The organism is Clostridium sp. AM28-20LB (genome assembly GCF_003480665.1).
Lineage (GTDB): Bacteria > Bacillota > Clostridia > Lachnospirales > Lachnospiraceae > Otoolea > Otoolea fessa.
This window is the reverse complement of record NZ_QUJN01000008.1, coordinates 1-57,671: the sequence shown is the minus strand read 5'-3', so window position 1 is coordinate 57,671 and position 57,671 is coordinate 1. Positions and strand designations below refer to the sequence as shown.

54 protein-coding genes and 2 pseudogenes (1 of these 56 running past the window's edge) are annotated in these 57,671 nt (G+C 46.9%); 43 read left to right on the top strand and 13 right to left on the bottom strand.

Annotated elements, in window-relative coordinates; translation table 11 throughout:
* The 3 genes from DW739_RS13150 to DW739_RS13135 all read right to left on the bottom strand — a co-directional run.
* Positions 1 to 179 carry the beginning of a TRAP transporter small permease gene (locus DW739_RS13150; protein ID WP_118492817.1) on the bottom strand. The gene continues 442 nt to the left of window position 1, outside the view, so 179 of the gene's 621 nt are visible here — the first part of the coding sequence; the start codon lies at positions 177 to 179; the stop codon falls past the left edge of the window.
* Between the two features lie 335 nt (positions 180 to 514).
* A complete protein-coding gene (gene aroD, locus DW739_RS13140; RefSeq protein ID WP_333489849.1) occupies positions 515 to 1,279 on the bottom strand; it encodes a type I 3-dehydroquinate dehydratase in 765 nt (254 codons plus the stop codon).
* Positions 1,280 to 1,310: 31 nt separating this feature from the next.
* Positions 1,311 to 2,525 carry an MFS transporter gene (locus DW739_RS13135; RefSeq protein WP_107001849.1) on the bottom strand — a complete coding sequence of 405 codons (1,215 nt, stop codon included), beginning with the start codon at positions 2,523 to 2,525 and terminating at the stop codon, positions 1,311 to 1,313.
* Between the two features lie 458 nt (positions 2,526 to 2,983).
* On the opposite strand from DW739_RS13135, the gene DW739_RS13130 reads away from it, so the two are divergent.
* The 5 genes from DW739_RS13130 to aroE all read left to right on the top strand — a co-directional run bounded on the left by DW739_RS13130 (position 2,984) and on the right by aroE (position 8,863).
* The gene (locus tag DW739_RS13130) at positions 2,984 to 3,940 is read left to right on the top strand and encodes a LysR family transcriptional regulator (protein WP_118523634.1); all 957 of its coding nucleotides are present in this window, start codon (positions 2,984 to 2,986) and stop codon (positions 3,938 to 3,940) included.
* A gap of 72 nt (positions 3,941 to 4,012) precedes the next feature.
* Positions 4,013 to 6,034, top strand: coding sequence for an FAD-dependent oxidoreductase (locus DW739_RS13125; protein ID WP_117796712.1), 2,022 nt, complete (start codon positions 4,013 to 4,015; stop codon positions 6,032 to 6,034).
* 98 nt (positions 6,035 to 6,132) lie between these two features.
* On the top strand, positions 6,133 to 7,020 hold the full coding sequence (locus DW739_RS13120; protein WP_022358823.1) for a shikimate dehydrogenase: 888 nt from the start codon (positions 6,133 to 6,135) through the stop codon (positions 7,018 to 7,020).
* A gap of 145 nt (positions 7,021 to 7,165) precedes the next feature.
* A complete protein-coding gene (locus DW739_RS13115) occupies positions 7,166 to 7,945 on the top strand; it encodes a shikimate kinase (RefSeq protein ID WP_118570134.1) in 780 nt (259 codons plus the stop codon).
* 48 nt (positions 7,946 to 7,993) lie between these two features.
* The gene (gene aroE / locus DW739_RS13110) at positions 7,994 to 8,863 is read left to right on the top strand and encodes a shikimate dehydrogenase (protein WP_118743196.1); all 870 of its coding nucleotides are present in this window, start codon (positions 7,994 to 7,996) and stop codon (positions 8,861 to 8,863) included.
* A gap of 69 nt (positions 8,864 to 8,932) precedes the next feature.
* On the opposite strand, the gene DW739_RS13105 is transcribed toward aroE, so the two are convergent.
* Positions 8,933 to 10,852: an ATP-binding protein gene (locus tag DW739_RS13105; protein WP_118743195.1), complete on the bottom strand. Its 1,920-nt coding sequence runs from the start codon at positions 10,850 to 10,852 to the stop codon at positions 8,933 to 8,935.
* 259 nt (positions 10,853 to 11,111) lie between these two features.
* Here DW739_RS13105 and clpB point away from each other — a divergent pair, with 259 nt between their 5' ends.
* From clpB to glyA, 4 genes are all read left to right on the top strand, one after another.
* On the top strand, positions 11,112 to 13,703 hold the full coding sequence (clpB, locus tag DW739_RS13100; RefSeq protein WP_117796707.1) for an ATP-dependent chaperone ClpB: 2,592 nt from the start codon (positions 11,112 to 11,114) through the stop codon (positions 13,701 to 13,703).
* A 210-nt stretch (positions 13,704 to 13,913) separates the two neighbouring features.
* Positions 13,914 to 14,357, top strand: coding sequence for a ribose 5-phosphate isomerase B (rpiB, locus tag DW739_RS13095; RefSeq protein WP_118743194.1), 444 nt, complete (start codon positions 13,914 to 13,916; stop codon positions 14,355 to 14,357).
* A 133-nt stretch (positions 14,358 to 14,490) separates the two neighbouring features.
* Positions 14,491 to 15,639, top strand: coding sequence for an FprA family A-type flavoprotein (locus tag DW739_RS13090; protein WP_118523632.1), 1,149 nt, complete (start codon positions 14,491 to 14,493; stop codon positions 15,637 to 15,639).
* Between the two features lie 150 nt (positions 15,640 to 15,789).
* Complete coding sequence (gene glyA, locus DW739_RS13085) at positions 15,790 to 17,037, top strand: serine hydroxymethyltransferase (protein WP_022358816.1); 1,248 nt, start codon at positions 15,790 to 15,792, stop codon at positions 17,035 to 17,037.
* A gap of 156 nt (positions 17,038 to 17,193) precedes the next feature.
* Here the strand turns inward: glyA and DW739_RS13080 are convergent, their stop codons facing one another.
* Positions 17,194 to 18,180, bottom strand: a complete 987-nt coding sequence (locus DW739_RS13080; protein WP_182427995.1) for an ornithine cyclodeaminase family protein — start codon at positions 18,178 to 18,180, stop codon at positions 17,194 to 17,196.
* Between the two features lie 277 nt (positions 18,181 to 18,457).
* Between DW739_RS13080 and DW739_RS13075 the strand changes: the two genes are divergently transcribed.
* Complete coding sequence (locus DW739_RS13075; RefSeq protein WP_118685013.1) at positions 18,458 to 18,817, top strand: DUF1622 domain-containing protein; 360 nt, start codon at positions 18,458 to 18,460, stop codon at positions 18,815 to 18,817.
* Positions 18,818 to 18,892: 75 nt separating this feature from the next.
* Here the strand turns inward: DW739_RS13075 and DW739_RS13070 are convergent, their stop codons facing one another.
* A complete protein-coding gene (locus tag DW739_RS13070) occupies positions 18,893 to 19,990 on the bottom strand; it encodes a helix-turn-helix transcriptional regulator (RefSeq protein ID WP_118469285.1) in 1,098 nt (365 codons plus the stop codon).
* Between the two features lie 365 nt (positions 19,991 to 20,355).
* Between DW739_RS13070 and DW739_RS13065 the strand changes: the two genes are divergently transcribed.
* The 7 genes from DW739_RS13065 (at position 20,356) to DW739_RS13035 (ending at position 27,664) form a co-directional block, all read left to right on the top strand.
* Entirely contained in the window at positions 20,356 to 21,396 is a 1,041-nt protein-coding gene (locus DW739_RS13065) for a proline racemase family protein (RefSeq protein WP_207665579.1), read from the top strand.
* Positions 21,397 to 21,499: 103 nt separating this feature from the next.
* Positions 21,500 to 22,564, top strand: coding sequence for a TRAP transporter substrate-binding protein (locus DW739_RS13060; RefSeq protein ID WP_022358811.1), 1,065 nt, complete (start codon positions 21,500 to 21,502; stop codon positions 22,562 to 22,564).
* A 75-nt stretch (positions 22,565 to 22,639) separates the two neighbouring features.
* A complete protein-coding gene (locus tag DW739_RS13055) occupies positions 22,640 to 23,158 on the top strand; it encodes a TRAP transporter small permease (protein ID WP_118469284.1) in 519 nt (172 codons plus the stop codon).
* 9 nt (positions 23,159 to 23,167) lie between these two features.
* The gene (locus DW739_RS13050; protein WP_118469282.1) at positions 23,168 to 24,454 is read left to right on the top strand and encodes a TRAP transporter large permease; all 1,287 of its coding nucleotides are present in this window, start codon (positions 23,168 to 23,170) and stop codon (positions 24,452 to 24,454) included.
* A gap of 110 nt (positions 24,455 to 24,564) precedes the next feature.
* Entirely contained in the window at positions 24,565 to 26,148 is a 1,584-nt protein-coding gene (locus DW739_RS13045; protein ID WP_118743192.1) for an L-serine ammonia-lyase, iron-sulfur-dependent, subunit alpha, read from the top strand.
* 225 nt (positions 26,149 to 26,373) lie between these two features.
* Positions 26,374 to 27,051, top strand: coding sequence for a DUF3990 domain-containing protein (locus DW739_RS13040; RefSeq protein ID WP_107001858.1), 678 nt, complete (start codon positions 26,374 to 26,376; stop codon positions 27,049 to 27,051).
* Positions 27,032 to 27,664, top strand: coding sequence for a helix-turn-helix domain-containing protein (locus DW739_RS13035; RefSeq protein WP_022358806.1), 633 nt, complete (start codon positions 27,032 to 27,034; stop codon positions 27,662 to 27,664). The genes DW739_RS13040 and DW739_RS13035 overlap by 20 nt, the downstream gene beginning before the upstream one ends.
* A gap of 29 nt (positions 27,665 to 27,693) precedes the next feature.
* On the opposite strand, the gene DW739_RS13030 is transcribed toward DW739_RS13035, so the two are convergent.
* The 3 genes from DW739_RS13030 to DW739_RS13020 all read right to left on the bottom strand — a co-directional run bounded on the left by DW739_RS13030 (position 27,694) and on the right by DW739_RS13020 (position 32,349).
* A complete protein-coding gene (locus tag DW739_RS13030) occupies positions 27,694 to 29,112 on the bottom strand; it encodes a HAMP domain-containing sensor histidine kinase (protein ID WP_117796703.1) in 1,419 nt (472 codons plus the stop codon).
* A gap of 52 nt (positions 29,113 to 29,164) precedes the next feature.
* On the bottom strand, positions 29,165 to 29,878 hold the full coding sequence (locus DW739_RS13025) for a response regulator transcription factor (RefSeq protein ID WP_107001860.1): 714 nt from the start codon (positions 29,876 to 29,878) through the stop codon (positions 29,165 to 29,167).
* A 65-nt stretch (positions 29,879 to 29,943) separates the two neighbouring features.
* Positions 29,944 to 32,349, bottom strand: coding sequence for an endonuclease MutS2 (locus DW739_RS13020; protein ID WP_118522497.1), 2,406 nt, complete (start codon positions 32,347 to 32,349; stop codon positions 29,944 to 29,946).
* Positions 32,350 to 32,628: 279 nt separating this feature from the next.
* On the opposite strand from DW739_RS13020, the gene DW739_RS13015 reads away from it, so the two are divergent.
* The 11 genes from DW739_RS13015 (at position 32,629) to DW739_RS12965 (ending at position 44,233) form a co-directional block, all read left to right on the top strand.
* The gene (locus DW739_RS13015) at positions 32,629 to 33,903 is read left to right on the top strand and encodes a S1C family serine protease (protein WP_243023781.1); all 1,275 of its coding nucleotides are present in this window, start codon (positions 32,629 to 32,631) and stop codon (positions 33,901 to 33,903) included.
* 23 nt (positions 33,904 to 33,926) lie between these two features.
* On the top strand, positions 33,927 to 34,877 hold the full coding sequence (locus tag DW739_RS13010; protein WP_022358800.1) for an HD domain-containing protein: 951 nt from the start codon (positions 33,927 to 33,929) through the stop codon (positions 34,875 to 34,877).
* Positions 34,878 to 35,269: 392 nt separating this feature from the next.
* On the top strand, positions 35,270 to 36,934 hold the full coding sequence (locus tag DW739_RS13005) for an ABC transporter substrate-binding protein (RefSeq protein WP_118743190.1): 1,665 nt from the start codon (positions 35,270 to 35,272) through the stop codon (positions 36,932 to 36,934).
* Positions 36,927 to 37,913 carry an ABC transporter permease gene (locus tag DW739_RS13000; protein ID WP_333491440.1) on the top strand — a complete coding sequence of 329 codons (987 nt, stop codon included), beginning with the start codon at positions 36,927 to 36,929 and terminating at the stop codon, positions 37,911 to 37,913. The genes DW739_RS13005 and DW739_RS13000 overlap by 8 nt, the downstream gene beginning before the upstream one ends.
* Positions 37,910 to 38,719, top strand: coding sequence for an ABC transporter permease (locus DW739_RS12995; RefSeq protein WP_118743189.1), 810 nt, complete (start codon positions 37,910 to 37,912; stop codon positions 38,717 to 38,719). The genes DW739_RS13000 and DW739_RS12995 overlap by 4 nt, the downstream gene beginning before the upstream one ends.
* 90 nt (positions 38,720 to 38,809) lie before the next feature.
* The gene (locus DW739_RS12990; protein WP_243022825.1) at positions 38,810 to 39,649 is read left to right on the top strand and encodes an ABC transporter ATP-binding protein; all 840 of its coding nucleotides are present in this window, start codon (positions 38,810 to 38,812) and stop codon (positions 39,647 to 39,649) included.
* 1 nt (position 39,650) lies between these two features.
* Positions 39,651 to 40,316, top strand: a complete 666-nt coding sequence (locus DW739_RS12985) for an ATP-binding cassette domain-containing protein (RefSeq protein WP_118743188.1) — start codon at positions 39,651 to 39,653, stop codon at positions 40,314 to 40,316.
* 20 nt (positions 40,317 to 40,336) lie between these two features.
* On the top strand, positions 40,337 to 41,110 hold the full coding sequence (larB, locus tag DW739_RS12980) for a nickel pincer cofactor biosynthesis protein LarB (RefSeq protein ID WP_022358794.1): 774 nt from the start codon (positions 40,337 to 40,339) through the stop codon (positions 41,108 to 41,110).
* A 79-nt stretch (positions 41,111 to 41,189) separates the two neighbouring features.
* On the top strand, positions 41,190 to 42,590 hold the full coding sequence (gene larC / locus DW739_RS12975; RefSeq protein ID WP_243023780.1) for a nickel pincer cofactor biosynthesis protein LarC: 1,401 nt from the start codon (positions 41,190 to 41,192) through the stop codon (positions 42,588 to 42,590).
* Between the two features lie 67 nt (positions 42,591 to 42,657).
* Complete coding sequence (gene larE / locus DW739_RS12970; RefSeq protein ID WP_207664890.1) at positions 42,658 to 43,512, top strand: ATP-dependent sacrificial sulfur transferase LarE; 855 nt, start codon at positions 42,658 to 42,660, stop codon at positions 43,510 to 43,512.
* Between the two features lie 22 nt (positions 43,513 to 43,534).
* A complete protein-coding gene (locus tag DW739_RS12965; RefSeq protein ID WP_118570127.1) occupies positions 43,535 to 44,233 on the top strand; it encodes a DUF5714 domain-containing protein in 699 nt (232 codons plus the stop codon).
* A gap of 310 nt (positions 44,234 to 44,543) precedes the next feature.
* Here the strand turns inward: DW739_RS12965 and DW739_RS12960 are convergent, their stop codons facing one another.
* Entirely contained in the window at positions 44,544 to 45,839 is a 1,296-nt protein-coding gene (locus DW739_RS12960) for a tyrosine-type recombinase/integrase (RefSeq protein WP_118743186.1), read from the bottom strand.
* Between the two features lie 86 nt (positions 45,840 to 45,925).
* On the bottom strand, positions 45,926 to 46,555 hold the full coding sequence (locus DW739_RS12955) for a helix-turn-helix transcriptional regulator (protein WP_024738907.1): 630 nt from the start codon (positions 46,553 to 46,555) through the stop codon (positions 45,926 to 45,928).
* Between the two features lie 175 nt (positions 46,556 to 46,730).
* Here DW739_RS12955 and DW739_RS12950 point away from each other — a divergent pair, with 175 nt between their 5' ends.
* The 7 genes from DW739_RS12950 (at position 46,731) to DW739_RS12920 (ending at position 52,082) form a co-directional block, all read left to right on the top strand.
* The gene (locus DW739_RS12950) at positions 46,731 to 46,961 is read left to right on the top strand and encodes a helix-turn-helix domain-containing protein (protein WP_002578307.1); all 231 of its coding nucleotides are present in this window, start codon (positions 46,731 to 46,733) and stop codon (positions 46,959 to 46,961) included.
* A gap of 145 nt (positions 46,962 to 47,106) precedes the next feature.
* Positions 47,107 to 47,421 carry a DUF3847 domain-containing protein gene (locus DW739_RS12945; protein ID WP_002578306.1) on the top strand — a complete coding sequence of 105 codons (315 nt, stop codon included), beginning with the start codon at positions 47,107 to 47,109 and terminating at the stop codon, positions 47,419 to 47,421.
* Positions 47,421 to 47,774: a hypothetical protein gene (locus DW739_RS15370; RefSeq protein ID WP_118743185.1), complete on the top strand. Its 354-nt coding sequence runs from the start codon at positions 47,421 to 47,423 to the stop codon at positions 47,772 to 47,774. Before DW739_RS12945 ends, DW739_RS15370 begins: the two co-directional genes overlap by 1 nt.
* Positions 47,750 to 49,471, top strand: coding sequence for a MobA/MobL family protein (locus DW739_RS12935; protein WP_118743184.1), 1,722 nt, complete (start codon positions 47,750 to 47,752; stop codon positions 49,469 to 49,471). Before DW739_RS15370 ends, DW739_RS12935 begins: the two co-directional genes overlap by 25 nt.
* A complete protein-coding gene (locus tag DW739_RS12930) occupies positions 49,455 to 50,159 on the top strand; it encodes a DUF6040 family protein (protein ID WP_021369328.1) in 705 nt (234 codons plus the stop codon). Before DW739_RS12935 ends, DW739_RS12930 begins: the two co-directional genes overlap by 17 nt.
* 155 nt (positions 50,160 to 50,314) lie before the next feature.
* Positions 50,315 to 50,773 (top strand): MarR family transcriptional regulator, encoded by a 459-nt coding sequence (locus DW739_RS12925; protein ID WP_108817235.1) that lies wholly within the window; start codon positions 50,315 to 50,317, stop codon positions 50,771 to 50,773.
* Positions 50,763 to 52,082, top strand: coding sequence for an MATE family efflux transporter (locus DW739_RS12920; RefSeq protein ID WP_108817236.1), 1,320 nt, complete (start codon positions 50,763 to 50,765; stop codon positions 52,080 to 52,082). The genes DW739_RS12925 and DW739_RS12920 overlap by 11 nt, the downstream gene beginning before the upstream one ends.
* A 133-nt stretch (positions 52,083 to 52,215) precedes the next feature.
* Here the strand turns inward: DW739_RS12920 and DW739_RS12915 are convergent, their stop codons facing one another.
* Entirely contained in the window at positions 52,216 to 52,452 is a 237-nt protein-coding gene (locus tag DW739_RS12915) for a DUF6061 family protein (RefSeq protein WP_002578301.1), read from the bottom strand.
* Positions 52,453 to 52,762: 310 nt separating this feature from the next.
* On the opposite strand from DW739_RS12915, the gene DW739_RS12910 reads away from it, so the two are divergent.
* From DW739_RS12910 to DW739_RS15185, 3 genes and pseudogenes are all read left to right on the top strand, one after another.
* Positions 52,763 to 53,599, top strand: coding sequence for a sialate O-acetylesterase (locus DW739_RS12910; RefSeq protein WP_118743183.1), 837 nt, complete (start codon positions 52,763 to 52,765; stop codon positions 53,597 to 53,599).
* 166 nt (positions 53,600 to 53,765) lie between these two features.
* Positions 53,766 to 54,209, top strand: coding sequence for a GNAT family N-acetyltransferase (locus tag DW739_RS12905; RefSeq protein ID WP_118469267.1), 444 nt, complete (start codon positions 53,766 to 53,768; stop codon positions 54,207 to 54,209).
* 162 nt (positions 54,210 to 54,371) lie between these two features.
* A pseudogene (locus DW739_RS15185) lies at positions 54,372 to 54,578 on the top strand (VOC family protein); the annotation flags it as partial.
* 112 nt (positions 54,579 to 54,690) lie between these two features.
* Here the strand turns inward: DW739_RS15185 and DW739_RS12895 are convergent.
* Positions 54,691 to 55,044: a cupin domain-containing protein gene (locus DW739_RS12895; RefSeq protein WP_004614173.1), complete on the bottom strand. Its 354-nt coding sequence runs from the start codon at positions 55,042 to 55,044 to the stop codon at positions 54,691 to 54,693.
* A 142-nt stretch (positions 55,045 to 55,186) separates the two neighbouring features.
* Between DW739_RS12895 and DW739_RS12890 the strand changes: the two genes are divergently transcribed.
* The 5 genes and pseudogenes from DW739_RS12890 to DW739_RS12870 form a co-directional block, all read left to right on the top strand.
* A complete protein-coding gene (locus DW739_RS12890) occupies positions 55,187 to 55,519 on the top strand; it encodes a helix-turn-helix domain-containing protein (RefSeq protein WP_008373705.1) in 333 nt (110 codons plus the stop codon).
* A 96-nt stretch (positions 55,520 to 55,615) separates the two neighbouring features.
* Complete coding sequence (locus tag DW739_RS12885; RefSeq protein ID WP_004613237.1) at positions 55,616 to 55,939, top strand: hypothetical protein; 324 nt, start codon at positions 55,616 to 55,618, stop codon at positions 55,937 to 55,939.
* A 142-nt stretch (positions 55,940 to 56,081) separates the two neighbouring features.
* Entirely contained in the window at positions 56,082 to 56,771 is a 690-nt protein-coding gene (locus DW739_RS12880) for a class I SAM-dependent methyltransferase (protein ID WP_117495051.1), read from the top strand.
* A gap of 37 nt (positions 56,772 to 56,808) precedes the next feature.
* Positions 56,809 to 57,303 (top strand): HD domain-containing protein, encoded by a 495-nt coding sequence (locus DW739_RS12875; protein WP_008981870.1) that lies wholly within the window; start codon positions 56,809 to 56,811, stop codon positions 57,301 to 57,303.
* Between the two features lie 62 nt (positions 57,304 to 57,365).
* Positions 57,366 to 57,608, top strand: a pseudogene (locus tag DW739_RS12870) (GNAT family N-acetyltransferase); the annotation flags it as partial.
* Positions 57,609 to 57,671 lie beyond the last annotated feature (63 nt).

The window sequence follows — 57,671 nt, the reverse complement described above, 5'->3', positions numbered from 1 at the left end:
CTTAAAAAACCGCTCCAGATAAAGAGAAAACGGGTAACCTCCTCGGACCAGGACAGAGACTGCCCAAGCGCGTAGCGGGAAAATATCTGGATTCCCATAATGAGTGTCATCGCAGCCAGCATGACAACCAGCAGAAATTCTTCCAGGTTTTCATCCAGCCAGTGAAGTGTTTTTTTCATGAATAATCCCCTTGTAAATACGGATAATAGGTTGCTGTTTATGCAGGCACGTTTGAAAACGGATGTGCCGCTTGATAACAATAATAGACCTGCGATGGAGGTAGCAGGTCTTGAGTGTCTCGCGGAGAATCCCTCCGTACCCGCAGGTACAGGGATTTCCGGGAGTAAAAAAATAGGTGGCTAAAAGTATAATATAGGCACTTTTGGAACCGAAAGTGCCGTAAGATAGCGTAGTGGCAGCTGGAATTTGCCGTATTTAAATGCGAAGCCACGGCAAATTCAGTTACTGGGCACGTTAGCGTGAACAGTAACCGAATAACCGGATAAGCCAGATATTACATCGCACTGTGAAGCAGTCCCAGTACAGTCTCCAGATCCTTTACGCCCATCTGACCCGGTGCGGATGCTTTCTTGGCAGCGCCGAAGGTCATGGAAGAACCAAATACCTCGCCGCAGAGACGGCTGATAACGCCGGTGCCAGCCATCGACATGGTAATGATTGGACGGTCCGCATAGAGGGAAGTCATTTCCTCAGTGGCAGAGAGAAGTGTTAAAACATCTTTCTTGTTCTGCGGCATAACTGCGATCTTCGGGATATCTGCATTCATATCCTGCATCTTACGCAGGCGGTAGATGATGTCGGATTTCTCCGGCGTCTTGTGGAAGTCGTGGTTGGAAGCGATGACTTTCACGCCAGCCGCATGTGCGCCGTCGATGATCTTGGTTACAATCGCGTCGCCGGTAAAGATCTCTACGTCAATGAAATCGACATAGCCGGTCTGAGCTGCCTTGATGTTCAGCTTTGCGTAATCCTCCGGCTCGATGGATTTCTCGCCGCCCTCTTTGGAGGTACGGAAGGTCATCAGAATCGGAGTCTCGCCGAGAACGGCACGCAGTTCCTTTAAGACGTCTTCTACCTTCTCAAAATCAAAGACATCTTCGAACCAGTCTACACGCCATTCTACCACATCAACCGGAATAGAATCAAACGTTTTGGCCTCGTCGATGATTTCCTGTTTGGTAACGCCTACGATCGGAACGATGATCTTCGGTGTGCCGGAGCCGATTTCGATATTTCTAACTTTGATAGTATTCATAATCAGAGAATCCTTTCATTTTATCAATAAATATTTATTCGTCGCTTTCTGCCAGAGACACCATTTTCGCGTAGCGGGCATTGACAAAGAGTCCCAAGAGAACGCCGATGGCAGTCAGTACGATATTCATTATCATAACATGGGATGGTGCCATTTTGGAAGCGGCAGTCAAAATTGTGTAATTACATAAGGAAGAAGCAATCATAACCAGTGCGGTTACGGTTCCCTTGATCTTCGGGAACAGCATGTTGCAGACGGAGGTTACAATCTGTAACAGACCGCCCGCGCCTGCCCAGCCGATGATGAAAGCGCCTGCAATCATAAGGGTCTGGCTGTGACCGATGAGTACGGCAACCAAAGTAACGAGGCAGATAACCGGGTAAACGAGGATGAAACGTACATCCTTGATTTTACGGGTCAGCAGGGAGGTGACAACGAGCGCCATCAGGGTACCTGCGGAATAGTAGGTCTGCATGATGGACGGGTTCGCCCAGCCTGCATTTTCTTTTGCGAAGTTCTGCGCGCAGTTTAACCATAACTGGAAGGTACCGGTGCAGGTGAAACCAATCACGATCATGGCGATGGACTCAAACGAAAAATTTGTGTGTTTTAAGCTGGCGATGAGTCCCTCGGATTTGCCCTCTGCCTTCTGCTCAGAATCTGGCAGCGGGAACAGGAAAATAAGTACAAATAAAACAGCGTAAATAATACCGCATCCGATAAATAACGGATTGTAAGATACCATGCCGGTGGCGGTGGTTGTCACAGCAACACCGAGTACGAACGGCAGAAGCATCTGCGCGATCGCAATGAAAAATTTGATTCCCATGGTAGCGACACCCGGAGCGCTGCTGATAATCTCGGCAACCGCCGGATAGATACCGGTATCAAGGAACGAATTGGAGATACCTCCGATGATTGCACATACATAAGCGATTTGATAGCCGCCGTTTTGTCCGGCGCTGAAAGCGAAAGCAAGTCCAATCAGGTAAACCGCGTAGGAGGCGCTGCCGATCGCGGTTGAGATGCGGCGTCCCAGTTTGTCGGAAAGTGGTCCGGCAAATGGAAGTGCAATCAGACGTCCGAGTCCTAAAGCAGCGGAAATCGCGGTGATCGCCATTGCCTCAACGCCCCAGGCTGCGGCAAGCGCTTCCTTGATGACTGCCTGTCCGAGAATCGAACAGCCGACGCCATGGATAAAGTAGTTTAAGTACATGATAAGTGCACTTGGCAGATATTTCTTGTTCATGATTTTCTCCTTAATTCAAGATCCGCCTGTCGTGCTGCCGTTTCGGAAACCGGGCGGATGATGGCTGATGTTCTGTCACAAACACAAAGGAGATGCCGATATAAAAAGTTCTGTTTTAGTGTTAGAAAAATAACACGTTTGATGCCTTTATTCTAATAATTATTATAGCCGAAGTCTAATACTTTTATAGCAAAAAAACAATGCATTTTAAGCATTAATGTGTTATAAATATGATTATGGGTTACTGTTCACGGGTAGGCACTTTTGGAACCGAAAGTGCCGTAAGAAAACGTGGTGGCAGCAGGAATTTGCCGTATTTAAATGCGAAGCCACGGCAAATTCCGTTACTGGGCACGTATGCGTGAACAGTAACGATTATGGAAGTTTGGTGTGATGCATTTACGGCTGATATTGCGAAGAGTTAATACGAAGATACATAAAGACGGGGGACGTTAGGAATGACATTGAATCAGATTTTATATTTTCAGAAGATAGCGAATCTGGAAAATTATCATCAGGCGGCGGAAGAATTATATATATCACAGCCATCCCTGAGCCGGTCGATGGCGTCACTGGAAAATGAGCTGGGCGTGACGCTCTTTGAAAAAGAAGGACGCGGGGTGACCCTGACGAAGGCGGGGAAGATGTTTTTGGAGTACGCGGACCGGATTCTCACAGACTGCCACATAGCGGTCGGGAAAATGCGGGAAATTTCGATGGATGGGGGAAAGATCGACATCGGTTACGTGTTTCCGCTGGCAGGTCACTATATCCCGCACCGGGTCAAGCTCTTTTTAGAACAGCCGGAAAATCAAAAGGTTGTGTTTAATTTCTGGCAGAATCACACACCGGCGATTGCAAAAAAGGTAAAAACGGGTGAATTAGATGTAGGCTTTGGCGGCTGTCTGGAAAAGGATGACATGGAATTTTTCCCGGTGGCGAACCAGAAGCTTGTCATCATCACGCCGAAGGATCACCCGCTGGCAGAGCGGGAGAGTATTCCATTTGCGGAGCTGAACCGGTATCCGGTAATTGGATACGATAAGGACTCCTGGATGGGGACGCGCACCCGCGCGCTCTATGCGAAATACAACATTCAGCCGGACATCATTGTGGAGTGTCCGGACGAATATTCGATCGTCGCACTGGTGCGGGAGAGTTTTGGCATCGCACTGATGCCGCGCACGGACATTCTGGAGCTTTCTCAGGGAGTCTGCATTCACCCGATTGAAAATCTGGACATTTATCACCAGATTTTTATGTTCTGGATGAAAGAACGCTACCGGCTTCCGGCGGTGGAACGCTTTATTGAATATATGAAACAGCAGGCGCGTCAGGACGGTCTGCAGGCGGAACGGGAAACCGATAGCAAAAACGTATTGAAAATTTACTTGAAAGATATTGTTAATTTTTAAGCAAAACGGTTAAGATAAAAGTGTCACAAACACAGGGATGCCTCTCATGCAATGGAGAAGGAGAATTTCATCATGAAGAGCAAATACCCCAAAATTTTTGAACCGATTACCATTAAGCGCATGACGATCAAAAACCGTGTTGCCATGACGCCGATGGGTACTAACTATGGCGAGACGAGCGGTGAGATGAGCAACCGCCATATGAATTATTATTCCCTGCGTGCCAAGGGAGGAACTGGTCTGATTATTCTGGAGAATGCCAATATCGAATATCCGGTTGGTTCCAATGGCACAAGCCAGATCCGCATCGATCACGACAGCTTTATGCCGCGTTACTATCAGTTAGTCGAGAATCTTCACAAGAATGGCGCGATGGTAGCGATTCAGGTTAACCATGCGGGCGCTTCTGCATCCTCTGCCAGAACAGGTATGGAGACGGTGTCTTCCTCCAATATCCCGACCAAGGCAGGCGGCGAGATTCCGCGTCCGATGACAAGGGAAGAGATCCTGACGACCGTAAAAAAATACGGCGAGGCGGCGAAACGTGTACAGGCGATCGGATTTGATGCGATTGAGATCCACTGTGGTCATTCTTATCTGATGAGTCAGTTTATTTCCCCGTATTACAACAAAAGAACCGATGAATTCGGCGGCTCCGTCGAGAATCGTCTCCGTTTCCCGAAGATGGTTCTGGAAGAGGTGCGGAAAAATGTAGGTCCGTGGTTCCCGATCATCGTCCGTATCTCTGCGGAAGAGCGCGTGCCGGGCGGCAACACGCTGGAAGACACACTGGAATACCTCGAATATCTGGATGAGTACGTAGATATGTACGATGTATCCTGCGGTCTGAACCCGTCCTTACAGTATCAGATTGACTCGAACTTTCTGCCGGATGGCTGGCGTTCCTACATGGCAAGAGCCGTGAAGGATAAATTTGGTAAACCGGTTATCAATGCGGGCAACTACCGCGATCCGGAGGTCGTTGAGAAAGTATTGGAGAGCGGCGATGTCGATATTGTCGGCATGGGACGCGGACTCATTGCAGAGCCGAACTGGGTCAGCAAGGTGCAGAACGGCGAGGAGGAGATTCTCCGTAAATGTATCTCCTGTAACGTCGGCTGTGCGGGAAACCGAATCGGCGTCAACCGTCCGATCCGCTGTACCGTCAACCCGGCTGTTCCGGAGGGCGATATCTACAAGAAGCTGAAAGTCAATAAAAACTGCAACGTAGTTGTAGTCGGCGGCGGTACAGCCGGTCTGGAAGCAGCCTGCACGGCAGCCGAGGTTGGATGCAACGTATTCTTATTAGAAAAGAGTGGTAAATTAGGCGGACTTTCCACCTTCATTTCCGACCTGCCAAGCAAGAACCGTATGAAAGACTTCCCGAAATATCTGGAAGCACGTGCGAAGAGACTGAAAAATCTGTATGTATTTCTGAACTGCGAGGCAACCGTGGACAAGATCAAACAGTTCAAGCCGGATATCATTGTCAACGCAACCGGTTCCGTTCCAGTCGTTCCGCCGATCAAGGGACTCAAGGAAAACATCGCAGCCGGTCATGTCGATACCATTTTCGAGATGATTCAGAAAGTAAAAGCCGGAGAATACCCGGATGATTTCTGCAAGGGCAAAAAAGTGGTTGTAGTCGGCGGCGGCTCCGTTGGCCTGGATGTTGTGGAGTATTTCGCACCGCGCGGCGCGAAGTGTACCATCGTGGATATGCTCCCGCAGATTGGTATGCTGGCAGATCCGATCACAAAATGTTCCATGCGTGAGACACACGACAAATATGGTGTGAAAGAGTATGTGAATACTGCGCTGCAGGAAGTCAAAGAAAACGCATTTACCGTGAAGCTGCCGGATGGCACGATCGAGGATCTGAACTTTGACCTCGGTTTCAACTGTCTGGGAATGCGCGCCAACAATCCGATTCTGGCACAGCTTGAAGAGGCATTTGACAACACAGATACATTCATTTACCCGATCGGAGATTCCGTCCGCGCCCGCCGTATCATGGAGGGAACGATGGAAGGACGTGCGATTCTGAACGTGCTGGAAGCGAGAGGATTTTTAGAGCTGGCACCGTTGGAGTAAGAAATTGAATATTGCATTTGAAAGATTCTGACTGTTCGCTGAACGAATGATATCGTTTTATTTGATTATAAAAATAGAGAAGAAAAGAGGAAATTATCATGCCAAACATTACAGGACATACCGAATTAGTAGGATTAATGGCTTACCCGATCCGTCATACACAGTCTCCGACCACCCACAACCTTGCCTATGACAAGAATGGCGACGATGTTATCCAGCTTGCGTTCGAGGTAGACAACGATACCCTGGAAGCAGCGGTTGAGAGTATCCGTGCGCTGAAGATGCTGGGTTCCAACATCTCCATGCCGAACAAGACCGTCGTTCACAAATATCTGGATGAGGTAGACGAGGCTGCAAAGCTGTGCGGCGCGATCAACACTGTAGTCAACACCCGTGACAAAGACGGCAATGTAACCGGATACCTGAAGGGTTACAACACTGACGGTATGGGTTACTGGCAGGGAATCAAGGAAGAAGGCATTGATTTCAAGGGAATGAAGATGGTTCTCATCGGTACCGGCGGTGCAGCGACCGCTATCGCAGTACGCGGCGCACTGGACGGCATTGCAGAGCTGCATATCTTCAATATTAAAGATAAGTTCTATGCACGCGGAGAGGAGATCGTTGACATCATCAACAAGAACTCTAACTGCAAGGCCGAGATGCATGACCTGGGCGATCTGGCACTCTTAAAAGAGAAAATGCACGAAGCAGACATTTTCTGTGATGCAACCGGCGTTGGTATGCACCCGCTGGAGGATCTGTCCAATATCCCGGATCCGTCCTATTTCCGCAAGGATCTGATCGTAACTGATACGGTATATGCACCGCGTGAGACCGTGATGATGAAGCAGGCCAAAGAAGCTGGCTGCACCCGTGTATACAACGGTATGAGCATGATGCTGTTCCAGGCGCTGATCGCGATTGAACTGTATACAGGAAAATCAACACCGGTGGATTACATGAAGGAGAAGCTGGGAATCTAATTAAACGATAGCCCCTACAGTTATACCTGCTATTCCGCATTAGCACTTGCGTTCATATCCTGATTCGGGTATAATAATAAAACACACTTTCAATGTAAAGTGCAAAAGTGATCTGAATGAATACAAGTGAAGAAGGATGAGACAGATGGATGAATTAAAGAAGCTGCGAAATGATTTGGACATGTGCGACGAGATTCTGATCGATGCCCTGCGGATGCGCTGCCAGATTATCCAGGAGATTACAAATTATAAACAGAAAAACGGACTTCCGATTTATCAGGCAGAGGAGGAAGAGCGCAAGAAGAGCAAGATGCTTGCGAAGCTGGATGATTATGAATACAAAAAGTCAATCATGGCAGTTTACGACAGCGTCCTCTACCGGAGCAAACGGATCCAGTCCCATGAGTTGTTTGGATTCAATATTTTCCTGATCGGATTTATGGGAGTCGGAAAGAGCACCGTTTCGAATGCACTGCAGAATACCTTTGCGATGGATGTGGTGGAAATGGATGAAATGATCGCGAAAAAGAACAACATGAGCATTTCCGAGATCTTCGATCTGCACGGCGAGGCATATTTCCGCAACGAGGAGACAAACCTGCTTAAAGAGGTAGGAAACGAGAAGAACAAGATTGTATCCTGCGGCGGCGGCGTAGCGATGCGCGAGGTCAATGTACAGGAGATGCGAAAGAGCGGCAAGGTTATACTTCTGACCGCGAAGCCGGAGACGATTCTGGAGCGTGTCAAAGAGAACCATGACCGTCCGCTTCTGGAAAATAATAAGACAGTGGAATATGTTTCCGAACTGATGGAGAAGCGCAGACCGGCGTATGAAGCGGCAGCGGATATTGTGATCGCGACCGATGGAAAATCAGCGAATGAGATCTGCGAGGAGATCATTGCACAGGTGAAGAAGTTTAAATAATGTGACTGCTCAGAAAGTTCTGACAGAGAAAACGAAAGGGGAAAAAAGATGTCGAATCATATCACAGGACACACAGGTTTACTTTGTTTACTGGGAAGCCCGGTCGCACACAGTGTTTCGCCGGAGATGCACAACGAGGCGTGCAGCCAGTTGGGTCTGGATTATACATATCTGGCGTTTGATGTGCCGGAAGAGAAGATGCCGCAGGCGGTTGAGGGACTGCGGACGATGGGCGCGCGCGGCTGGAATATCACGATGCCGGGCAAAAATATCATGTGCAAGCTGGCAGACAAGGTTTCACCGGCTTCCGAGATTTCCGGCGCCTGCAATACGATTGTCAACGACGACGGTGTTCTGACTGCTTATACGACCGATGGCATCGGATTTATGCGTGCAGTTGCAGAAAATGGTGTAGACATCATTGGCAAGAAAATGACGCTTTTAGGCGCTGGCGGCGCCGCAACCGCGATTCTTGTACAGGCAGCTTTAGACGGAGTGGCAGAAATTAACGTATTTAACGTTAAGGACGCGTTCTATCCGAGAGCCGAGGAAATCGTAAAGAAACTGAACGTGCGCACAGGGTGCAAGGTAACCCTGCATGATTACTCCGATCCGGAGATCCTGCGCCAGTCCATCGCAGACAGCGCGATTCTGGTAAATGGTACTTCCGTCGGCATGGCTCCGAAGACAGACAACACGATCATTACTGATACAACGATGTTCCACAAAGACCTGTTCGTATTCGATGTCATCTACAATCCTCAGGAGACCCGTTTACTGCGCGAAGCAAGAGCGGCAGGCTGCAAGACCAGCAACGGTATGTACATGCTTCTCTATCAGGGAGCTGCATCCTTTGAACTCTGGACAGGACAGCAGATGCCGGTGGAGATCATTAAAGAGAAATATTTTACAAAATAGGATTTGAAGAACGGCACACCGCATTCTCGTTACTTAGTGATGAGAATGCGGTGTGCCGTTTTTCATCATTTATAAACCTTTATGCCCATAAATCTGCTCCTCCAGCACACTCATCAGCACCTTCATATCAATCGGCTTCGCCATATGATCATTCATTCCGGATTCCAGCGCCCGCTCTTTATCCTCTGTAAATGCATTCGCTGTCATCGCAACGATCGGAATGCCAGCCTTCTTCTTATCCGAAAACCGCCGGATCGCCCGCGTTGCCTTGTAGCCGTCCATGATCGGCATCTGGATATCCATCAGAATCAAATCATAATAATCTTCCGGCGCTTTTTGCAGCATTTCCAGGCAGGCAACACCGTCATTTGCCCGTTCGACCAAAAGCCCCTCGCGGGTCAAAAGTTCGATGGAAATTTCGGCGTTCAGATCATTATCCTCCGCAAGAAGAATCCGGCAGCCGGATAGAGTCTGGGCAGCTGTTTCATCGAATGCGGTAGGCTCTGTTTCCTCCCGCGAGGAAATCCGGCATGGGATCCGGACGGTAAACGTTGAACCTTCTCCGAGCTTGCTCTTTACCTCGATCGTTCCATGCATCAGATCCACCAGATTTTTCACGATTCCCATGCCAAGCCCGGTGCCTTCAATGCCGCTGACGGTGGAAGAACGCTCCCGTGAAAATGATTCAAAAATATGCGACTGGAATTCCTCGGAAATGCCGATGCCGGTATCGGTGATTGCGATTTCTGTGATACACCAGCCGTCCGTTTCACCAGGCTCCTGGCGGAGGGCACAGGAGATCGTCCCGCCCTTGGCGGTATATTTGATCGCATTGCTCAAAATATTCAATACAATTTCGGACATATACGTCGTGTCAATGTAGATATATGGGTACGAAATGTCCTTAGTCACATGAAAATGCTGCTGTTTTTCTTCCAGGGCAGTCTGAACCATGACGATACAGGAATCAAAACTTTTCTCAGTCTGGATGGAGGTTTCTTCAATGTGTATCTGGTTATTCTCAATCTGTGAAAACTGAAGAATATTGTTGATGATAGAGAGCATCTTTTCACCGGAAATATGGATCTTGTCCATATATTCACCGATTTTTTCCGGTTCCTGCAGATGATTTCTGGCAAGTTCTGCGTAACCGAGGATCGCATTCATCGGTGTCCGGATATCATGCGACATATTGAACAGGAAGGTCGATTTCGCCTTGTTGGCTGCCTCTGCTGCTTTTGCGGTCTGTTCCAGAAGCTGCTGCTGGGTGAGTTCTCTGGACTTCTGTTTCTTTGTATAAAAATAGGAAATAACAATTAGCAGAAGTGCTATCATGCTCGCGGCAGCGGCGATTCCAAAGGAGGAACGGTTGATCGCCTCAATCGATCGGTAAGTGTCTTCCATATCAATCTCGATACAGAGGGCACCGAGAATGTCATTGGTTCCGTCGGAGGCAATGACCGGATAGCAGGCGGTAAAAATATGCCCCCATGTGGTATCAATGATCTTTTGTGAGTGGATCGTTTTGCCGGAGAGGGCAGCTTCCAGATATGGAGCCATTTCCTCTTCCAGGTAGGTGCCCGGATAAGCAAAATCAGGTGCTTCCAGATCCAGGCCATCGATCAGGTAGATGGGTTTTCCGCCCGGTCCACGCTTGGCGGTGTATAAGTAGCGCGTTGAATTGAGGCTGCGAAGCTCATTTAAATAAGACTGCAGGCTTCGATACTGCGCGGAGCTTATATCGGATTTTGTGTTGATTTGTTCAAAATCTGCCCGCGTCAGCCGGCTCGATATCGCCCGGTGAACCGCGTCCGAACAGGAAATATTCCGTTCTACGGCGGCGCTCAGGGTGATGCGGCTGTTGCTTTTCAGCAGTGCAACGGTGTATAAGGAAATGAAAAATATTGCCAGAAGAAGCAAAAAGGTAAAGTTAAAGGCATGATAAGAAAAGCTTCTTGATGGGATATTTTCGTTGGATGGATGGTTCATAAGTTAGATTCAACTTTCATGTAAATGCAGGGTTTATAGTTAAAAAACAGATCGAGTTGTTGATAATAAATGTAACATAAAACAGGTAAATCAGCAAGAAAGATATGCTTACATGAAAATTTTAAAAAAAAAATTTCACAAATTCTTCATAAAAAATTAGCACTCTACACTTGACAGTGCTAACAACAAGTGTTATATTACTGCTAGAACAAAAGAAGACCAAAAGGTTTTCACAGATTGTTCGAAAGGAGGCAGGTTTATGAATATCAGTAAATTTACCCAGAAGTCTCTGGAAGCCGTTCAAAATACGGAAAAGCTGGCGTATGAATATGGAAACCAGCAGATTGATCAGGAACATTTGCTGTACAGTCTTTTGACTGTGGAAGACAGCTTGATTTTTAAATTAATAACAAAGATGGGAATCTCGGGCGACCAGTTCCGTGATGAGGTGCAGCAGGCGATTGGAAAGCTGCCGAAGGTATCCGGCGGTCAGGTGTATTTCTCCAACGATGCCAACAAGGTGCTGGTGAACGCGGAGGACGAAGCCAAGGCGATGGGGGACGAGTATGTTTCCGTCGAGCACTTATTTCTGGCGATGTTAAAACAGCCGAATAAGGCGGTCAAGGAACTGTTCCGTCTCTACGGCATTACGAAAGAGAGCTTTTTGCAGGCGCTTTCGACCGTGCGCGGTAACCAGCGTGTTGTCAGCGATAATCCGGAGGCAACGTATGACACTTTAAATAAATACGGTTACGATCTGGTGGAACGTGCGAGAGATCAGAAGCTCGATCCGGTCATCGGCCGTGACGGTGAGATCCGTAATGTGGTTATGATTCTCTCCAGAAAGACGAAAAACAACCCGGTTCTGATTGGTGAACCTGGCGTCGGTAAGACAGCCGTTGTCGAAGGACTGGCACAGCGTATCGTGCGCGGCGATGTCCCGGAGGGCTTGAAGGACAAGAAATTGTTTGCTCTGGATATGGGAGCTCTGATGGCGGGCGCGAAGTACCGCGGCGAGTTCGAAGAGAGACTGAAAGCGGTGCTTGACGAGGTCAAGAAGAGCGAGGGACAGATTATTCTGTTTATCGATGAGCTGCATACGATCGTCGGCGCGGGCAAATCCGAGGGCGCGATGGACGCCGGGAATATGCTGAAGCCTATGCTGGCTAGAGGTGAACTGCACTGTATCGGTGCGACGACCCTGGATGAGTACCGTAAATACATCGAAAAAGACGCAGCTCTGGAACGTCGTTTCCAGCCGGTTCACGTTGATGAGCCGACCGTGGAAGATACGATTTCCATTCTGCGTGGTCTGAAAGAGAGATATGAGGTTTACCACGGAGTCAAGATTACCGACTCTGCGCTTGTATCGGCGGCAATCCTCTCGGATCGTTATATCACGGATCGTTTCCTTCCAGATAAGGCGATCGACCTGGTTGATGAAGCGTGCGCGATGATCAAGACCGAGATGGATTCAATGCCGGCGGAGCTGGATGAACTGTCGAGACGTATCATGCAGCTGCAGATTGAAGAGGCTGCGCTTAAGAAAGAGACTGACCGCTTAAGTCAGGATCGCCTGGCAGAACTGCAGAAAGAACTGGCAGAGCTCAAGAGCAGCTTTTCGACCCAGAAAGCCCAGTGGGAGAATGAAAAATCTTCCGTTGATAAGCTGTCCAAACTGCGTGAAGAGATTGAGCATGTAAATGGCGAGATTCAGGCAGCGCAGCAGGCATATGACCTCAACAAAGCGGCTGAACTCCAGTACGGCAAGCTGCCGGAACTGCAGAAACAGTTGGCGGAAGAGGAAGAAAAAGTGAAAAATCAGGATCTTAGTCTGGTACATGAGAGTGTCACCGAGGATGAGATTGCCCGGATTATTTCGAAGTGGACCGGTATTCCGATTGCAAAACTGACTGAGAGCGAGCGCAGCAAGACCCTGCATATGGACGAACTGCTGCATAAACGTGTTATCGGACAGGATGAGGGCGTTACCAAGGTAACGGAGGCGATTATCCGTTCCAAAGCGGGCATCAAGGATCCGACGAAACCAATCGGTTCGTTCCTGTTCTTAGGTCCGACTGGTGTCGGCAAGACAGAGCTTGCAAAAGCGCTGGCGGAGGCATTGTTTGACGATGAGAACAACATGGTTCGTATCGATATGAGTGAATACATGGAGAAACATTCCGTTTCCCGTCTGATCGGAGCGCCGCCAGGATATGTCGGATATGACGAGGGCGGTCAGCTGACCGAGGCAGTACGGCGCAAACCGTATTCCGTTGTCCTCTTCGATGAGGTTGAGAAAGCGCACCCGGATGTATTTAACGTCCTGCTGCAGGTTCTGGATGATGGACGTATCACGGATTCGACCGGAAAAACTGTCGATTTCAAGAATACGATCCTGATTATGACCTCCAACATCGGTTCCCAGTATCTGCTGGACGGCATCGATGAAAAGGGACAGATCAAGCCGGAGGCGGAAAGCTCCGTTATGCATGACTTGAGAGCTCACTTCCGTCCGGAGTTCCTGAACCGTCTGGATGAGATTATTCTCTTTAAGCCGCTGACGAAAGGCAACATCGGAGGCATCATTGAGCTTCTGATTGCAGATGTCAACAAACGTCTGGCGGATAAGGAGTTAAAGATTGCCCTGACGGACGAGGCAAAGGATTTCATCATTGAAAATGGCTACGATCCGGTTTACGGTGCAAGACCGCTGAAACGGTACCTGCAGAAGAACGTTGAGACACTGGCAGCGAAGCTGATTCTGGCGGACGGCGTCCGTGCGGGTGATACGATAGAGATCGGGCTTTCGGATGGCAAGCTGACGGCTTCGGCTGTCCATAGCGCGTAAGCGGAAAACGTCTTACGGCGGATTTATAATTATTATATAGAAGAAACAATAGGGCGCAGAGAAGTGCGAAAGAGCTTCCTCTGCGCTCTTTTTATGTGTTTCTGAGATTTTCACAGTCTTGACATTGCCCGGCAACTTTACTAAAATGATTCCATAATGACCGGATTATATCATTTGTTCCGGAAGTCAGTCAGATGAGGAGAAGATAAGATGAAAATTGCGATTGGAAATGACCATTCGGCGGTAGAACTGAAGAACATTATTGTGGATTTCCTGAAAGAAAAAGGAATCGAAGTGTTAAATCTGGGTACAGACAGCAGCGAGAGCTGTGATTATCCAGTTTATGGAGAGAAGGTAGGCCGTACAGTTGTTTCCGGCGAAGCCGATCTGGGTATCGCAATCTGCGGTACCGGTCTTGGTATTTCACTGGCAGCTAACAAGGTAAAAGGCGTGCGCGCCTGCGTATGCAGCGAGCCGTACACAGCGGTGATGTCCCGCCGCCACAACGATGCCAATGTACTCTGCTTCGGCGCCCGCGTGGTAGGAAGTGAGCTTGCGAAGATGATCGTTGACGAGTGGATCAACGCAGAATTTGAGGGCGGACGCCATCAGAGACGCGTGGATATGATTATGGCGATTGAGGAGAAAGACTGATTCAGAGTCAGTCAGAGGTAACGGATGAAATCATAAGGCAGGCTGACAGCAGGATGCGAGATGCCTGTGAGAACAAAAAGAGGCAGCTGTAAAGAGATGGAGCAGCTGCGAAAAGAACAGGAGGAAGCAGGAGATGATCACAGAAGATATTCGCTACATCGGTGTAAACGACCATGACATTGACTTATTTGAGGGGCAGTATCAGGTGCCAAATGGTATTTCATATAACTCATACGTGATTATGGATGAAAAGATCGCGATCATGGATACGGTAGACAAGCGCAAACAGACGGAATTTCTGGAAAATCTGGAAACCGCACTGGCTGGAAGAACCCCGGATTATCTGGTAATCAGCCACATGGAGCCGGATCATGCATCAAGTATCCAGGCAGTCGTAGAACGGTATCCGGAAATCACATTGGTAGGCAATGCGAAGACATTTCCGATGCTGAAACTGTACTTTGATCTTGATACCAGCCGTGCGCTGACGGTCAAGGAGGGCGATACCCTGAAACTGGGGCGCCATGAGCTGACGTTCGTCATGGCACCGATGGTACACTGGCCGGAGGTTATGGTAAGCTATGATTCCTGCGACAAGGTGCTGTTCAGCGCCGACGGTTTCGGCAAGTTCGGTGCGCTTGATGTGGATGAGGACTGGGACTGCGAGGCGAGACGGTATTATTTCAATATTGTAGGAAAATATGGAATGCAGGTGCAGGCACTTCTTAAGAAAGAAGCCGGTCTTGAGATCCAGATTATCTGCCCGCTGCATGGACCGGTTCTGAAAGAGACGATCGGTCATGTGCTTGAAAAATACCAGATTTGGAGCAGCTACGGCGTCGAGTCTGAGGGTGTATTTATCGCATATGCGTCCCTGCATGGCAACACCGAGGATGCGGCGAAGAAATGCAAGGAAATTCTTGAGAAAAAAGAATGCCCGAAAGTGGCAATCGCGGATCTGGCGCGCGGTGATATGGCGGAGGCGCTGGAAGATGCATTCCGGTATGGAAAAATTGTATTGGCAGCACCGTCCTATGACGCGGGTGTGATGCCGGTTATGGCAGATTTCCTGCACCACTTACAGAGCAAGAATTACCAGAAACGCACCGTTGCCCTGATTGAAAACGGTTCCTGGGCGCCGAGTGCAGCGCGCACGATGAAGGGAATGCTGGATGCGATGAAGGAGATCACGGTGGTTGAACCGGTCGTTACGGTTCGCGGGGCGCTCAAGGAGAGCGATATTCCGTCGCTGGAGCAGATGGCGGAAGCGCTGCTGGCATAAGAAGCGTCTGGTGACAGTATTTAATGAGACCTGAAAAAGGCTTTTTTAAATAAAAAATCCGGAGAGACAAAAGTGTGGTTTTATATTTATATATGAAAAATCCACTTGATGATTTTGTATGGATGACAGAAAAGAATAGGAGAAACAGACATGGTAGATGAGGTAATGAAGTTCATTACAGAGGCAGACCCGGAAGTGGGAGAAGCCATTGAAGCAGAGGCAGCCCGTCAGAGAAGAAACCTGGAGCTGATCGCGTCGGAGAATATTGTATCGGAGCCGGTTATGATGGCGATGGGATCGGTATTAACCAACAAATATGCGGAGGGATATCCGGGAAAACGTTACTACGGCGGATGCCAGTGTGTCGATGTTGTAGAGTCCATCGCGATCGAGAGAGCGAAAAAACTGTTTGGCTGTGATTATGCAAACGTACAGCCGCATTCCGGCGCGCAGGCAAACATGGCGGTATTTATCGCAATGCTGAAACCGGGTGATACTGTTATGGGCATGAACCTGGATCACGGCGGACATCTGACACACGGAAGCCCTGTCAATTTCTCCGGTTTATATTTCAACATTGTGCCGTATGGTGTCGATGACAATGGCGTGATTGATTACGAAGAGGTAGAGCGCATTGCACTGGAAGCAAAACCGAAGCTGATCATTGCAGGTGCAAGTGCCTATGCAAGAGAGATTGATTTCAAACGTTTCCGCGAAATTGCAGACAAAGTAGGCGCATACCTGATGGTCGATATGGCTCATATCGCTGGTCTGGTAGCAGCCGGTCTTCACCAGAGCCCGATTCCGTATGCAGATGTTGTTACGACAACCACACATAAGACACTGCGCGGACCGAGAGGCGGTCTGATTCTGGCAAATAAGGAAGCAGCTGAGAAGTTCAACTTCAACAAGGCGATCTTCCCGGGAACCCAGGGCGGTCCGTTAGAGCACATCATCGCTGGCAAGGCAGTCTGCTTCGGCGAGGCGCTGAAGCCAGAATTTAAAGAGTATCAGCTTCAGGTAAAGAAGAATGCAGCAGCGCTGGCAGCCGCACTTCAGAAGCAGGGATTCAAGATTCTGACCGGCGGAACCGATAACCACCTGATGTTAGTTGATCTGCGCGGCATGGATATTTCCGGTAAAGAGCTGCAGAACCGCTGCGATGAAGTATACATTACCCTGAACAAAAATACCGTTCCAAACGACCCGAGAAGCCCGTTTGTTACTTCTGGCGTCCGCATCGGTACTCCGGCTGTTACCACCCGTGGACTGAAAGAAGAGGACATGGAAGTGATTGCAGAGTGCATCTGGCTGGCAGCTACCGACTTCGAGAACAAGGCAGATTACATCCGTGCGGAAGTGACGAAACTGTGTGAGAAGTATCCGTTATATAAATAAGTAGAGAAGAATATGGAGCGAAAAATTTGCCAGTCTATAGATTCAGAAAAATGCTGGAAAATTAATGCACATATAACAATAAGAAAAAGGCTGTATTGCCTGCCGCATGGAAGCGCGCGGTAGGTGATACAGCCTTTTCTATTCCAACCATTTTTCCTAGAAATTAAGTTTTTGTCCAATTCCTTTGTCCAATGCTTTTTCATAGATAAGCTGTGCCGTCCGCACATCAAAGAGTCCCATGCCGACTGATTTAAAGCAGCGGGTCTCGTTCTGCTCATGCGGATGTCCCTGCTTGGTATCTTCGATCAGATCCTCGATAAAGTGGACGCGCTTCTGTGTCAGAACGCCCTTTTCCAGCGGAATTTTCAGATCGCCGCTCTCCTCGCAGGCATACGGAAGCTCGGTGTACGCGTTCTTGACGAGTTTCCACACCGCATCCGGCAGTTCGCGCCGTTCCGGACGCCAGGAGCCGATGGCAACAAAGCATTTGCCGCGAAGCAGCTCTTCATCATCCGGGTAGACCGGATCGACCGCCTGGGTGGCGGAGATCAGGACGCGGCTGTGCTCAGCCAGTTCACGGGTATCCGCGCAGGTATGAATCTGGATGTCGTTTTTTCCAAACGATGCCAGACGCGCCGATAAGCGCTCGATAAAGCCGGAAAGATCCTTAGCGTATGCGTCATACAGATAAATATCTGTGATCGGGCGCACCTCGCAGGCATAGAGAAGCTGGTGTAGTCCCTGCATACCGCAGCCAACCAAACCAACTGAGGCAGCATCCTCTGGAGCCAGATAGCGCAGTGCGACACCGCCGACCGCACCGGTCCGCATTGCGGTCAGGACACTTCCGTTCATAATCGCCTTCGGCAGACCGGTCTTTGCGTTATTTAAAATCATAAGTCCGTTCAGATACGGAATTCCCAGAGAGGGATTGTCCGGAAATTCGGATAACATCTTTGTACCGATGACGGAATCCAGAAAACACGGCATATAGAGCATCATATTTTTATCACGCTGTGCGATAAAACGATCCGGCATCTTATAATTGCCGCTTTTGTGAATCGCATACGCATCTTCGATTGCGTCCATGACATCCTCTAAGGTGACGGACTGCCACATTTCTTGTTCGCTGAGAAATAACATATCAAAACCTCCTGAATATTTATGAATGAAATAAAACATATATACTAAAAATAGATTTATCACAAATCAAAAGTGGTTTGTATAGCTGGATTGTAGCAGTTTCACGTTTCATTGTCAAGATGAAAACAGAATAAAAATCAAGTTGCATATTTGAAATGGGGCGTGTATAGTAAAGAAAATTGTAGCGGTTCAGTAGGTTTACGCATTTACTGAGCTACAGGAAATGGATAAAATTAGCACAAGCGAGAAGGGAAGAATACCTGGAAAGGAAGGGGTAATGGGAGAAGTAATTAAAGTATTAGACTGGTTGTTAGAGAATTTGGTACAGATATGCACGGTCGTGCTAGAATTGTTTGGAATCATTGTGCTGGTTTCGACAGCGGTATCCTGCTTTGTTCAGTGGATACGAAACAAGCGTCAGCTGATCCGCCTGAATCTGGCACAGGGAATTGCGCTGGCGTTGGAATTTAAGATGGGCGGCGAGGTACTCAGGACGGTTGTGGTACGGGAATGGTCGGAACTTGGAATTTTGGGAGCCATCATTGTCCTTCGGGCAATGCTTACATTTTTGATCCATTGGGAGATCAAGAACGAAAAAAGAGAAACCCAGGAAGAGCAAGGAGGAAAGCCAGAGTAAAAAGGGGCACGAAAAAGGGAGTCTGCAGGATGAGCGGACTCCCTTTTTTGTGGTTAAACAAGATTAATGCGAAAATTATTTGTCGTAGAAATGAATGCGTTCCAGAATTTGCTTCTGGCTCTTGATTTCCATTTTGGAATAAATGGAAGCTAGATGCTTTTTGACAGTAGGGATGCTGACGAAGAGGGTGGAAGATATCTGATCGTTGGAATAGCCGCGCAGTAAAAGGCTTAAAACATTTACCTCTCGGTTCGTCAGGGAAAAATCCCGGCTGATCTGGGAAAGAGTACGATCCATCACATAGGATAAATCGAAGAACAGACATACAAAACAGTCGTTGTCTGGTCCCTCCTTGAGATGGGAGCGGCTTACCTCCAGAAACAATGGGCTGTTTTCCATCTTGTATTCGATATTTTGTCCGGTGATGCTTCCAGAACGGAGCAGCTGCCGGCAAAGAGAGCGAAAACAGTTGGAAATGGGGTTGTTGGATAAATCTGCAAATCCATGATTCTCCATGTATGTACGGTAGGTGGTATTGCATCCGATAAAATTCAGTTTATCGTCAAAACAGCCGATTCCGATGCAGTTGTAATTTTCCAGTACATGAAATGCCCGTCCGATGTTGAGCTCCCGCCCGTAATTTTTAAATACGTTGCAGAAATGCGGCTGGAATAACCGGACAAGGCTTAATTCATCTGGCAGGAAATTTTTTTTATCGTTGGATCGGTGGATGGAAAACACACCCCGCAGATCCCGGTTCCGAATCGAAAAATTCGTTTCAATGGAATCATGCAGCCCCATGGGAAGTAGAAATTCCTGAAAATAAAGAGAATTTTTTCGAACCTCCTGATTGAACAGTTGGTTGGTCAGGAAAGTTACATTACTGTCGGAGTCCAGAATCGACAGAACATCGTCCATATGGCAGTATTCTTCCTGATATCGCCGTTTCTGTTCATCATTCCAGTTGATGGTGTAGATGGAATGGGTTTTGTAATTCTGTCCCTGCTTTTGGTAAAACAAAAAATTTGCTTTTTCAAAGAAAACAATATTGTTCAGGTTCAGGAAAAAACTCTCCATCCGTTTTTCAAGAAGAATTGAATCGTCGTAAAGTTCAGCAATGATCTGATTGACGTTTTCAATTCGTGATGTTGTAAAAAGATTTTCAGCACTCATGAAGATGCCTCCTTTCCCGTGAGTATTCAATTAGTGAAAACAAAATGGAATCAATACTAGACTATAGTCCAACTATTGTTTTAAACCATTTTTAATAGACTGATAATATATAAAGCATAATAAAATGTTGTTATGATTATTGCAAGTGGAAAAACTTTGAAAATAGAAAAAGTATCCAAAAGTATACTATGATAGAACCGAAAGTACCTACCATTAACTGACGCCATGCATCATAATAACCAAAACACAAAAAACTTTGTATTAAAAATGATGTTTTTTGAAAGTTTTCATCATGATATGATTTTAACAACGAGATTTCAGAAAACTGAAAGAGAACGGACAAAATTTTTAATACGGAGGAGCCTATGGAAAAAAAGAATGAATTTTGTTTGCGGGAGATTAAGGGGAGAAAGGCAGTAACCTGTATTGAGACACATACAGAGGGAGAGCCAACCCGAACCATTTTATCGGGATTTCCGGAGATTCCGGGGAACACGATGGAAGAAAAGATGCTCTATATGATGCAGGAACAGGACTGGATAAGAAAAGCAATTTGTTTTGAACCGCGAGGAAATGACGTAATGTCCGGAACGATTGTTACCAAGCCGTGCAATCCGGAGGCAGATTTTGGTGTTTTATATTACGAGGTTGGAAACTGGATGCCGATGTGCGGACATGATACGATCGGAGTTTCAACGGCACTGATTGAAAGCGGACTCTTAAAAGCGGAGGAACCGTATACATATGCGACCTTAGATACACCATCTGGACTGGTAAAAGTGAAAATTGAGGTAAAAGATGGCAAGGCGGTGCGGGTATCCTTTAAAAATGCTCCGGCATTTGTGATGAATCGGGATGTAAAGGTACAGGTTCCTGGATATGGTGAGATTCCGTTAGACATCGCATACGGTGGAAATGTATTTGCGTTAGTACCGGCATCGGCAATGGGCTTAAAGCTGGATAAAGAAAATGCAAAAGAGATTGTCGAAAAAGGAAATTATCTTAAAAAGTTTATCAATGAGCAGGTAACAGTCAAGCATCCGTATCTGGAAATCATGAACCAGGTAACGCATGTGGAATTTTTCGAACCGGGTACAGAAGGGGTTTCGGATGTAAAAAATGCAGTTGTCATTCCCCCGGCAGCGATTGACCGAAGCCCTTGCGGAACCGGTACATCAGCGAAGATGGCACTTCTTCATGCGGAAGGAAAGCTGGCAGTCGGACAGTCGTTTGTGCATGAGAGCCTGATTGGAAGTTTATTCCACTGCCATATCGTTGAAGAGACAGAGGTGGCAGGAATTCCGGCAGTAGTACCGGAGATTAGCGGACGGGCGTTTGTGATGGGAGAGAGTACATGGTTATTCGATCCGGACGATCCATTCCCGGAAGGTTTCTTATTAGGCTAAATTGATAGAAACAAAATAAGAGTTTAAAGGTACAGGGAGGTACTTCTGAGGGAAAGAAGTACCTCGGGAGTTCACATAAAAACAGTATAAAGGAGGATACTTTATGAAAAAGAGATGGCTTTGCGGTACGATGGCATTGGTAATCGGAGCGATGGCAATGGCGGGGTGTTCAGGCGGAAATTCTTCTTCATCCGCATCTGCAGCCGGAACCGAAGCAGCAGATAGTGGTTCCAGCGTAGATACTTCCGGAGCGGAGATGACGATCCGTGTAGCACATGTATGTGGAACCGGTTCTCCGTATGATTACGGTGCGAATGCTTTTAAAAAGCTGGTCGAGGAGGGCAGCAACGGACGGATTAAAGTAGAGGTTTATGCAGGCGATATGACAACCGACGAGGTTGAGTGTGTTGAGATGGTTCAGAATAATAACCTGGAAATCGGCTGGGTAGGAACTGGTGCACTGGGCGGGTTTGTACCAGATTTAGGTATTTTTGAGCTTCCATTCCTGTTTGAGGATGAGGATAATGTCAATAAAGCGCTGGAGGGAGAATTTGGCAATTCCCTTCTGGAGCAGTTAAGCGCGGTTGATGGAATTACAGGACTTGGTTTCCATGAGGATGGCTGGAGAAATATCCTGACTAAAGATAAGACAATTAATACCGTAGATGATATGAAGGGCGTTCGTATGAGAACCATGCAGAATGAAGTTTGCGTGGCAACCTACGAAGCACTTGGTGCTACACCGGTTGCATTGGCATCTGGTGAGCAGTTCACAGGACTTCAGAATGGCGTTGTAGATGGAACAGACAATAGTGCATTATATGCAGTAGCAGATGGTTATATTGAGGTTGTTAATAATATCTGCGATATTCATCATTACTATTCCAGCGGTATCATTGTTGCTTCTTCAAAATGGTATGAGGGTTTAAGCGAAGAAGACCAGAAACTCGTGAAAGAGTCAGCTATAAAAGCAGGCGAAGAGCAGAGAGCTTGGTTCCTGGAAAATGACGAGGCAAAGATTGCTGAGTATGAAGAAAAAGGTTATACCGTAACACGTCCGACTGATATTGATGCATGGAAAGAAAAAGTTGCTCCGGTATATGATAAAATGTACGCGGCACATCCGACCTGGGAAGGTCTGGTTGAGATGGTTCGCGCAGCGAAATAAAGTACAATAATTTTTGAACTATCATGTACTCCCGGAGCCTGTTTTCGGGAGTACATTTACAAAGAGGGGAGAAAAATGGCAGGATTGATTGAAAAACTTCACAAGATTGGCGACGTGATCAATACGGTTGCCAGAGTTGCATTAGGGGTTACGTCAATTGCTTTATGTATCGCGGTAATCGGCCAGTTTATTTTGCGATGGTTTGGAGCTACGATGCCATGGGCAACGGAGTTCTCCTGTTATATCTTCGTTTGGACCACGATGCTTGGCAGTGCCGTAGCAAGCCGTCATCTGCTTCATATCGGTGTTGACATGGTAATTAACTTGTGCCATGGAAAAACACGTCAGTTTATGCTGGTTCTGGCGGATGTGATTTTATTATTTGCACTTGTTTTATTTACAATTTCAGGTTGGAACTATACAGTTGCACAGATTCCACATCTGGGAACGACGATCAAGGTTTCGCTGGCGCTCTTTTATGCAGCCCTTCCGGTCAGCGGTCTCATTATGATTTATTATACATTTGTGCAGCTTCTTGAAAATATATGTTACGGGGAAGCGAAAAAGATTCCTCTTCCGGGGGATGAAGAGTAGGAGGTCAATATGTTCAGCAGTATAATTTTATTTGGAAGCTTTTTCTTGTTTCTTGCATTAGGCGTTCCGATTGCTTTTGTATTGATCGTAGCGACGGTCTCCTATGCGCTTTTAAGTACCGGTGATGCCAACCTGGCGTTGGTTCCGCAGCGAATTATCTATGGTATTAATAGTTTTACCATGCTTTGTCTTCCATTCTTCGCTCTGGCAGGAAATATTATGAATCACGGCGGTATTACCATGCGTCTGGTTCGTTTCGCACAGGCATTCGTTGGACATATCAAGGGTGGTCTGGCGATGGTAGACATCCTGGTATGTATGATGTTTGGTACAGTTTCAGGCTCGGCGGTAGCTGGTACGGCGGCAGTTGGATGCCTGATGATTCCGGCAATGAAGGATGAAAAGTATGATCCGGCGTTTACAGCAGGTCTGACCGCGTGTGCATCCTGCTGCTGCCCGATTATCCCACCGAGTCTGGCATTCGTTATTTACGGTGCGGCAGCGAAGGTATCCGTTGGCGATATGTTTATCGCTGGAGTAGTACCGGGTATCCTGATGGGTATTATCATGATGCTGGTTGTTTATGTATTTGCAGTGAAACGTGATTTTTCAGCAGGTCCTAAGACAAGCTGGAAGGAAAAATGGGAAGCAACCAGACAGGCACTTCCATGTATCGGACTTCCGATCATCGTTGTTGGCGGTATCATGGGTGGTTTCTTTACTCCGACCGAGGCAGCGGCGGCAGCGGTTCTTTATTCCCTGATTTTGTCGGCATTTGTATACCGGACCGTTGGCTGGAAAGAGCTCTGGAAATCGATTATCGACAGCGCGATCGACAGTGGTACGGTTATGCTGATTGTCGGCGGCTGCTATCTGTTTGGATGGGTTATCTCCAATGAGAGATGGGCAGTTTCTGTAACGAATATGCTGGTTGGTCTTCATACTTCTTTAGCAGTGAAACTGTTACTGGTCAATCTGGTTCTTCTGGTTGTTGGTATGTTTATGGATAGTGCTCCGGCAATCATGCTGGTAGCGCCGATTCTGGCACCGGCGATGGCAAGCCTGGGCGTTGACCCAATTCAGACTGGTATGATTGTCTGCCTGAACCTGACCATCGGTCTGGCAACTCCGCCGGTAGGTGTCTGCTTATACACGGCAACCAATATTGCAAGATGTAAATTTGGAGATACGGTTCGAAATGCAATACCATTCCTGGTAGCGATGCTGGCAGCATTAGCGATTATTACGAATGTTCCGGTAGTATCCAGAATTCCATTTATTTTAATGGGACGATAGAAACGAGAGGGGACGTTGAAGTTGGACGTTCCCTTTTCCTTTACAAAAACACGAACCAAAAATGATGAATAAAAAACATGGAATGATTGATACAAAAAGGAGGACAAACCATGGAAAAACTACCCTGCAGTATCTTCAATGATGTACTCGGTCCGGTGATGCGCGGACCTTCCAGTTCCCATGTGGCGGGGGCGGCGCGGATCGCCTCCATGATCCGGCAATCTCTGGATGCACCGGTGAAAAAAGCGATTGTTGATTTTGATGTTAATGGTGCGCTGGCGGCATCGCACACGGGACACGGAACGGATATGGGATTTGCCAGCGGGCTTTTGAATATGGAGCTGGATGCGCCGGATGTCGCACAGTATGAGGCGATTGCGAAAGAACGGGGATTGGAGATCGAATACCGGATCCTTGATTATGGGGCAGAGCATCCGGGCAATTACCGGGCAGAGGTCTGGGACCAGAATGGAAATGTCGTGCACTGGGAGGCGATCGCAGTCGGCGGCGGTATGGTCGAGATGCAGAAATACGAGGGATTTTCGGTGCAGATAGCCGGAGATTTCTATGAGCTTCTGGTGATTGCGGAGGTGGCACCGGGAATTAGGGAAAAGATAGAAGCACTTTTGCCGGATGTTGAATTTTTCCAGAGCGATCAAAAGGAAGGTCAGATCTTATATAATTGGAAAATAGCTGTTCCGCTGACAAAAGAGGTGATTCAAGCCGTCCGCGGTGTGGCGGGTGTCAGCCAGGCGTGCTATCTTGAACCGGTGCTTCCGACGCATTCCAGCAGAACCTGTCAGGTTCCATTTTCAACGGCAGCCGCCCTGGTTGATTATGCGAAAGAGCATCCGATGGATTCCTGGGAGTATGCATTGGAATATGAAGCTTGTCGGGGCGGTCAGTCGAGAGAAGCCGTATACCGTCAGATGGAACAGATCTTGTCGGTCATGGAACAGGCGGTTGAGACGGGATTAGCCGGGACGAAATATCAGGACCGTATTCTGGGCGAGCAGGTCAGCAGGGTGGCAGCAGCCGAACAGGCAGGACGCCTGATTCCGGATCCGATTGTCAATGAGCTCATCCGTTGCATCACGGCGGTGATGGAAAGCAAGAGCTCCATGGGCGTGATCGTAGCAGCACCGACCTGTGGCTCCTGCGGATGCCTGCCGGGAACGGTCATCGGACTGGCGCGGGCGCTGTCACTTCCGAAAGAAACGGTAGTACAGGGACTTCTGGTTGCGGGTCTGGTCGGTGTCTTTTTCGCAGAGGAAGCGACGTTTTCGGCGGAAGTAGCAGGATGCCAGGTAGAGTGCGGTGCCGGTTCTGGTATGGCAGCGGCGGCACTCACGGCGATGATGGGCGGAACCATCGAAAATTGTATGGATGCGGCGTCTGTAGGACTCCAGAACATCACAGGACTTGCCTGCGATCCGGTTGGAAACCGTGTTGAATGGCCGTGCCTCGGCAAAAATATCATGGGCGGAAGCAATGCGCTCGCCAGCGCCAATATGATTCTGGCAGGCTACGACAAGGTGATTCCGCTGGATGAGACGATCGGCGCAATCTATGAGATCGGTCTGTCGCTGCCGCTGGAACTGCGTTGTACCTTTGGCGGTCTGGGTAAGACAAAGACTGCTCGGGAGATTCTGAAGCGGTCCGACGCGCATTTTCCGGGGGAAGAGGCGCGGTAGGTGTAATTCGAAACATCGTGAAAGGACAGTTACAGTTTGTGTAAGGTGCGTACTGTAAGGTGGCATATCTTTTTAAGATCTGAAATAAAAATTGATTAAATAACTCTATAGAGATATAATATTAATAAAAATATCTCTATAGAGTTATTTCCATTAAAACGAACCTATTTTTTATATACCACATGTTTCTACTTGCTCCCATAATAGATAAGGAGGTTCCTCAGAATGAGAAAAATTTTATATCACGGTTCCTTGGAAATTATTTCTACTCCTATGTATGGTCAGGGAAAGGTCTATAATGACTACGGACAGGGCTTTTATTGTACGGAGAGTCTGGAGCTGGCGAAGGAGTGGTCGTGCGCCGAGCGGGAGGACGGCTATGTGAATCAGTATGAAATGGATGAAACCGGTCTTTTGATTTTAAATTTGATGGAGAAGCACTACAGCGTTCTTCATTGGCTGGCGATTTTGATGAAATACCGGAAAATCCGCCTTTCTTCGGCGGTCATGAAACGGGGAAGAGAGTGGCTGCTGGAACATTTCCTCCCGGATGTGGACGGATATGATGTGGTGATTGGGTACCGGGCGGATGATTCGTATTTTTCATTTGCAAGGGCGTTTGTAAATAATGAAATATCGTTAGAGCAGCTTTCGTATGCGATGCGGCTGGGAAAATTGGGAGAGCAGTATGTATTAAAGAGTCAGAAGGCATTTCAGGCGATACACTTTCTTTCTTATGAAGGAGTAGATTCAGTGGAATATTATGTAAAACGAAGAGCCAGAGATGAGCAAGCTAGAAATGCATACCGGAAAAAGGTGGAAGAGGATGATATCGACGGTATTTATATGCGGGATTTGATTCGAGGGGAGGTGTCGGCTGAGGATGAGCGCTTATGGGATTGAATATCTGGATGATGCGATGAGGAATCTGGGGGAAATGACAGATTATGCGGTCAATGCCTGTGGGATGGATCTGGAAGATTTTTGGAAATTGTTTCTTACAACCGGGTATGCAGAAAAATTTGGGGAAGGTGTACCAAGAGTAGTGAGCGGCTTTTCTGGAACGGAGCTTGCGGAGGAAGTGCTTCGAAAAGCGGGAAAAAAGGATGAACTGCCGGAACCGCAGGTAGAATTTACCTGTTCCAGAGAGTATTGGAGTGGCTGGATACTGGCGTATTATCAGTGGTACAGTGAGAAGAAATTTAAGGAAATTGAAGCAGGGCTTCCGGTCCGGGAGGTTGTGGAAATGTATCCGGCACTTCATGAAGCTCCGGAGGATAAATTTGTTGAGGCGGCAGACAGAATCATTCGAAGAAAAGAGCAGGGGAAAAACGCGTTGCGGCGGATCCGGAAGATGGCGGGATATACCCAAAAGGATCTTTCAGAGCAATCGGGGGTTACGCTGCGGAGTATTCAGCAGTATGAACAGGGAAAAAAGAAGATTCAAAAAGCATCCGCAGAAACCGTGCGTGCGCTTGCACGGTCACTGGGATGCCAGATGGAAGATTTGCTGTAATTGCGAAGGAATTGGACAGTTTCAATTTGCTATAGCGCAGTCGCCTTCGGCAGACTAAAAATAAATTCCGTCCCCACGCCCTCGGTGCTGACAACGTCGATATTTTCCCCATGTGCCTGAACAATCTCTTTGACAATCGCAAGCCCCAGTCCGGTCCCCTTTTTATCTTTTCCGCGCGATAAGTCGGTCTTGTAGAAACGTTCAAAGATTTTCTTCTGGCTGTCCTTCGGGATGCCGATGCCGGTGTCTTTGACGGAAATGAAGATTTTTTCATACCGGATGGAGGTCTGGATGTAAATGATCGAATCCTCGTGGCTGAATTTGATCGCGTTGTCGATCAGGTTGTAGAGAACCTGTTGGATTTTTCCGAGATCGGCGTAGACCATCTGGATGCTATCCGCAAAGGTCAGGTCAAACGTGATGCCTTTCGCGCTGCACGTGCCCTCGAAGGTTGCGGCGGTATCCTTGATCGTCCGGTTGATATCGAAATTTGTCCGGGTTAAGTAGCCTTTGCTGTCCAAGGAGTTGAGTGTCAGCATGCCTTGGGTCAGCTTGTTGAGGCGTTCGGTTTCGGAAATGACGATGTGCAGGTATTTATGATAGAGTTCCTGCGGGATTGTGCCGTCGAGAATCGCCTCGAGATAGCCCTTGATGGAGGTCAGCGGCGAGCGGAAATCGTGCGATACGTTCGCGATGAAATTGTGCTGGTACTGTTCCATTTCATTTAACTCGCTGGACATATAGTTTAATGTGCTGGCGAGATAGCCGATCTCGTCGTGGGTGGTAATCGGGATATTGTGTGCCAGGTTTCCGGCTGCATATTCATTGGCTGCGACCGTAATCTTTTTGAGCGGGAAATAGACCACTTTTGTAAAAACAAGAAGCACCACCAGGGATAGGAAGAACAGGATGATCGATGTTATGTAAATAATATTTAGAAATCCGTTCTGTTCCGCCTCAATGTTCTGGATTGGCATATGAATCACGATGTAGCCGTAGGTCTTCATATTGCCTGTGATCGGGGCGGAAACGGAGAGTACTTTGCTGTCAAACAGGTTGTAATACTGTCCGATGGAATAGAGCCGGTTGCCCTGTGCGGTCGGGTCGAAATCGTCGATTGCGATGCCGGTACGACTGTCGCTGCTGTCCGCAACGATGGTGCCCTCATGGTTCAGGATCCAGATATCCGATTGCAGATAGGCGGAAACCGCCTCGAGCTGTGGGTATGCCGAGTCGAGATTGATGGTTTTGCCCTCGTAGGCTTTGCTGCACCGATCGGCAATCATGGTCGCCTCGTCATACAGAACCTCCGATTCGCGTTCCACCAGATGGTGGTAGGTCATCTCAGATGAGATGGTCGCGATCGTGATGAATCCAAGCAGACCGAAGATGAGATAGCCGATCAGCAGTTTATAATAAAGAGAATGTGTGTAGTGGTTTGATTTCATGGTAAACCTCCGGTTACCTCTTCACGTAACAGTTCAGTTCCTTTACTAACAGTTACCGTTTTACCTCAAATTTATATCCAATCCCCCAGACGGTCGTCAGCGCCCACTTGTCGTTGCCCTTGATTTTTTCACGGAGCCGCTTGATATGGACATCTACCGTCCGCGTGTCGCCGATGTATTCATATCCCCAGATATGGTCGAGAAGCTGCTCCCTTGTGAATACCTGGTTTGGTGAGGACGCGAGGAAATAGAGCAGTTCCAGTTCCTTCGGCGGCAGCTCGATCGAGTGTCCGTTGTAAATGACGGAGTAGTTCGTCAGGTTGACGATGAGATCCGGATATTCGACAAAATTGCCATGCTGTTCGGTCACGGACGATGCAGGCATCTGCACCGGCAGCTGGTAGCGCCGCAGAACGGCTTTGACTCTGGCAACCAACTCTTTCGAATCGAATGGTTTGATCATGTAGTCATCGGCGCCCAGCTCCAGCCCCAGCACCTTATCAAAGATTTCGCCCTTGGCGGAGAGCATGATGATTGGCACCTGGGAGGTACTTCGCAGTTCCCGGCAGACCTGATAGCCGTCGATGCCCGGAAGCATCAGATCAAGGAGAATCAGGTTGGGCTGAAATTCGGGAAATACCCGGAGAGCTTCTTCCCCGTCTCCGACAATTTTCGTTTCAAAACATTCTTTCGTCAGGTAAAGTGAGATTAGTTCAGCAATGTTGTAGTCGTCATCTACGATGAGAATGCGCTGCTTTTCAGCCATGTTGATTCCTCCTGTTTTTTTGGATATTTGTAACTGTTCAGTACCTTCACAGTTATGGATATTTCTTATTTAAATGTCACGATTGTAACGCCTGTATCGCCTTCGCCAAACTCGCCAAGCCGGTATTCCTTGACATAGCTTAATTTCTTCAAGTGGCGGTGTACGCCCGCTTTCAAAGCGCCGGTTCCACGACCATGTACGACGCGGACCTGCGGAAGATGCGCCAGGTAGGCATCATCCAGGTATTTGTCGAGTACCGGGATCGCCTCATCGACGGTCATGCCAATCAGGTTGACCTCCGGCGATACGCTGAAGGACTTGGACATCTTGATCTTGCTGCTTCCGCTTCCGGATCCGCGGGAACCACCCGTATGTGTGCCGGAAAGTCCCGGTCCGGTGATGGATGCTTCCTCGACCATTTCCAGATCGCGGATATTGACGAGGGAGCGCAGAATTCCCATCTGTACATACAGATCGCCCTTGGCGTTCGGCAGGGAGCTGACGGTTCCCTTTAAATTCATCGAGAGAACGCGCACGGTATCGCCGAGACGCAGCTTTTTCGCGGAAACGGCTTTTTTCGGTGCGGCGGTTTTCTTAACTGCCAGTTTCTTGTCTACATCCTGGATCTTGCCGCGCAGCTTGGTCCGCTCAGCTTCCAGTTCTTTATTGACGCCGGAAGACTTGGCAAGCTTGTTGATGTTGCGGATCGTCTGATCGGCGGTGTCCTTCGCATCCTGAAGGATCTTCTGAGCTTCCTCGCGGGCTTTGGAAAGCATTTTTTCCTTCTGCTCGGAGAAACGTTCTTCCTTCTGCTGGAGGCGGTTCTTCAGCGTTTCAATTTCCTGTTTATAGGAGGCGATCTCTTCGCGCTCTTTTTCAATGGTCACGCGGCTGTTTTCCAGATTGGCAAGCAGATCCTCGAAGGATTCGTCCTTCTGCTCCATCTGGTTTTTCGCCTCGTCGATGATATAATCCGGCAGCCCCAGCTTGCGGGAAATGGCAAATGCATTACTTTTTCCTGGAATACCGATGAGCAGGCGGTAGGTCGGGCGGAGAGTCTCGACGTTGAACTCGCAGCAGGCATTTTCAACGCCTGGAGCGGTCAGCGCAAAGACTTTTAATTCGCTGTAATGCGTGGTTGCGATCGTCCGACAGGTCATGTTGTGCAGGAAATTTAAAACCGCAATCGCCAGCGCCGCGCCCTCGGTCGGGTCGGTACCGGAACAGAGCTCATCGAAGAGACAGAGCGAATTGGCGTCCGCCTCATTTAAAATCGAAACGATATTCGTCATATGGGCGGAGAATGTACTCAGATTCTGCTCGATGCTCTGCTCATCGCCAATGTCGGCAAATACATTGTCAAAAACAGCCAGCTCGGATCCCTCAAATGCCGGGATATGGAGTCCTGACTGCCCCATCAGGGTAAAGAGTCCGACGGTTTTTAAAGAAACGGTTTTACCACCCGTGTTTGGACCCGTCACAATCAGAAGGTCAAACGAATCGCCAACCCAGATGTTGATCGGAACGACCTGTTTCGGATTTAAGAGCGGATGGCGTCCGTCCTTGATATTGATATACCGTTTGTTGTTAAATTTCGGTTCCACGCAGTTATAGTGGCGGGAAAGAGCTGCCTTTGCGAAAATGAAATCGAGCTCTGCCAGAATCGAAAGATCCGAGAGGATCGCGTCGGTGTAAGGCATAAGCTGGCTGGAAAGAGCTGCCAGAACGAACTCAATTTCCCGTTTTTCCTGGATTTCCAGCTCGCGCAGTTCGTTGTTCAGCTTGACGATCGCGAGCGGCTCGATAAATACAGTCGAACCGGTCGAGGACTGGTCGTGCACCATGCCTGGAACCTGGGATTTATACTCAGCCTTGACCGGCAGGCAATAGCGCCCGTCGCGCATTGTGATGACGGCATCCTGTAAATAGGTCCGGCTGGAATTTAAAATAGAATTTAACTGGGTATGGACGCGTCCGCCCACGATCTTCATGGAGCGGCGCACTTTGGCAAGTCCCGGACTTGCGTCATCGCTGACCTCATCCTCGGATGGCAGACAGCGCTTGATCTCATTGTTGACCGGCGTCAGCGGATCCAGGGCGCGGAAGCGCTCATCAAGGGAATCATCTGGAAATTCTTCGGATTTCTCATGGCGTCCGTAGCTCTGCGCGCGGGCAGCGACTGTCAGCAGGGAGCTGACAGAGAGAAGCTCCGGGATCCCCAGGGAACTTCCGATTTCCAGACGTTTCATGGAACCACGCACATCTTTCACGCCGCCGAAGGAGAGACTTCCCTTCATGCGGACGCGCGTCAGGGCATCGGTCGTCTCCGTCTGGCTCTGCCGGATCGTCCCCAGATCACAGGACGGCTGCAGTTCCCGGCACATCTGTTTTCCCATCTCCGTGGAGGCGTACTCCGTGAGCTGGTCGATGATCTTTGTATATTCGAGAGTTTTTAATGCTTTTTCATTCATGTTGTGGTAATCCTCTTAATTTAAATGGTGTTCACATGATACCGTGACCACTAAATTCGTGAAAGACCTCATTAAGTGGTCAGGTATAAGTTCTCACTAGACTCGAAAAGACCTCGTCAAGTGTTCACATTATATCACATTCCCCGCCGTCTAGCCAAGCATTCGCACTTTTTTCTTGCATAACCTTAAGAAGGAAAGTATAATTAGGATATGTTATGCAAAGGGGAAAGTGAAATGCCGGATTCAGAAGAACTTGAAAAAAAGGAAAAACGGGAATTCATGAGAGAAACGATAGTGAAGCCGCCGCTGACCAGAAAACAGATTGCGAAGCGGGTGGCTCTCTTTGTATGCGCGTCAGCCGCATTTGGAGGAGTCGCGGCGGTTTCGTTTGCGGCGGTAAAGCCGTTTGCGGATCGGTGTTTTCAGGGAAATGGGATGCAGGAGACATCCTCAGTCGAGTTTTCCAAGGACGATCCGGACTCTGTTTCGCCGTCGGACGGTGCAGATGCGGATATGACAGCGCAGCCGGAACAAATGGAGCAGGAGATTGATGAGGCGGTCAGCGAGGCGCTTTCCAGCTATCAGTTTTCCGTAGACAATTTCAATTCGATGACGTCGGTGCTGCGTGGAATCGGGGAACTGGGTGATAAGTCGATCGTGACGGTCAGCTCCGGCAAACAGGATACGGATATATTTGGAAATCCGGTGGAAAATACGGGTGATTATGCAGGTGCAGTCATCGCGGAGAGTGATGGAGAATTTCTGATCTTTACTTACGCCGATGCGGTGCGGGCGGCAGATTCGATCAATGTGAGATTTTCGGATGGAACGAAGATCGCTGGTACAGTGCGCCAGATTGACGAAGTGCTCGGAATGGCAGTTGTGGCGGTGCCGTCCGGCAATCTGCCGGAAGAAGAGCGGAAAAAGGTGCAGGTGCTTTCACTTGCCAATTCATATACGGTCAAGGCAGGCGATGTCCTCGTAGGTATCGGCGGTCCGTCCGGACAGGTGCATTCGCTTTCGTTCGGAACGGTATCCTACGTGGCGCGCAATGTGCAGATTACAGATGGACTGACGCGGATCCTGTATGCGGATATCAGCAGCAATTCGCAGACGGGTACCTTTTTGATCAATACAGCCGGAGAGATGGTCGGCTGGACATCGGAGTCCTGCCGCAGCGAGAGCTGTACGGATCGGACGGCGGCGTACACCATTTCCAGCTACAAGCCGATTCTGGAGCGGCTGACGAATGGCGCTTCGGCGGCATATCTGGGCATCCTGGGACAGGATGTGAGCCGTGCGATGCAGGGGAGCGGCATTCCGGCGGGCGTTTACGTGACGGAGGCAGTCTCCGGCAGCCCGGCATATGACGCTGGCATCCAGCCCGGCGATATTATTGTGAAATTTGGCACAAAGGAGATCGGAAGTTTCAAAGATCTCCAGGCGCAGATTGAAAATTCCGCGAGCGGCGTGTCTGTATCGGTAAATGTGATGCGGAAAGGGCGCGACGGATACACGGAAATTCCATTTTTGGTATCTCTGCGCGCCAGATAGAAATTCAGGAGGATATAGGCAGAATGAGATATATTGAACAGTTCCGGGAAGGAATGAGAGTCTCGGACGTATATTTATGTAAGACGAAACAGCACGCGGTGACGAAAAACGGAAAAGAGTACGCTTCCGTGCTGCTTCAGGATAAAACAGGCACGGTAGACTGCAAAATCTGGGATTTAAGTTCCCCGGGCATCAATGATTTTGAGCCGCTGCAGTACGTCTATGTGGACGGCGATGTGACGGTTTTCCAGGGTTCCAACCAGTTAAATATCAAGCGCATACGCAAGGCGGACGAGGGCGAGTATCAGGAAAGTGATTACCTTCCGGTCAGCTCAAAGGATATCAAGATAATGTATCAGGAGCTGACAGCTCTGGTGCAGTCTTTCCAGAATCCGTACCTGAAAAAGCTGGCATCCAGCTATTTCCTGGAAGATAAGGCATTTGTGAAGAAATTCTGCTTCCATTCGGCGGCGAAGAGTGTGCATCATGGTTTTGTGGGCGGACTTTTGGAACATACGTTAAGTGTTATGAAACTCTGTGATTTCTACACGAAGTCATATCCGGCGCTGAACCGCGATCTGCTTCTGACGGCGGCGCTGTTCCACGACATCGGAAAAGTGCAGGAATTATCCGCATTTCCGGAAAATGATTATACGGACGACGGTCAGCTCTTAGGTCATATCGTGATCGGCACGATGATGGTTGCAGACCGTATTAAGGAGATTCCGGGATTCCCGGCAAAGACAGCGGCGGAGTTAAAGCACTGCATCCTTGCGCACCACGGCGAATTAGAGTACGGTTCCCCAAAGAAACCGGCGCTTCTGGAGGCGCTGGCATTGAATTTCGCGGACAATACCGATGCGAAGATGGAGACGATGCTGGAAGTCTTAAAGAGCGGCGGGGAGAATCCGGGCTGGCTCGGATATAACCGTTTCCTGGAGACGAATGTGAGAAAGACGACGCCGACGGAATAATAATAAGATAACAGACATCTAAAATGAGTCTAAATGTATATAAGAAAAAGAAAACAGCGCTGCACAAGCAGATGCTGCCTTGCAGAAGCGGGGGAACGAAAAAATAGGAATCAGGACTCACCACCTAAAGAGGTGGGAGTCTTCTCGTTTCATAGGGAATTGCGTCCTATGAAACAAAAAACGCTCCGCGGGATGCGCACTCGCGCGAAGAAGAAACATGTCGCAAGCGACCGCGCCCGGCACGAGAATGTGCCAAGGCACATTCTTTTTTAACTGAGATAAATAAGAAAAATGGAGAAGGATACCAGGAAGGTACAGCGGTTCAGCAGGGACCGCACTTTTCTGATATCCTTTTGTTTCATAAAGAAAGATATAGGGGTACAACAGAAAATATGAAAAAACGAGAAAATACAGGCAAAATCATTGGAAAGGTGTTCGGAGAAGCCAGGGCACTTGGCGTCACTGCCTTAGCGGCGGCAGTCATGCTTTCCGGATGCGGAAACGCTGGAAATCAGGCGCAGAAAGGCGGTTCCGGCGCAGAACAGACGGAAAATACCCAAACAAGCGTTATTATCGCGATGCCGCCGACTTCAGAGCCGGAGGCGGGCTTTGATCCGGCATATGGCTGGGGCGCGGGCGAGCATATGCATGAACCGCTGATCCAGAGCACCCTGACGGTGACAGAAGCAGATTTGAGTATCGGGTATGATCTGGCGACAGATGTGGAGACCTCCGAGGATGGAATGACATGGACGGTGACGATCCGCGACGATGTGAAATTCACGGATGGCGAGGCGCTGACCGCGGAGGATGTGGCATTCACTTATAACACATTGAAAAAGACGAGTTCCGTCAACGATTTTTCAATGCTGAAACAGGCGGAGGCGATCGATGATGTGACGGTTGTGTTTGAGATGGAACGCCCGTTTGCTATCTGGTCATACACGATGGCGGTGACGGGAATTGTGCCGGAGCATGCATATGGAACGGATTACGGCACACATCCGATCGGTTCCGGGCGATATATCCTGAAACAGTGGGACAAGGGGCAGCAGGTGATTCTGGAAGCCAACCCGGATTATTATGGGGATGCGCCGAAGATGCGGCAGGTCACGATTCTCTTTATGGAAGAGGATGCGGCATTTGCGGCGGTGCGCGCCGGGCAGGTGGATGTGGCGTACACGGCGGCGTCCTATGCAGACCAGTCGGTTCCAGAATTCAGTCTTTTGGACTGTGAGACGGTGGACAACCGTGGATTTAACCTCCCGGCAGTGCCGGAGACGGTACGGGAGGATGGCGTAAAAATCGGTAATGATTTTACCGCGGATGTGCAGGTGCGCCGGGCGATCAACCTGGCGATTGACCGGCAGGAAATGATCGATCATGTGTTAAATAGTTACGGCAGCCCGGCATATAGTGTCTGTGACAAGATGCCGTGGTACAACGATGAAATGGAGAACATTTCCTATGATGTGGAGAAGGCGGAAGAGATGCTGGATGCGGCGGGATGGAAGAAAAATGCCGACGGCATCCGCGAAAAGGATGGAGTGAAAGCCATTCTGGAATTTCTCTATCCGACCGGGGATTCGGTGCGTCAGGCGTTGGCAGCCGATACGGCGCAGCAGTTAAAAGAGATTGGAATTGACGCATCGATCCGCGGCACCGGCTGGGATACTGCGTATGACGAGGCACAGTCGCAGCCGCTTCTCTGGGGCTGGGGCGCGCACACGCCGATGGAATTTTATAATATTTACCATACAAAGGCAGATACGGGGCTAGCGGAATATTCGCCGTATGCGAATGAGACCGTGGACGCTTATATGGATGAGGCCCTGGCAGCACCGGATCTGGAAAGTTCGTATGAATTGTGGAAAAAGGCGCAGTGGGACGGCGAGACGGGCGTTTCAGCCGAGGGTGATCTTCCGTGGATCTGGCTGGTGAATGTCGATCATCTGTACTGGGTGAGAGACGGGCTTCATGTCGCAGAGCAGAAGGTGCATCCGCACGGTCACGGCTGGTCCATCGTCAACAATGTCGATCGGTGGTACTATGAGTAGGATGAAATGGTTTGGGCGCAGTCTGCTGCACCTGATTCTGCTGCTTTTGGCAGTCAGTCTGGCATCGTTTCTGCTGATGTCGATGTCTCCGGTCGATCCGCTGCAGACGAATGTTGGGCAGACGGCGCTCGGCTCGATGGCGCCGGAGCAGATCAAGAAGCTGCAGGCGTACTGGGGCGTTGGTGTGCCGGTCTGGAAGCGCTTCTTTAGCTGGATTTCGGGCATCTGTCATGGTGATTTTGGCATTTCCCTTCTGTACCGCAGACCGGTGCTGGAGGTGATCGCGGAAAAGGCGTCTGCGTCAGTGTGGCTCCTTCTGTCTGCGTGGCTGTTTTCGGGAATCGTGGGGATATTTTTAGGAATTGCAGCGGCGGCAAAACGGGGCAAGTGGGTGGATCGCCTGATTACGGGCTATTGCATCGTGATCGCGGGAACGCCGTCCTTCTGGCTGGCGCTGGTGCTGCTGCTTCTCTTTACAGTGCAGCTTCCCATCTTCCCAATCGGGTTCAGTGTCCCGGTGGGAATGGCGGCGGACGAGGTCAGCCTGGCGGATCGCCTGTATCACGCATTTCTGCCGGCGTGTACGCTGGGACTGACAGGGATTTCTTCGATTGCGATGCACACGCGCGAAAAAGTGATTGAGATTCTGGAAAGTGATTACGTACTCTATGCGCGGGCGCGGGGCGAGAGCGGCTGGCGGCTGATTTTCCGGCATGGACTCCGCAACCTGCTTCTCCCGGTAATTACGCTGCAATTTGGCTCGATCAGCGAGATTTTCGGCGGTTCGGTGCTGGTGGAACAGGTCTTTTCCTATCCGGGACTCGGACAGGCGGCGGTCACGGCGGGGCTGGGAAGCGATATCCCGCTTCTGATGGGAATTACACTCATCAGTGCCGTGCTTGTATTTGCAGGAAATGCAGCGGCGGATGGGCTGTACCGGCTGGTCGATCCGAGACTTAGGAAAGGAGGCAGGGCATGAGAAAGAAAACACTCTGGCTGCTGGGAATTTCCCTCCTTTTCCTGATTCTGGTGACAGTGCTTGGAATCGTCTGGGAGGATGCCGCACAGCAGGTCGATTTTGCGAGAAAAAACCTGCCTCCGGGAACCGGCGGGCTGTTTGGAACCGACTGGATGGGGCGGGATATGCTGAAACGGACGGTTGCGGGGCTTTCTTTAAGCATCCGGCTGGGGCTTCTGACCGCGGCGATCAGCGCCGCGGTGGCATTGGCGCTTGCATTGCTGGCGTCGCTTGGCGGGGGACTGATGGATTCATTGGTATGCGGGCTGATTAATCTGGTAATGGGAATCCCGCACATGCTTCTCCTGATCCTGATTTCCTACAGTCTGGGAAAGGGATTCCGGGGTGTAGCAGCCGGGATTGCCCTGACGCACTGGGCGTCGCTGGCGAGGCTTTTGCGGGCGGAAATCTTACAGATCCGGGAAAGTCCGTATGTGCAGATCTCCGAAAAACTGGGGAAAAAGCCCTGGTGGATTGCCTGGAACCACATCGTCCCGCAGGTATCGCGGCAATTTGTAACCGGGTTAATTCTTCTCTTTCCCCATGCGATTCTGCATGAGGCGGGCGTGACCTTTCTGGGCTTCGGTCTTTCCTCCGAGCAACCAGCGATCGGTGTTATTTTATCCGAGAGTATGTCGTACCTGATTACCGGAAAATGGTGGCTGGCGCTCTTTCCGGGCGCGGCACTGGTGCTGGTAACGCTGGGATTTCAGGCGATCGGGCAGAGCCTGGGGCGGCTGATGGATCCGGGGAGCGCGCATGAGTAGAGGATGCTGGGAATGAGGCAGAAAAACATATATTTTGATAAAATGATGCGATTAAGACAAAAACAATCAAAAACGATGCGGCTATCAGATTTGGAACAGACAGACGTTATCAAAGAACGGAGATTGCGTGAAAATTGTGATTCCATGGAAAAGCCGATATTGAAAATTCAAAATCTAAACTTATATTTTACGCAGTACGCGCGTGGGCTTAGACGGCGCGAACTCCATCCGCTCCGCGACCTTTCCTGCAAACTTTTCAGTGGGGAGCTGACGGCGGTGGTCGGGGCGAGTGGTTCGGGAAAAAGCCTGCTGGCGCACGCGATTCTGGGAATCTTGCCGTACAACTGCCGGATGGAAGGAAAAATTTCCTATCAGGGAGAGGTTCTGGATGAGACGCGGCTTGCCGGGCTGCGGGGCAATGGAATTTCCCTGATTCCGCAGGGGGTTTCCTACCTCGATCCGTTGATGCGGGTCGGGGATCAGATCTGCGGCGGCAGAAAAGATGAAGCGACGCGGGCAAAATGCCGCCAGCTTTTGAAGCGGTACGGGCTGGATGAATCAGTGGAAAAATGTTATCCATTTGAGCTGTCGGGCGGCATGGCGCGGCGCGTCCTGATGGCAGCGGCACTGATGCAGGAGCCGAGGCTGATTGTGGCGGATGAACCGACACCGGGGCTGGAGGCGATGACCGCGCGCCATGTGATCCGTCATTTAAAAGAGATGGCACAGGACGGGGCAGCGGTGCTTCTGATTACTCATGATCTGGAACTGGCGATTGAGATGGCGGACCGGATTCTGGTGTTTTATGACGGGACGATTCTGGAGGAAGTAAAGCCGGAGAACTTCCGGGAGGGACGGAATCTGAAAGAGCCATACACGCAGGCGCTCTACCGGGCACTGCCGGAACATGAATTTTTTGGAGGAGAATGAGATGTCACTAAAGGCGGAAAACCTATCTTTTTCGTATGAAAATGGAGGGCGCCACGTGCTGACGCGTATTTCCCTGAAAATTGAGCCAGGAGAGCGCGTGGGTCTGGTGGCGCCGAGCGGATATGGAAAAACGACGCTGTGCCGCCTGCTGGCGGGATATGAGAGAGCGGAAGCGGGAACGGTAGAGATTGACAGCATACCAATTGAGAATATCCGGGGCTGTATGCCGGTGCAGTTAATCTGGCAGCACCCGGAGCAGGCGCTCAACCCACGCTGGCGGATGCGCCAGGTTCTCAGTGAGGGCGGTCAGGTGGATGAGGAGAGCCGGGGACGGCTTGGCATCCGGGAAGAATGGCTGGATCGGTTTCCATCGGAGCTTTCCGGCGGCGAACTGCAGCGGTTCTGTATTGCCAGAGCGCTGGCGGCAAATCCGCGGTATCTGCTGGCGGATGAGATCACCGCGATGTTTGATGCAGTGACCCAGAGCCAGATCTGGCAGGCGCTTTTGCATGAGGCAAAGGAGCGGGAGCTGGGAATGGTGATTGTGAGCCATTCGGAATCTCTTTTGAAGCGGATTTGCACGCGGCAGATTGATTTAAAGGCATTGCAGGAAAAGATGGCAGCAGTTCACCCAGTTCACATATTGACAGAGAAAATTGGGATTTGACAAGGAGAAATGAGGAAGAAATGGATGTTCGGAAGCTGTTGGAAGAGGTAAAACGGGGGGATACGAGTATTGAGGAAGCGGAGAATGCGTTCAAGAATCTTCCTTACGAAGATTTAGGGTATGCGAAGCTGGATCTGCACCGGAAATTGCGTTCGGGATTCCCAGAGACGGTGTTCTGCCAAGGAAAGCCGGATGCCTATCTGGCGGATATTTTCGAGACGCTGTACCGGGAAAATGGGGAAGTACTCGGAACGCGGGCGACGCCGGAGCAGTGGAATCTAGTGCGGGCGCGCATCCCGGAGATAGAATACGATCCGGTTTCAAAAATTTTGCAGGCGAGAAAATCATCGGAGACACCGCGGAAGCTGGAAGGGCTGGTGGCAGTCTGCACAGGCGGAACCGCGGATATCCCGGTTGCGGAGGAAGCTGCCAAAACGGCAGAATTTTTCGGCTGCCGCGTGGAGCGCTACTATGATATAGGGGTGGCGGGGATCCACCGCCTTTTATCCAAACGCGAGGCGATTGCGCGGGCAAACTGCGTGATTGCGGTGGCGGGAATGGAAGGCGCGCTTGGCACAGTTGTCGCCGGGCTGGTGGAAAATCCGGTCATTGCGGTTCCGACCTCGGTCGGCTATGGTGCAAGTTTTCATGGACTGTCGGCATTGATCACGATGATTAATTCCTGTGCGAACGGCATTTCGGTTGTAAATATAGATAACGGCTACGGCGCAGCATATCTGGCGGCGCAGATCAACCGCCTGGCGGTTCGGGAGCCGAAGAAGACGGCAGAGTGATAGTGGTTTGTGATAATTACATAAAAGCGAAAAACGGAAATGTATCAATAAAATGAGAAAAGTAGAGGGAGAAGTAAAAATGGATGAGAAAATCTTATATCTGGATTGTGCGTCTGGAATCAGTGGAGATATGACGGTTGGCGCACTGTTGGATCTTGGAGCAAGCCGGGAAAAACTGGTACGGGCACTGGACAGTCTGGGCGTATCCGGGTATCATCTGCATTTTGGGCGGACGAAGAAATGTGGAATCGATGCGTATGATTTCGATGTACATTTAGAGGAAGAAGAGCATCATCATGACCACGAACATCATCACGACCACGAACATGGTCATGAGCACGAACATAGCCATGATGAGCACGACCATGAGCATCATCACGATCATGAACACACTCACGACCATGAGCACAGCCATGATCACGCTCACACCCACGACCATGAGCACAGCCATGATCACGCTCACACCCACGATCATATGCATCCTCACGTCCACCGCAACATCCATGACATTTTCGAGATCATCGATCGTCTGGATGCATCTGACCGTGTTAAAAACTTGGCGCGCCGGATGTTTGAGATTGTGGCGGGGGCAGAGTCGAAAGCACACGGAATTCCGGTTAGCGAGGTTCATTTCCATGAAGTCGGTGCAATTGACTCGATTGTGGATGTTATCAGTGCGGCATTCTGCCTGGAGGATCTGGGAATCCACCGCGTGGTGGTATCGCCGCTTTCCGAAGGTCATGGATTCGCGCGCTGCCAGCACGGTTTAATGCCGGTTCCGGTTCCGGCGACGGCAAATATCGCAGCGGCACAGGGCTTGGAACTGACGCTTCGGGATGTCGAAGGAGAGATGGTAACGCCGACCGGCGCGGCGATCGCGGCGGCATTCCGGACAGAAGCGGCGCTTCCGAAGAAGTACCAGATCGAAAAGATCGGTATCGGCGCCGGAAATAAGGATTTCGCGCACGCGAATATCCTGCGGGCGATGCTTTTGACGGATAAAACGGTGGAAGTAGAAACCGGAAAAGACGGTCACGACGAGAGCTCCATGTGGGTCATGGAGGCAAACCTGGACGACTGCACCGGCGAGGCGCTGGGATATGCGATGGAGGTGCTTCTGGAAGCGGGCGCCAGAGATGTGTGGTACACACCGGCATATATGAAGAAAAACCGTCCGGCGTATGTGCTTCATGTACTGACAACGGCAGAAAAACGGGAAGAATTAGAACAGCTTGTCTTCTCCTGTACGACCACGATCGGTGTGCGCCGTTATCCAGTAGAGAGGACGATACTGCCACGGGAAGTAAAGGAGATCCAGACCCGTTACGGGGCAGCAAAGGTAAAAATCTGCAAGCGCGGCGGCGTGGATACGTGCTATCCGGAGTATGAGAGCGTGCGCGCGATCTGCCGGGAGACAGGGAAGCGCTTCATGGAAGTATTCCACGGAGTAATGGAAGACGGAAGTATTAGTTTACAGTAGGCACTTTTGAGATTGAAAAACGGCACAGTGCATTCTCGTTAGATAATTAAGAGGAGAATCAAGAACCATGGAAAATAAACCAATGATATCAGAGACAGAAAAAAGAGAAGCTTTAAAACATTTCATGGCAGAAAAAGCGAAAGCACCGGTCTGTGTCGCCTTTTCGGGTGGTGTGGACAGCAGCCTGATTCTCAAGCTGGCGTGTGATACGGCGAAGAAGACGGGAATGCCGGTTTATGCCGTGACATTTCACACCATGCTGCACCCAGCCTGTGATCTGGAGATCGCGGAGCGGGTGGCAAAGGAGCTGGGCGCGATCCATAAAATTATCCAGGTCAATGAGATGGAGCTGGAAGCCATCCGGACAAATCCGGTCAACCGCTGTTATATCTGCAAACACCACCTGTTCGCGACACTTCTGGATTTTGCAAAAGAAGAGGGGATTCCGTGCGTGATGGACGGAACCAATGAGAGCGACCTGCATGTGTACCGCCCGGGTATCCAGGCACTCCGTGAGCTGGGTGTCGTCAGTCCACTTGCACAGTGCGGACTGGAGAAAAAGGATGTCAAGGCATTTGCGGCTGACTTAGGAATTTCCGTTGCATCCCGTCCGTCCATGCCATGTATGGCGACCCGCCTTCCATATGGAACTTCCTTTGACATGGAAGTTTTGAAGCGGATTGAGAAAGGCGAAGATTATCTTCGAAGCGTGTTTGGCGGAAATGTGCGCCTGCGCCTGCATGGCGATATTGTCCGGATCGAGGTGGATGCGGATAAATTTGAAAAAGCGATTGCCGAGCGGGAGACGATCTGCAGGACATTAAAAGAAATGGGATTTCTGTACATTACACTCGATCTGGAAGGTTTCCGGTCGGGAAGTATGGATATAGTGGAGAAACTCAACGCGCTGGTCGGGAAATGAATGTAAAGGAGATGGAAATCCCATGCAAGAAGAATGTATTGTCTGTAAAGCACCTCTTATTTATCTGAAACAGGATGAATGGATGGAGTGTGAATTATGTCATAAAAAAGAATTGAGTAAGACCAGATGCCAGAACGGGCATTATGTTTGTAATGATTGTCATACGAAGGGACTGGACACCATTCTTTCCCTGTGTATAGACGAAACATCCAGAAATCCGATCGAGATTGTCCGGAAGATGATGGATGCACCGTTTTGCCATATGCATGGACCGGAGCATCATGTCATGGTGGGAGCGGCGCTGCTTACTGCATATAAAAATGCGGGAGGTGCTATTAATCTGCGGGAATCTGTGATGGAAATGCTGAACCGTGGGAAAGCCGTTCCAGGAGGAACCTGCGGATTCTGGGGGGCCTGCGGAGCGGGAATCAGCGCAGGTATGTTTGTATCTATCTTGTCTGGGGCGACGCCACTGACGGAGGAATCCTGGGGACTTTCGAATCAGATGACATCAAAAGCACTGGAAGCGATTTCGCGCACCGGCGGTCCGAGGTGTTGTAAAAGAGATTCTTATCTGGCGATTCTGGCGGCGGTTGATTTTGTAAAAACGCATTTTGGAATCGAAATGGAATGCACAGAAGTCCAGTGTACGCATTGTGCTCAGAACAATCAGTGTATTGGCAAGCGCTGTCCATTTTGGCGATTTGATGATAGTATTTGACTATAAATGGATAAACGGAGATAATAAAGCTGCGATATAATTAGATTGTGCGAGATGGGATTGCAGTTTGCATAATGTGTGAACTGTGATGAGAGAGCAATTTCTCGTGTAATAGGAAATTCCCTGGAATGCCCTATTACACAAAAAGGCACATCCTTTTTTACGTGGAAAAATCGGAATTTGTGGAGAGATTTCCTGAACTTTCCTTATTTTACAGGCTTTTCAGCCCATTAGATAGTGAAATGATATGTATTTTCCCTTATTTTTGCCCTTATGCGGAATCCGTAAGGGAAATAAGGGAAATTTTTGTTTAAGCGTTGCTCGCTACTTTATCAAGAAGTCTTGCGGAATCCCGTTTTGCTTTTCTTGTTGAGTGAGCGTAAATATTCATTGTGGTACTGACATCAGAATGTCCTAACAGTTCCTGTACATCTTTCGGAGCCGCCCCGTTGGAGAGCAGGTTGCTGGTATAGGTGTGACGTAACTGGTGGAAGTGAAAATCTTCAAATCCTTCCAGCTTCTTTGCCACTGACCTGCAAGCAATGCCGAGTGTACTCGGCAGTTCCAGACTACCATCCGGTCTGAGGCAGACAAAGGATATTTCTTTATAATCTGCCGGGACTTCCTGCGTTCCGTCAAGGTGATAGTATTCATAATACACCCTGTTTTTTACATGCACCTCTTTGTAGTAGTTGCGGTGGTAAAGTTCCCCGTACTGCATCCGGCTTTTCAGTTGTTCCCGTCTTGCTGCTTTCAATATTTCAGTCAGTGTATCTCCAAAATCAACAATCCTTACTTTCTTTCGCTTGGTTGTTCCAATCACATTTTTATGCTTCGTTCCGTCATAACGGATACTGCGTTTTATGGTCAGGCATTGTTCTTCAAGGTTGATGTCCTGCCATGTAAGACCACAGGTTTCCCCGATACGAAGTCCTGCATAATATGCGATCTGAATCGGCAGAATTGCAGGTGGATTTTTCTTTTCCAGATACTTGATAAGCCGCTCGTAATCCTCATGTGAAATCGGCTGTGTACCTTCTTCTACCTCATCATCAGAAAAGAGGTCAACTTCCTCTGCCTGTCGTTTCAGCTTGATATATTGCATTGGATTGAAACTGATTAACTGTTTTGGAAATACTGCAAAACGGAAAGACTGCTGTAACACTGCGGAAAAAGAATGGATATAATCTTTGCTATATCCTTTTCGCACTTTTCCATCCGGAAACTCGCCACCGAATGTAAGCAGGTCGAGAAAACTCTGTAAATGTTCAGCGGTAACTGTTTTTAACTTTCGGTCTGCAATCGGGTGTTTTTTGATACATCGGATTGCACCAAGATAATTTTCCACTGTGCCATTGCTGAGTGTTCCGGTTTTCAGTTCTTCTTCTGCCCACATATCCAGAAGTTCACCTACGGTAAGGTTATCTGCTTTTGCAACAAATTTCTTATCTTCATAATCTTCCAGTGCCTTGCGGAGAAGTTTTTCCGTCTCACTTTTACTTTCGGTTCCGGCGTATTCTTTCTGAACCATTTTTCCGCTTGCGTCCTCTACATAGAAGCGATAGTACCATTTCTTTCCTTTTTTTCTAACAGATCCTTTTGCCATAATCGTATGTCTCCTTTCGATATCAGACAATCGGAACTGCTGAAATGCTTCTTGCGTGTAAGTATATCACAACTCCGGTTGTCTTACTATACCGATTCAGAATCCTCATACATAACTTCGGATAAAAGATTTGCAAGCCTTTGTTCTGCCGCTTCCGGTTTCTTTGAATAGAGCCTTACAACATCTGCCATATCGTTAAATGCGTTGACAGTATGCGTGATCTCCCTGAGAAACATAATCTCATTATATTCATCTTTCGATTCAAATCCCATTACTTTAGCAATGTCCGCATCTTTGGTACTGCCTTTGTAATTTTTACAGGCGAACTGAAACGAATCCAGAAACAGTTCATATTGCTTTAACATTAACAGCAGTAAGTCTTTAGAAAAAGCGTCTTCTGTTTTATTAAGATCAAGAGGTAACTGTTTGAGAATATCGCCCATCACATCACGAATCTGCAATTCTTTCTTATCCGTAATATCAGTTTCATATTCATCGGTTTCCCCTTTGAGCCATTCAATCGATACATGAAGTGCTTCCGAAAGACCTTCCAGTACCATCTTTTTGGTATTGTCAATCGAACCATTCTCATAACGCAGGATTGTGGAAGCGGTAACTCCCATCTTCTCTGCGACATAAGGCTGTGTCAGATTTAATTCGAGACGGCGCTGTTTTGCCCTGCTGCCGATCAGCTTGCGTAGTTCTTTATCTTTCATGCTGATGTGCCTCCTTTTTCGGTATGTCATTACTATACCACGCAACAAAATATATTGCAATATGCAATTAATAGAAAAAGAATAAAATTTCATAATGCTTGACAAAGCAATATAAACACGCTATACTGACAGCACAAATGAAATTGCATAATGCAATTTAAAAGGAGGTGGTCATATGACACAAAGAAAAATTGCCTTATCGATTGAGGAAGCTGCTGATTATACGGGAATCGGCAGGAACACCCTGAGAAAACTGGTGGAATGGAAGAAACTTCCGGTATTAAAGGTCGGGAGAAAAGTCCTGATCAAAACGGATATGCTGGAACTTTTTATGGAAGCCAACGAGGGCAGGGACTTGAGGGATAAGGGAAATGTGAAAGCAGTCACAAGAAACGGTTCAACTTAAAAAAGCGGTTCCCGAAGAAACCGCCAAAGGTTCTATCAGACCGGAGTCATGATATACCTACACGCAAACAGATTATACCATGTACTTCGTCTGACAGACAACAGGAAACTTATGTTTGGAAGAAAAAGAAAGGACGATGATATTTATGGCAAGATCAACAAAGAGTTATGAGGAGCGTATGCTCCAGTTGGAAAAGAAAGAACAGGAAAGCCTTGAGAAAGCAAAACAGTATGCAGCACAGAAACGGGAACTGAAGAAACGTCAGAAAGATGTGGAAACCAAAAAGCGGACACACAGGCTCTGCCAGATTGGTGGTGCGGTGGAATCGGTGCTGGGTTCTGCGATTGAGGAAGATGATATCCCAAAGCTGATCGGCTTCTTAAAAAGGCAGGAAGCAAATGGGAAATTCTTCTCAAAGGCAATGCAGAAAGAGCCAGTTGCGAATACGGAGGAAGTGTAATGCCGGAGGGAGTGGAGTTTCCATTCCCTTCATTGCTTTTTCATGAAGGGCGCACTTATGGACAACCAGAGGTCGTCCGTATAAGTTTGCCACAGGTGGCAACCGGTCTGCGCTTATGCTTGCCGGGCTCGTTCCGTCGGCGGGCATTTCATGCAGACCTGCTCATGCCGCAGGAGGCACTCTTCGCCAGAGGGGCGCATTCCATGCAGGCTGTTATGCACAGGGCACTCTTACGCAGAGGGCGTTCCGGCAGATACCATTTTCTTTTTGGGAAAACGTTACCTGCCGGAAATCAAAGCCGGATACGGCAGAAAGGGGGAAACGGATCATGGCGATTTTTCATTATACAGTAAAGATTGTTGGACGCAGCAAAGGGAAATCCATCATATCAGCATCTGCCTATCTCAATGGTGATGTGATGAAAAATGAAGAAACCGGCAGAATCAGCTACTACACTTCCAAAAGAGAAGTTGTTTATACCAGCCTGTTGATGTGTGAAAATGCACCACAGGAATGGCTGAATGTACCTGCTGAAAATATCAGACGGTTCCAGAAATCTGTCCGATATAAAAGGGCAGATAACAAAGAAGCCGCACTGAAAAAATTTAAACTTACTTTTCAGAAGCAGCGTTTATGGAATGAAGTTTTGAGGATAGAAAAAAGTGCAGATGCACAACTCGGCAGGTCATTTGAGTTCTCACTTCCGAAAGAATGGAACAGACAGGAACAGATTGATTATACAACCGAATATATTCAAAAGACCTTTGTAAATAAGGGAATGTGTGCGGACTGGAGTATCCACGATAAAGGCGATGGAAATCCCCATGTGCATTTACTTGTGACGATGCGACCATTCAATCCAGACCACTCATGGGGGAACAAAGAAATCAAGGATTGGGAGTTTGTCAGAGATGAAAATGGAAATATTGTGGTGGATGAATCCCATCCGGACTGGTGGCAGGATAAAAAGGACTCTGACCGTCATGGAATCCGAATCCCGGTATTGGACGAAAACGGTAATCAGAAAGTCGGTGCAAGGAACCGTAAACAGTGGAAACGTGTATTAACCGATGCTACCGGATGGAACAGTCCGAAAAATTGTGAACTGTGGCGGAGTGAATGGGCGAATGTCTGTAATGCACATTTGAAAACGGAAAATCACATTGACCACCGTTCTTATGCAAGGCAGGGGAAATTAGAGATACCGACGATCCATGAGGGCGCGGATGCCAGAAAAATTGATGAGAAATTTCAAAATGGGCAGACACAATCAGCGTCATGGAAAGTGGTAGAAAATCAGATCATAAAAAGACAAAATGCACTGCTGGATAAAATACAGATTTCTTTCGGAAAGGTATCCGGTGCATTGACACAATGGAAGGAGCGATTGGATGACATTAGAAGAAAGCCGGGAAGTCATTCCCATGATGGAGACAATGATAAACCAGATCGAGGAACAGCAGAATTTTATGGCAGCGATGGTACAGGAATTGCAGGAACGGGATCGACAGCTCCTGTCTTTTCAGGAGCAGAACCAGAGTTTAAAAAGCTTAAACAGCGAATTATCCAGGCTGCTAAATCTTTTGCCAGATACAGAAGAACTGCTCTCACAGATCGAGCAACAGAAAACCAGAATCGAACAGTTGGAAAACGAGAATCAGCAATGGCAGGAATTAACGCAGAAGCTGAACAACGAGAACAGCTTATTGCAGAAACAGAACAGCGAATTGCTGACCTTAAACAGCAGATAGAGAAAGCGAGGGAGATCGATGAGCGAATGCAGAAACTTAGAGAACGTCGGGCAGGTGGAAGAACTTCTGCTGATGACCGAACAGATGCAGGACGAACTGGATCAGAAAGACCAGACAATCCAGGAACTAAACAGGCAGCTAAGCGAATCGCTGACCTTGAACGAGAAATTGAACAGCGAAAACAGAGCCGAGAATATCGAAGCATTGCGGACAAGATTAAGGCAAACAGAGGAACGATTGACCAGCGAGACAGACAGCAGGAAAAGAGCCGACGCAGAAGCCGTGGCATGGAAATTTAAGTATGAAAAAGCAGAGCAGGAAAAACTTTATGCACAGACACACCAAAAGACGGTAGAGGTAGCTGTTGAGAAAAAAGTGCCTTATGAGAAATGTGAAAAATGTGACCGTACTGCTTACCGGAAAGCAAAAGAAAAATGCGATAGCCGTAAAAGCCAGTTAGAAAAGAAATATAAAAATATGACGATTGGTTATGAAAGTATCTTGTTTCTACTGGCATGGTACAGCATAACAACAACACTGTTTACTGCGATTCTTTCGCCGGTTTTCCTTAACGACTGTATCGTCTTTTTCGGTGCGTTAGGAAAAGGAATGGGAAGTTTATTTCGGGAGTTTGTGACAGGTGCAGACTCTTTCGGACAGTTAAGCAGTGGAATACCTAACAGTATTCTTTCCGGGATTGTGTACTGGCTGATTGCCGGTACTGTCATGGCAATTTTATTCGTAATAACCGGGTGGCTGATAATCGGGATTGGTTATCAGGTAGGAAAAATCTACCGGAAATATTGTTGGGATATCATCAGTATCGTGGTAGCGATAACGAGTACAGCTGTTGTAATTTACTTTGGAGAATGGATTAAAAACGCTAATCCGATAAATCTTATTGTATTGCTATTACTGTCGCATATTATTTATATTGGAATCAGATGTTATGTGAAAGACTGGATGGAAGAACGAGGATATTATTAAAAGAGGACAGGGAAATTTCATAATCTTCCTGTCCTTAGTAAGGGACTATTGATTGTTTATATAAAGAAAAAGTATATAAATAAATCTTGACAATTAGTACGAACTCGGACTATACTATAAAAGTCCGGATTCGTACTAATTTAAGGAGAAAAAAGATGAGAAAAGATAATAATATGATAATACAGTTGCAACGATATTATGCTTTATGGAAAGAATGTACAGCAATGTATGAGGAATGGTCAAAGGATCAGGGACTGTCTTCAAATGGAGTTTTTGCTTTGTATTCATTTTATGAAAGTAATGGAAGATGCACGCAGAAAATGATAAGTGAAAAATGGAATATACCTAAGCAAACGGTAAATACGATACTAAAAGATTTTCAGAAAAAAGGATACATCAATATGGTATCTGATGATTCAGACAAGAGAAATAAGCTGATATGCCTCACAGAATCAGGAATGGAATATACGAAAGATATCATAGAAAAACTGCACTCAAAAGAAATATATGTAATCGAAAAAATGGGATTAGAGAATATAGAAAGTCTTAATGATAATACAGAGCTGTTTATCAGACTTTTCAAGGAAGGAGATTGTAAGAAAAATGAATCATAAATCATTATTTTTTAAATATGTTATTCCATCTATTATAGCATTTGCATTATCAGGAATATATGCGATAGTGGATGGATATTTTGTAGGCAATACCATAGGAGATGCTGGAATTTCGGCTATTAATATTGCATATCCGATTGTGGCTTTGATTCAGGCTCTTGGAACAGGAATTGGTATGGGAGGAGCTGTTTATTACTCAATTAATGCAGCAGAAAAGAAAGGAAAACGGGCAGAAGAATTTATTGCTACAAGCTGGTGGCTTCTTGTAATAGTAAGTGTTATCAATACCATAATTATTTACTCCTTTTCGTCTAAAATTTTAGGATTGCTTGGAGCAGATGGAATTATATTAACAAATGCGACAGATTATATCAAAATTATAGCACTTGGAGCAATATTGCAGATTCTTGGAACTGGAATGATGCCATTCATTAGAAATTATGGAAACTCTTTCTGGTCAATGTTTGCGATGGTTGGTGGATTCATAACCAATATTGTTCTGGATTTTATCTTTGTATGGATATATGAAATGGGCATGAAAGGTGCAGCCACAGCTACAATAGCCGGACAGGGTGTGACTGCAGCAATTGCAATCATATACGCATTATATAATAAAAAGTTTTATGTGTATGTATCCTTAAAAAATGTAAAAGAAATGTGTGGCGCTATATTCAGAGTAGGTCTTGCACCATTTGGGCTAGCATTGACTCCTAATATTTCATTGGTGTTTATAAACCGATTCTCCGCTTCTTATGGGGGAGAAAAAGCTATTGCAACTTATGCATGTGTATCCTATATTATCTGTATCATATATCTCATATTGCAGGGCGTAGGTGATGGAAGTCAACCTTTAATGAGCCGTTTTTATGGTGAGAAGGATCAAGAAAGCCTGAGAGGAGTTCAGAGAATGGCATACATTTTTGCAATAATTCTTGCTGTTTGTGGTGGAATTATCATGTATGTAAACAGAGCAAATATTGGAGGGGTTTTCGGAGCTTCTTATGAAGTAAGTATTGAGATTTCTAAAATTGTACCTATATTTTTAGTGTCATTACCATTTGTTGCGATTACCAGAATAGCGACAGCTGGATTTTATGCTACTGAAAAAAGTGGATTGTCATACATTCTTACATTCATTGAACCAGTATTGATGCTGATATTTATGCTTGTTTTACCACCTTTATTTGGTGGACAGATTATGATATGGTGGAGTACGGTATTGGCACGTGTTTTTTCAGCGATTCTGGCATTCATACTAATAAAATATTGCGAAAAGGGAGATTTGCAATATGGAATACAGAAAATTTAACAATCAGATAGTAGCAAGAATAATCTAGGTTTATCTATTGTATTTAAAAGGACAGCCTCATAGCAATAGGGCTGTCCTTTTAAAATTATGAAGCTAATTTTTAATAAATTCTAGTAGATTTTGATTGGAATAATCATAACTCTAATGAATCTTCAGCATCTACCCACATCTGTAAATTCCCATCAAGATATAACCTTGCATATTCTAATGGCTCATCGATTGCAAGCGATGTCAAAGCACAATCAGATCCAGGTGTGGTTCTTAAATTTTTTTCTGCTTCCCAACAATCAATACGGAGTATATAGCCCGTATTAGTATATACATCAATGCTGTTGCACTGTGGATTGTATTCTGCAAATATTGTTCTCATCGTATCCCATCTCCTTATCATTTAATCAATCAGTAGTAGCAAAAATTAAGAAGCATTTCAATCAGTTCACCATGTCACTTTTATTTTGTGTTATACTGTCTTATAGATTTTTCTTGCCCTTGTATTTGCCCTTATCAGAGTGCATAAACACTGATGGGACGATATAACACAAGGGAAATAATAAGGGAAAGCTCACCTGCGACAAATCCAGTGTTTTCAAGGGGTTGCGAAGAATTTAATAATAAAATATAACAGTTATTAAATTTCTTAAAACAGGTGAAATCTCAATCGGAAGTTGTGGAGGTGTTGAATGAAAAGTGTATTAATGATTGGACAGTCCAACATGGCTGGACGTGGATTCATAAACGAAGTACCGATGATTTGTAATGAGAGAATCCAGATGTTAAGAAATGGAAAATGGCAAATGATGACAGAACCAATTAACTACGATCGTCCTATATCAGGAGTAAGTCTTGCGGGTTCATTTGCTGCAATGTGGTGCATGGAAAACAAAGAAGAACAAATCGGCTTGATTCCATGTGCGGAAGGTGGCAGTTCCATTGATGACTGGTCTATAGAGAAAATATTATTTAAAAATGCAATTATTCAGGCAAAATTTGCAATGCAAAATAGTAATTTGATTGCTATTCTGTGGCATCAAGGAGAAAATGATAGCTATAATGGTAACTACAAAACGTATTATGAAAAATTACATACAATTTTTGAGGCTTTAAAAAATGAACTTAATTTAGACGATGTACCGTTTATTATTGGAGGACTTGGTGACTATTTAGGAAAGATAGGCTTTGGTTTTAATTGTACAGAGTATGACTTGGTGAATAAAGAATTATTACGATATGCCAATGATCATAATCATGTATATTTTGTAACTGCCCAGGGGTTGTCAGCAAATACAGATGGCATACATTTAAATGCTGTCTCTCAAAGAAAATTTGGGGTTCGTTATTACTATGCCTACAAAAACAAAAAGAATGTGATAACACCTTTGAAAAACGAAGAAAAATTATTAGAGTCATGTATTAATATTCCATATACTCAGAATGAAATGAAATATTTAGCCATGATGGATTTGACAATGGGAAAATGTAGTTATGAAGAGTTCATAACAAAAATGAAAAATCTCTAACTTTCAATCTGACTAATGGAAATAAAATAAAGAAAAGAATTAGAATTTTACAAAGAAGTGTAATTGTATGAATAAAGCGATTGTTGTAATGAGGATTGCTATTCTTACTTCTTTGGAAAAAGATAAGTAATTGACTGGCAAATTCCAATTTGACGGAGTAATATATATGAAAATCCGAGAAGTGAATGAGAATAAAAAGCAGTTTATATCATTATTGTTATTAGCTGATGAACAGGAGAGCATGGTTGATCGCTATCTTGAAAAAGGAACTATGTATGTGCTTGAAGACAATGATGTAAAAGCTGAATGTGTTGTCACCGATGAAGGTAACGAAATACTTGAAATCAAGAATATCGCAGTCGATCCGGAAAATCAGGGAAAGGGCTATGGCAAAGCACTAATTGATTTTCTTGCCAGTAAATATGCAGATGAATATTCTGTTTTGCAAGTTGGAACAGGTGACAGTCCATTGACGATACCATTTTATGAAAAATGTGGGTTTGTTCGTTCTCACAAGATTCCCAATTTCTTTACTGACAATTATGACCACCCAATTTATGAGGGCGGTGTACAACTAATAGATATGGTATATTTGCAAAGACATATATAACTTCAAGCTTTTCGAATGTATGTTTGTGCCTGAGGAATTGGAGAGTGGATAATGAAAAAACCACCTTTATACACTGCGAAGACCACCTTTGTACACTTTTTTAAAATGTGGATAACTTCTTAAAAACCACCTTTATACACTAAAAAATTACCATCTTGCAAAATGCCTGATTTACCTAAAGAACTTGCTCGCACGGGATATGCACATATCGCATTTAGTGTAGGAAGTAAAGAAAAGGTTGATGCCTTGACCGTAGAGTTGAAAACTGCTGGTTATGAAGTAATCAGCGGTCCCCGGACAACAGGAGATGGCTATTACGAAAGCTGTATTGTTGCAATTGAAGGGAATCAAATTGAGGTTACAGTTTGAACCCGACAATTTCAAGTTCGAAAAATTGAGAAATCGTAAAATTGAAGAAAAAAGGAATGCACAGTTCTTAGCATATCGGGAACTGTGCATTTCTGTAAATAAATACTTTTAATTAGCCGATTACGGCATCTTCTGCTGTAAAATGTTCCAGAGAATTTTCTTTTACCTGAATGCAGATATAAGTAATTCCGGAAATATCGGATGCAAAAAACTGACGCTTTGCAGCAGGTGCGATTTTTAGCCAGTCTCCAGTTGAAAGGCTAATTTCTTCTCCATCAATTATGGCTTTGCCGTTACCTGAAAGAATTCCATAGATTTCTTCATTTTCTTTATGAGAATGAACAAATGGGACATTTGCTCCTGCAGGTAGTTCGTTTAAACTGATTTCTGCGCCTGTTAAAGACAACTTTTCATGTAGCTCAATTCGGTTTTCCTTTCCAATAGTTGTTTTTGTGTAATTTGCCATAATAATACCTCCATAGTTAATTTGTAGTTTCTGGTTGCTTGGTATTAGTATAGTGTGAGACACATACAAAAACAAGTACGCACCTTTTTGTAACTGTACACTCAAAAATGAATGTGTTACAATAGACTCGGAGGTGAGAATTATGCGAGCAAAAGAAGAATTACCGGAATGCCCAGTTGCAACAGCAGTATCTCTTATCGGAGGAAAATGGAAACTGCTGATTTTGCGTAACTTGAAAGAGCGTCCATGGAGATTCAATGAGCTACAACGAAGTATAGATGGTATTTCACAAAAGGTTTTGACAGATAGTTTAAGACAAATGATGAGTGATGGGCTGGCATATCGCCACGATTACCATGAGCAGCCACCGAGAGTTGAATACGGCTTAACTGAACTCGGAACAAAAATGCTTCCAATTGTTAATTCACTTGCTGACTTTGGTAACTACTATAAATCAATTATTGAACAGAATTAAGGACGTTAGTATTTGAAAAGATCGAACAATTCCAGTTTGTATAACAGGAATTTATCAGAAAATGAGGAATAGTTGAAATGGAGGCGCTATAATAACATGAAGATTGAAGGGAACCAGAAAGAACTGGATGCAATGGTAGAATTTCATAAGGGAAACCGTGTCGAGGGACTGAGACTGCAAGAAGAATTTGCAGCGGAATTTCGTAAGGAGTATAAAGACAAAGATCACTGTCCTTGCCTGAAAGCCTGTCGTTATCACGGAAACTGTAAGGAATGTGTAGCAATCCACAGAGCGCATCAGGAACATGTTCCTAATTGTATGCGACCATTGATTAATAAAAAATTGAAATTGATGTCAGAATTAACAGAGCATACCTTGGCAAATGAAATAGAAGCTCCACATGAGATTTTAAGAAAATAGGCAAGTCAAATTCCCGTTTATTGGGAAGTCGCAGAGAACGAAAAATCGGAAGTTTACAGCGAGGTGAAAGAGGTTGAATTATGTAGAATATGGAAAAGAAAACAAATATGATGATAATATATTTTTTCAAAAATACAGTCAAATGAGTCGCTCACAGCAGGGACTAGCCGGTGCAGGAGAATGGGAAACATTGAGAAAGCTGCTGCCGGATTTTAAAGATAAGCGTGTGCTTGATTTAGGATGCGGCTATGGATGGCACTGTATTTATGCGATGGAACACGGAGCGTCTTCTGTTGTGGGTGTTGATATTTCTCATAAAATGCTCGAGGTAGCCAAAGAAAAAACACATTTTCCACAGGTTGAATATAAATGCTGTGCTATAGAAGATGTGGAATTCCCAGAGGAGAGTTTTGATGTAATATTAAGTTCACTTGCGTTTCACTATGTAGCAGATTATGAGATTTTAGTAAAAAAGATATATAGAATACTGAAGTCTGGTGGTAAGCTAGTTTTTACGGTTGAACATCCTGTTTTTACTGCCTATGGAACACAAGACTGGCATTATAACGAAAAAGGAGAAATACTGCATTTTCCGGTGGATAATTATTATTATGAGGGCAAACGGACAGCTGTCTTTTTGGGAGAAAAGGTTACAAAATATCATAGAACACTGACCACATATCTAAATACACTGCTTTCAAATGGTTTTATAATAAATCATATTGTGGAGCCGCAGCCGCCGGAATACATGATGGATATTCCGGGGATGCAGGATGAAATGCGCCGTCCCATGATGCTGATTGTATCGGCGAACAAAAAAGTGGATAGATAGAACTAAAACACCTATAAGGTATAAATGGAGGTGATTTATGTTTAAAGAAAAAATTATTATAGAGATGAAAGAAGTATTCAAAGAAATTCCTTTTGGCATAGAGCATACTCTCAAAGTTTTGAAAAATGCAGAAGATATAATGAAAGGAGAAAATATCGGAGAGGAAGAAAAAGAATTCATCAGTATTATTGCTATACTACATGATATTGGTGCGGTTGAAGCACAAAAAAAATACGGTTCTATTGATGGTGTCTATCAAGAAAAGGAAGGACCAGAAGTAGCGAAAGAAATATTAAAAAAGGTAGGCTATAACAAAAATATTGATAGAATATGCTTTATAATAGGCAACCATCATACTCCATCTAAAATTGATGGACTTGATTTTCAAATACAATGGGAAGCTGATTTGCTTGAAAATTTAACGGTTATGGATAAAGAAAAAGAACAGGAAAAGATAAAAAAGTGTATAGATGAAAACTTTAAAACAAACACAGGAAAAAGGATAGCTTATAATCGCTTTATTTTAGATTAGTAGTAGATTATTACAGTTATGTATTTTATATCGCAAAGAAAAAATAGTAGTTAAGTTTAAGCCTAGGGTTAAATGATGAATATGTTGAGGGCATTTTTGTTTCTGGTGAAATGCAATCGCAGGGTATAGGTAAAATTCTGCTGAATTATGCAAAGGACAAAAGGAGTAAGTTGTACTTGAACGTATACCAAAAGAATGCACGGGCAATATCTTTTTATAAGAGAGAAGGATTTGAGATTCAGCATAGTGGCTTAGATGAGGCTACCGGAGAAAAAGATTATGTAATGACATGGCAACACAAATAGAAATTCCAGTTTGGTTATAAGATCGGATTTATCAATGATGCTGAGATATGGTTACTCATGTTA

Bases quoted from the DNA above. Each gene is read 5' to 3' on its own strand.
- DW739_RS13135 (WP_107001849.1), bottom strand. From the start codon at position 2,525: ATGAACAAGAAATATCTGCCAAGTGCACTTATCATGTACTTAAACTAC.
- DW739_RS13130 (WP_118523634.1), top strand. From the start codon at position 2,984: ATGACATTGAATCAGATTTTATATTTTCAGAAGATAGCGAATCTGGAA.
- DW739_RS13125 (WP_117796712.1), top strand. From the start codon at position 4,013: ATGAAGAGCAAATACCCCAAAATTTTTGAACCGATTACCATTAAGCGC.
- DW739_RS13120 (WP_022358823.1), top strand. From the start codon at position 6,133: ATGCCAAACATTACAGGACATACCGAATTAGTAGGATTAATGGCTTAC.
- DW739_RS13115 (WP_118570134.1), top strand. From the start codon at position 7,166: ATGGATGAATTAAAGAAGCTGCGAAATGATTTGGACATGTGCGACGAG.
- aroE (WP_118743196.1), top strand. From the start codon at position 7,994: ATGTCGAATCATATCACAGGACACACAGGTTTACTTTGTTTACTGGGA.
- DW739_RS13105 (WP_118743195.1), bottom strand. From the start codon at position 10,852: ATGAACCATCCATCCAACGAAAATATCCCATCAAGAAGCTTTTCTTAT.
- clpB (WP_117796707.1), top strand. From the start codon at position 11,112: ATGAATATCAGTAAATTTACCCAGAAGTCTCTGGAAGCCGTTCAAAAT.
- rpiB (WP_118743194.1), top strand. From the start codon at position 13,914: ATGAAAATTGCGATTGGAAATGACCATTCGGCGGTAGAACTGAAGAAC.
- DW739_RS13090 (WP_118523632.1), top strand. From the start codon at position 14,491: ATGATCACAGAAGATATTCGCTACATCGGTGTAAACGACCATGACATT.
- glyA (WP_022358816.1), top strand. From the start codon at position 15,790: ATGGTAGATGAGGTAATGAAGTTCATTACAGAGGCAGACCCGGAAGTG.
- DW739_RS13080 (WP_182427995.1), bottom strand. From the start codon at position 18,180: ATGTTATTTCTCAGCGAACAAGAAATGTGGCAGTCCGTCACCTTAGAG.
- DW739_RS13075 (WP_118685013.1), top strand. From the start codon at position 18,458: ATGGGAGAAGTAATTAAAGTATTAGACTGGTTGTTAGAGAATTTGGTA.
- DW739_RS13070 (WP_118469285.1), bottom strand. From the start codon at position 19,990: ATGAGTGCTGAAAATCTTTTTACAACATCACGAATTGAAAACGTCAAT.
- DW739_RS13065 (WP_207665579.1), top strand. From the start codon at position 20,356: ATGGAAAAAAAGAATGAATTTTGTTTGCGGGAGATTAAGGGGAGAAAG.
- DW739_RS13060 (WP_022358811.1), top strand. From the start codon at position 21,500: ATGAAAAAGAGATGGCTTTGCGGTACGATGGCATTGGTAATCGGAGCG.
- DW739_RS13055 (WP_118469284.1), top strand. From the start codon at position 22,640: ATGGCAGGATTGATTGAAAAACTTCACAAGATTGGCGACGTGATCAAT.
- DW739_RS13050 (WP_118469282.1), top strand. From the start codon at position 23,168: ATGTTCAGCAGTATAATTTTATTTGGAAGCTTTTTCTTGTTTCTTGCA.
- DW739_RS13045 (WP_118743192.1), top strand. From the start codon at position 24,565: ATGGAAAAACTACCCTGCAGTATCTTCAATGATGTACTCGGTCCGGTG.
- DW739_RS13040 (WP_107001858.1), top strand. From the start codon at position 26,374: ATGAGAAAAATTTTATATCACGGTTCCTTGGAAATTATTTCTACTCCT.
- DW739_RS13035 (WP_022358806.1), top strand. From the start codon at position 27,032: ATGAGCGCTTATGGGATTGAATATCTGGATGATGCGATGAGGAATCTG.
- DW739_RS13030 (WP_117796703.1), bottom strand. From the start codon at position 29,112: ATGAAATCAAACCACTACACACATTCTCTTTATTATAAACTGCTGATC.
- DW739_RS13025 (WP_107001860.1), bottom strand. From the start codon at position 29,878: ATGGCTGAAAAGCAGCGCATTCTCATCGTAGATGACGACTACAACATT.
- DW739_RS13020 (WP_118522497.1), bottom strand. From the start codon at position 32,349: ATGAATGAAAAAGCATTAAAAACTCTCGAATATACAAAGATCATCGAC.
- DW739_RS13015 (WP_243023781.1), top strand. From the start codon at position 32,629: ATGAGAGAAACGATAGTGAAGCCGCCGCTGACCAGAAAACAGATTGCG.
- DW739_RS13010 (WP_022358800.1), top strand. From the start codon at position 33,927: ATGAGATATATTGAACAGTTCCGGGAAGGAATGAGAGTCTCGGACGTA.
- DW739_RS13005 (WP_118743190.1), top strand. From the start codon at position 35,270: ATGAAAAAACGAGAAAATACAGGCAAAATCATTGGAAAGGTGTTCGGA.
- DW739_RS13000 (WP_333491440.1), top strand. From the start codon at position 36,927: ATGAGTAGGATGAAATGGTTTGGGCGCAGTCTGCTGCACCTGATTCTG.
- DW739_RS12995 (WP_118743189.1), top strand. From the start codon at position 37,910: ATGAGAAAGAAAACACTCTGGCTGCTGGGAATTTCCCTCCTTTTCCTG.
- DW739_RS12985 (WP_118743188.1), top strand. From the start codon at position 39,651: ATGTCACTAAAGGCGGAAAACCTATCTTTTTCGTATGAAAATGGAGGG.
- larB (WP_022358794.1), top strand. From the start codon at position 40,337: ATGGATGTTCGGAAGCTGTTGGAAGAGGTAAAACGGGGGGATACGAGT.
- larC (WP_243023780.1), top strand. From the start codon at position 41,190: ATGGATGAGAAAATCTTATATCTGGATTGTGCGTCTGGAATCAGTGGA.
- larE (WP_207664890.1), top strand. From the start codon at position 42,658: ATGGAAAATAAACCAATGATATCAGAGACAGAAAAAAGAGAAGCTTTA.
- DW739_RS12965 (WP_118570127.1), top strand. From the start codon at position 43,535: ATGCAAGAAGAATGTATTGTCTGTAAAGCACCTCTTATTTATCTGAAA.
- DW739_RS12960 (WP_118743186.1), bottom strand. From the start codon at position 45,839: ATGGCAAAAGGATCTGTTAGAAAAAAAGGAAAGAAATGGTACTATCGC.
- DW739_RS12955 (WP_024738907.1), bottom strand. From the start codon at position 46,555: ATGAAAGATAAAGAACTACGCAAGCTGATCGGCAGCAGGGCAAAACAG.
- DW739_RS12950 (WP_002578307.1), top strand. From the start codon at position 46,731: ATGACACAAAGAAAAATTGCCTTATCGATTGAGGAAGCTGCTGATTAT.
- DW739_RS12945 (WP_002578306.1), top strand. From the start codon at position 47,107: ATGGCAAGATCAACAAAGAGTTATGAGGAGCGTATGCTCCAGTTGGAA.
- DW739_RS15370 (WP_118743185.1), top strand. From the start codon at position 47,421: ATGCCGGAGGGAGTGGAGTTTCCATTCCCTTCATTGCTTTTTCATGAA.
- DW739_RS12935 (WP_118743184.1), top strand. From the start codon at position 47,750: ATGGCGATTTTTCATTATACAGTAAAGATTGTTGGACGCAGCAAAGGG.
- DW739_RS12925 (WP_108817235.1), top strand. From the start codon at position 50,315: ATGAGAAAAGATAATAATATGATAATACAGTTGCAACGATATTATGCT.
- DW739_RS12920 (WP_108817236.1), top strand. From the start codon at position 50,763: ATGAATCATAAATCATTATTTTTTAAATATGTTATTCCATCTATTATA.
- DW739_RS12915 (WP_002578301.1), bottom strand. From the start codon at position 52,452: ATGAGAACAATATTTGCAGAATACAATCCACAGTGCAACAGCATTGAT.
- DW739_RS12910 (WP_118743183.1), top strand. From the start codon at position 52,763: ATGAAAAGTGTATTAATGATTGGACAGTCCAACATGGCTGGACGTGGA.
- DW739_RS12905 (WP_118469267.1), top strand. From the start codon at position 53,766: ATGAAAATCCGAGAAGTGAATGAGAATAAAAAGCAGTTTATATCATTA.
- DW739_RS12895 (WP_004614173.1), bottom strand. From the start codon at position 55,044: ATGGCAAATTACACAAAAACAACTATTGGAAAGGAAAACCGAATTGAG.
- DW739_RS12890 (WP_008373705.1), top strand. From the start codon at position 55,187: ATGCGAGCAAAAGAAGAATTACCGGAATGCCCAGTTGCAACAGCAGTA.
- DW739_RS12885 (WP_004613237.1), top strand. From the start codon at position 55,616: ATGAAGATTGAAGGGAACCAGAAAGAACTGGATGCAATGGTAGAATTT.
- DW739_RS12880 (WP_117495051.1), top strand. From the start codon at position 56,082: ATGAGTCGCTCACAGCAGGGACTAGCCGGTGCAGGAGAATGGGAAACA.
- DW739_RS12875 (WP_008981870.1), top strand. From the start codon at position 56,809: ATGTTTAAAGAAAAAATTATTATAGAGATGAAAGAAGTATTCAAAGAA.